Source organism: Clostridiales bacterium (assembly GCA_014799665.1).
In the GTDB taxonomy this organism is placed as follows: domain Bacteria; phylum Bacillota; class Clostridia; order Christensenellales; family Pumilibacteraceae; genus Anaerocaecibacter.
Genome location: JAAVHP010000007.1, coordinates 57,672 through 115,342 on the forward strand (window position 1 = coordinate 57,672; position 57,671 = coordinate 115,342).

Annotated in this window: 56 protein-coding genes (1 of these 56 only partly in view); 50 read left to right on the top strand and 6 right to left on the bottom strand. The window is 48.4% G+C overall.

What is annotated here, in order from left to right; all coding sequences use genetic code 11:
* The 4 genes from HDT28_02935 to HDT28_02950 form a co-directional block, all read left to right on the top strand.
* Positions 1-1,678: the 3' portion of an ABC transporter ATP-binding protein gene (locus tag HDT28_02935; protein MBD5131536.1), read on the top strand. It extends 17 nt beyond the left edge of the window; 1,678 of the gene's 1,695 nt are visible here — the last part of the coding sequence; its start codon lies off the left edge, out of view; it ends in the stop codon at positions 1,676-1,678.
* Positions 1,678-2,436, top strand: a complete 759-nt coding sequence (locus HDT28_02940; protein MBD5131537.1) for a hypothetical protein — start codon at positions 1,678-1,680, stop codon at positions 2,434-2,436. Before HDT28_02935 ends, HDT28_02940 begins: the two co-directional genes overlap by 1 nt.
* Before the next feature lie 83 nt (positions 2,437-2,519).
* Positions 2,520-3,113: an energy-coupling factor transporter transmembrane protein EcfT gene (locus HDT28_02945; GenBank protein ID MBD5131538.1), complete on the top strand. Its 594-nt coding sequence runs from the start codon at positions 2,520-2,522 to the stop codon at positions 3,111-3,113.
* A 52-nt stretch (positions 3,114-3,165) separates the two neighbouring features.
* Positions 3,166-4,590: an ABC transporter ATP-binding protein gene (locus HDT28_02950; GenBank protein MBD5131539.1), complete on the top strand. Its 1,425-nt coding sequence runs from the start codon at positions 3,166-3,168 to the stop codon at positions 4,588-4,590.
* Between the two features lie 60 nt (positions 4,591-4,650).
* Here HDT28_02950 and HDT28_02955 read toward each other — a convergent pair whose 3' ends face one another.
* Positions 4,651-5,439, bottom strand: a complete 789-nt coding sequence (locus HDT28_02955; protein MBD5131540.1) for a spore coat protein — start codon at positions 5,437-5,439, stop codon at positions 4,651-4,653.
* A 15-nt stretch (positions 5,440-5,454) separates the two neighbouring features.
* Positions 5,455-5,637, bottom strand: coding sequence for a hypothetical protein (locus tag HDT28_02960; protein ID MBD5131541.1), 183 nt, complete (start codon positions 5,635-5,637; stop codon positions 5,455-5,457).
* A gap of 79 nt (positions 5,638-5,716) precedes the next feature.
* Between HDT28_02960 and HDT28_02965 the strand changes: the two genes are divergently transcribed.
* The 4 genes from HDT28_02965 to HDT28_02980 all read left to right on the top strand — a co-directional run bounded on the left by HDT28_02965 (position 5,717) and on the right by HDT28_02980 (position 9,258).
* Positions 5,717-6,355, top strand: a complete 639-nt coding sequence (locus HDT28_02965; protein MBD5131542.1) for a hypothetical protein — start codon at positions 5,717-5,719, stop codon at positions 6,353-6,355.
* A gap of 17 nt (positions 6,356-6,372) precedes the next feature.
* The gene (locus HDT28_02970; GenBank protein ID MBD5131543.1) at positions 6,373-7,293 is read left to right on the top strand and encodes a P1 family peptidase; all 921 of its coding nucleotides are present in this window, start codon (positions 6,373-6,375) and stop codon (positions 7,291-7,293) included.
* Between the two features lie 142 nt (positions 7,294-7,435).
* Positions 7,436-7,798: a holo-ACP synthase gene (gene acpS / locus HDT28_02975; GenBank protein MBD5131544.1), complete on the top strand. Its 363-nt coding sequence runs from the start codon at positions 7,436-7,438 to the stop codon at positions 7,796-7,798.
* A gap of 2 nt (positions 7,799-7,800) precedes the next feature.
* Positions 7,801-9,258 carry an NAD(P)H-hydrate dehydratase gene (locus HDT28_02980; protein MBD5131545.1) on the top strand — a complete coding sequence of 486 codons (1,458 nt, stop codon included), beginning with the start codon at positions 7,801-7,803 and terminating at the stop codon, positions 9,256-9,258.
* Here HDT28_02980 and HDT28_02985 read toward each other — a convergent pair whose 3' ends face one another.
* The 3 genes from HDT28_02985 to HDT28_02995 all read right to left on the bottom strand — a co-directional run bounded on the left by HDT28_02985 (position 9,259) and on the right by HDT28_02995 (position 10,425).
* A complete protein-coding gene (locus HDT28_02985) occupies positions 9,259-9,606 on the bottom strand; it encodes a type II toxin-antitoxin system PemK/MazF family toxin (protein MBD5131546.1) in 348 nt (115 codons plus the stop codon).
* Positions 9,607-9,624: 18 nt separating this feature from the next.
* Entirely contained in the window at positions 9,625-9,828 is a 204-nt protein-coding gene (locus HDT28_02990) for a hypothetical protein (GenBank protein MBD5131547.1), read from the bottom strand.
* Positions 9,829-9,972: 144 nt separating this feature from the next.
* Positions 9,973-10,425, bottom strand: coding sequence for a hypothetical protein (locus HDT28_02995; protein ID MBD5131548.1), 453 nt, complete (start codon positions 10,423-10,425; stop codon positions 9,973-9,975).
* Between the two features lie 233 nt (positions 10,426-10,658).
* Between HDT28_02995 and HDT28_03000 the strand changes: the two genes are divergently transcribed.
* The 9 genes from HDT28_03000 to HDT28_03040 all read left to right on the top strand — a co-directional run bounded on the left by HDT28_03000 (position 10,659) and on the right by HDT28_03040 (position 22,761).
* Positions 10,659-12,116: an MATE family efflux transporter gene (locus HDT28_03000; GenBank protein MBD5131549.1), complete on the top strand. Its 1,458-nt coding sequence runs from the start codon at positions 10,659-10,661 to the stop codon at positions 12,114-12,116.
* A 178-nt stretch (positions 12,117-12,294) separates the two neighbouring features.
* Positions 12,295-13,209 (top strand): carbohydrate kinase family protein, encoded by a 915-nt coding sequence (locus HDT28_03005; protein MBD5131550.1) that lies wholly within the window; start codon positions 12,295-12,297, stop codon positions 13,207-13,209.
* 202 nt (positions 13,210-13,411) lie between these two features.
* Positions 13,412-15,397 (top strand): excinuclease ABC subunit UvrB, encoded by a 1,986-nt coding sequence (gene uvrB / locus HDT28_03010; GenBank protein MBD5131551.1) that lies wholly within the window; start codon positions 13,412-13,414, stop codon positions 15,395-15,397.
* A 32-nt stretch (positions 15,398-15,429) separates the two neighbouring features.
* Positions 15,430-18,237 (top strand): excinuclease ABC subunit UvrA, encoded by a 2,808-nt coding sequence (gene uvrA / locus HDT28_03015; protein MBD5131552.1) that lies wholly within the window; start codon positions 15,430-15,432, stop codon positions 18,235-18,237.
* A 44-nt stretch (positions 18,238-18,281) separates the two neighbouring features.
* Positions 18,282-19,013, top strand: a complete 732-nt coding sequence (locus HDT28_03020; protein ID MBD5131553.1) for a DUF421 domain-containing protein — start codon at positions 18,282-18,284, stop codon at positions 19,011-19,013.
* A 1-nt stretch (position 19,014) separates the two neighbouring features.
* On the top strand, positions 19,015-19,407 hold the full coding sequence (locus tag HDT28_03025) for a DUF4363 family protein (GenBank protein MBD5131554.1): 393 nt from the start codon (positions 19,015-19,017) through the stop codon (positions 19,405-19,407).
* Between the two features lie 115 nt (positions 19,408-19,522).
* Positions 19,523-20,473: a DNA polymerase III subunit delta gene (holA, locus tag HDT28_03030; protein ID MBD5131555.1), complete on the top strand. Its 951-nt coding sequence runs from the start codon at positions 19,523-19,525 to the stop codon at positions 20,471-20,473.
* A 33-nt stretch (positions 20,474-20,506) separates the two neighbouring features.
* Complete coding sequence (locus HDT28_03035; protein ID MBD5131556.1) at positions 20,507-21,043, top strand: hypothetical protein; 537 nt, start codon at positions 20,507-20,509, stop codon at positions 21,041-21,043.
* 14 nt (positions 21,044-21,057) lie between these two features.
* Entirely contained in the window at positions 21,058-22,761 is a 1,704-nt protein-coding gene (locus HDT28_03040; protein MBD5131557.1) for a M28 family peptidase, read from the top strand.
* A gap of 61 nt (positions 22,762-22,822) precedes the next feature.
* Here HDT28_03040 and HDT28_03045 read toward each other — a convergent pair whose 3' ends face one another.
* A complete protein-coding gene (locus tag HDT28_03045) occupies positions 22,823-23,305 on the bottom strand; it encodes a hypothetical protein (protein ID MBD5131558.1) in 483 nt (160 codons plus the stop codon).
* Positions 23,306-23,531: 226 nt separating this feature from the next.
* Here HDT28_03045 and HDT28_03050 point away from each other — a divergent pair, with 226 nt between their 5' ends.
* From HDT28_03050 to HDT28_03210, 33 genes are all read left to right on the top strand, one after another.
* Positions 23,532-24,371 carry a TIGR00159 family protein gene (locus HDT28_03050; protein MBD5131559.1) on the top strand — a complete coding sequence of 280 codons (840 nt, stop codon included), beginning with the start codon at positions 23,532-23,534 and terminating at the stop codon, positions 24,369-24,371.
* Between the two features lie 13 nt (positions 24,372-24,384).
* Complete coding sequence (locus tag HDT28_03055; protein MBD5131560.1) at positions 24,385-24,525, top strand: hypothetical protein; 141 nt, start codon at positions 24,385-24,387, stop codon at positions 24,523-24,525.
* Positions 24,526-24,714: 189 nt separating this feature from the next.
* Entirely contained in the window at positions 24,715-26,028 is a 1,314-nt protein-coding gene (locus tag HDT28_03060) for an aspartate kinase (GenBank protein MBD5131561.1), read from the top strand.
* Positions 26,029-26,175: 147 nt separating this feature from the next.
* A complete protein-coding gene (rplU, locus tag HDT28_03065) occupies positions 26,176-26,478 on the top strand; it encodes a 50S ribosomal protein L21 (protein ID MBD5131562.1) in 303 nt (100 codons plus the stop codon).
* Positions 26,475-26,792, top strand: a complete 318-nt coding sequence (locus tag HDT28_03070) for a ribosomal-processing cysteine protease Prp (GenBank protein MBD5131563.1) — start codon at positions 26,475-26,477, stop codon at positions 26,790-26,792. Before rplU ends, HDT28_03070 begins: the two co-directional genes overlap by 4 nt.
* Positions 26,793-26,795: 3 nt before the next feature.
* Positions 26,796-27,074, top strand: a complete 279-nt coding sequence (gene rpmA / locus HDT28_03075) for a 50S ribosomal protein L27 (protein ID MBD5131564.1) — start codon at positions 26,796-26,798, stop codon at positions 27,072-27,074.
* A 91-nt stretch (positions 27,075-27,165) separates the two neighbouring features.
* The gene (locus HDT28_03080) at positions 27,166-27,963 is read left to right on the top strand and encodes a DNA-3-methyladenine glycosylase 2 family protein (GenBank protein ID MBD5131565.1); all 798 of its coding nucleotides are present in this window, start codon (positions 27,166-27,168) and stop codon (positions 27,961-27,963) included.
* A gap of 32 nt (positions 27,964-27,995) precedes the next feature.
* Positions 27,996-28,505 carry a hypothetical protein gene (locus HDT28_03085; protein MBD5131566.1) on the top strand — a complete coding sequence of 170 codons (510 nt, stop codon included), beginning with the start codon at positions 27,996-27,998 and terminating at the stop codon, positions 28,503-28,505.
* 106 nt (positions 28,506-28,611) lie between these two features.
* Positions 28,612-28,866 (top strand): hypothetical protein, encoded by a 255-nt coding sequence (locus HDT28_03090; protein MBD5131567.1) that lies wholly within the window; start codon positions 28,612-28,614, stop codon positions 28,864-28,866.
* On the top strand, positions 28,863-30,284 hold the full coding sequence (locus tag HDT28_03095; protein MBD5131568.1) for a hypothetical protein: 1,422 nt from the start codon (positions 28,863-28,865) through the stop codon (positions 30,282-30,284). Before HDT28_03090 ends, HDT28_03095 begins: the two co-directional genes overlap by 4 nt.
* A 22-nt stretch (positions 30,285-30,306) precedes the next feature.
* Entirely contained in the window at positions 30,307-31,278 is a 972-nt protein-coding gene (locus HDT28_03100; protein MBD5131569.1) for a PhoH family protein, read from the top strand.
* Positions 31,253-32,734: an HDIG domain-containing protein gene (locus HDT28_03105; GenBank protein MBD5131570.1), complete on the top strand. Its 1,482-nt coding sequence runs from the start codon at positions 31,253-31,255 to the stop codon at positions 32,732-32,734. The genes HDT28_03100 and HDT28_03105 overlap by 26 nt, the downstream gene beginning before the upstream one ends.
* Positions 32,727-34,061, top strand: a complete 1,335-nt coding sequence (locus tag HDT28_03110) for a GTPase Era (GenBank protein ID MBD5131571.1) — start codon at positions 32,727-32,729, stop codon at positions 34,059-34,061. Before HDT28_03105 ends, HDT28_03110 begins: the two co-directional genes overlap by 8 nt.
* A gap of 485 nt (positions 34,062-34,546) precedes the next feature.
* Positions 34,547-35,182, top strand: coding sequence for a DNA repair protein RecO (gene recO, locus HDT28_03115; GenBank protein ID MBD5131572.1), 636 nt, complete (start codon positions 34,547-34,549; stop codon positions 35,180-35,182).
* 233 nt (positions 35,183-35,415) lie between these two features.
* Positions 35,416-38,061, top strand: coding sequence for a pyruvate, phosphate dikinase (locus HDT28_03120; GenBank protein ID MBD5131573.1), 2,646 nt, complete (start codon positions 35,416-35,418; stop codon positions 38,059-38,061).
* Between the two features lie 268 nt (positions 38,062-38,329).
* On the top strand, positions 38,330-42,241 hold the full coding sequence (locus HDT28_03125; protein MBD5131574.1) for a hypothetical protein: 3,912 nt from the start codon (positions 38,330-38,332) through the stop codon (positions 42,239-42,241).
* A gap of 192 nt (positions 42,242-42,433) precedes the next feature.
* Complete coding sequence (locus HDT28_03130; GenBank protein MBD5131575.1) at positions 42,434-42,979, top strand: hypothetical protein; 546 nt, start codon at positions 42,434-42,436, stop codon at positions 42,977-42,979.
* A 155-nt stretch (positions 42,980-43,134) separates the two neighbouring features.
* On the top strand, positions 43,135-44,316 hold the full coding sequence (locus tag HDT28_03135) for a 1-acyl-sn-glycerol-3-phosphate acyltransferase (GenBank protein ID MBD5131576.1): 1,182 nt from the start codon (positions 43,135-43,137) through the stop codon (positions 44,314-44,316).
* Positions 44,317-44,318: 2 nt separating this feature from the next.
* Entirely contained in the window at positions 44,319-45,884 is a 1,566-nt protein-coding gene (locus HDT28_03140) for a hypothetical protein (GenBank protein ID MBD5131577.1), read from the top strand.
* Positions 45,885-45,907: 23 nt separating this feature from the next.
* A complete protein-coding gene (locus HDT28_03145; protein ID MBD5131578.1) occupies positions 45,908-46,471 on the top strand; it encodes a carbonic anhydrase in 564 nt (187 codons plus the stop codon).
* A gap of 31 nt (positions 46,472-46,502) precedes the next feature.
* Entirely contained in the window at positions 46,503-46,850 is a 348-nt protein-coding gene (locus HDT28_03150) for a DUF3795 domain-containing protein (GenBank protein MBD5131579.1), read from the top strand.
* The gene (locus HDT28_03155) at positions 46,850-47,410 is read left to right on the top strand and encodes a hypothetical protein (GenBank protein ID MBD5131580.1); all 561 of its coding nucleotides are present in this window, start codon (positions 46,850-46,852) and stop codon (positions 47,408-47,410) included. Before HDT28_03150 ends, HDT28_03155 begins: the two co-directional genes overlap by 1 nt.
* A gap of 107 nt (positions 47,411-47,517) precedes the next feature.
* Positions 47,518-48,318, top strand: coding sequence for a helix-turn-helix transcriptional regulator (locus tag HDT28_03160; GenBank protein ID MBD5131581.1), 801 nt, complete (start codon positions 47,518-47,520; stop codon positions 48,316-48,318).
* 312 nt (positions 48,319-48,630) lie between these two features.
* On the top strand, positions 48,631-49,017 hold the full coding sequence (locus tag HDT28_03165) for a sigma-70 family RNA polymerase sigma factor (protein ID MBD5131582.1): 387 nt from the start codon (positions 48,631-48,633) through the stop codon (positions 49,015-49,017).
* A 54-nt stretch (positions 49,018-49,071) separates the two neighbouring features.
* A complete protein-coding gene (locus tag HDT28_03170; protein ID MBD5131583.1) occupies positions 49,072-49,824 on the top strand; it encodes a hypothetical protein in 753 nt (250 codons plus the stop codon).
* A 12-nt stretch (positions 49,825-49,836) separates the two neighbouring features.
* Positions 49,837-50,766 (top strand): radical SAM protein, encoded by a 930-nt coding sequence (locus tag HDT28_03175; protein ID MBD5131584.1) that lies wholly within the window; start codon positions 49,837-49,839, stop codon positions 50,764-50,766.
* Positions 50,724-51,197: an SPASM domain-containing protein gene (locus HDT28_03180; GenBank protein MBD5131585.1), complete on the top strand. Its 474-nt coding sequence runs from the start codon at positions 50,724-50,726 to the stop codon at positions 51,195-51,197. The genes HDT28_03175 and HDT28_03180 overlap by 43 nt, the downstream gene beginning before the upstream one ends.
* 97 nt (positions 51,198-51,294) lie before the next feature.
* Positions 51,295-52,038: a hypothetical protein gene (locus tag HDT28_03185; protein ID MBD5131586.1), complete on the top strand. Its 744-nt coding sequence runs from the start codon at positions 51,295-51,297 to the stop codon at positions 52,036-52,038.
* A gap of 36 nt (positions 52,039-52,074) precedes the next feature.
* On the top strand, positions 52,075-52,683 hold the full coding sequence (locus tag HDT28_03190; protein ID MBD5131587.1) for a hypothetical protein: 609 nt from the start codon (positions 52,075-52,077) through the stop codon (positions 52,681-52,683).
* A gap of 1 nt (position 52,684) precedes the next feature.
* Positions 52,685-53,191: a hypothetical protein gene (locus tag HDT28_03195; GenBank protein MBD5131588.1), complete on the top strand. Its 507-nt coding sequence runs from the start codon at positions 52,685-52,687 to the stop codon at positions 53,189-53,191.
* Between the two features lie 109 nt (positions 53,192-53,300).
* Positions 53,301-53,936 carry a hypothetical protein gene (locus HDT28_03200; GenBank protein MBD5131589.1) on the top strand — a complete coding sequence of 212 codons (636 nt, stop codon included), beginning with the start codon at positions 53,301-53,303 and terminating at the stop codon, positions 53,934-53,936.
* A 26-nt stretch (positions 53,937-53,962) separates the two neighbouring features.
* Positions 53,963-54,541, top strand: a complete 579-nt coding sequence (locus tag HDT28_03205; GenBank protein MBD5131590.1) for a hypothetical protein — start codon at positions 53,963-53,965, stop codon at positions 54,539-54,541.
* 159 nt (positions 54,542-54,700) lie between these two features.
* Complete coding sequence (locus HDT28_03210) at positions 54,701-57,130, top strand: alpha-xylosidase (protein ID MBD5131591.1); 2,430 nt, start codon at positions 54,701-54,703, stop codon at positions 57,128-57,130.
* Positions 57,131-57,671: the final 541 nt, after the last annotated feature.

Below are 57,671 nucleotides of genomic sequence, written 5' to 3' on the forward strand. Positions count from 1 at the left end.
GAAGTTACGCAGAAGCGGTGCGAAGATCATAGCAAGCCTTATTCTCTTGCTTGGCAGTCTTGCATACATAATGATTTTGGCCGTCATAAACGGCAGTATCGGTTTTATTTGTGCTATGGGCGTTACCGTATTCGGCGCGGTGGGCGTTGCGAAAGCGCTCGGCGAAGCGATTGCGCTGTCTTACGGTTGGATAATAGGACTTGCGGTAGGCTGTGGCGTATTGCGCGGACTACTTCGCTATTTGGAACAGTACAGCAACCACTTTATAGCGTTCAAACTGTTGGCGGTTTTAAGGGATAAGATATTCGGCGCACTTCGGGTGTTGTGTCCTGCAAAACTCGAAAGCAAGCAAAAGGGCAGTATCATTGCAATGATAACAAGCGACATAGAAACGCTCGAAGTGTTCTATGCGCACACCATTTCCCCGATTTGCATTGCGGTATTGGTATCTACTGCGGTGTTCCTATTCGTAGGCTTTGTATCAAGTTGGTATCTTGCACTCGTAGCAGTTGTCGGCTTTTTTGTGATAGGAATTGTCGTTCCTATGATTTCTTCGGGCAGACTCAAGAAGAGCGGCGTTAAGTATCGCGCGGAGTTCGCTTCTTTCAATGCGTACTTCCTTGACAGTATAAAAGGCATTAAAGACATCGTGCTGAACAATGCAGGCGAGGAACGCGAAAAGGAAGTCAACCGCAGGTCTGAACTGCTCTTAAAAGAAACAAAGAAAATGAAGCACAACACGACGCGTGCGGCGGCGGCAACCGAATTGACGGTATCGCTGTTTATAATCGCGACGCTCGTTGTCGGTATCGTGCTTGTGTATTTCGATATGCTGACTATCGGAAAGATGATAATTGGTGTAGTAGCGGTGTTCGGCTCGTTCGGCCCTGTAATTGCGATATCGGCGTTGCCGGGGAATCTTACACAGACTTTTGCAAGCGGCGACAGGGTGTTGAACTTGCTTGCGGAAAAGCCTGCCGTAACGGAAGTTAAGAACGGAAAGAATATCGAATACGAAAGTCTGAACGTAACCGATTTGTCTTTCTCGTACGACGGACAAACCGAAGTGTTGAACGACATAAAAATGCACGCCGAGAAAGGCGAGATTATAGGCATTGTCGGCGAGAGCGGTTGTGGTAAGTCTACGTTCCTGAAACTGTTACTTCGCTTTTGGCAAAAGGGAAACGGCGAGATTACCTATAACGGAATCGACATTGATAGTGTGAACTCGGACAACCTTTTAGACAACGTAACAATGGTAAGTCAGACAACGTACTTGTTCGACGAAACGATAGAAGATAATTTGCGAATTGCAAATCCTACGGCTATGCAGGAAGAACTCGAAACGGCTTGTCGTCTTGCTTCCGTTCACGACTTTATAATGACCTTGCCCGACGGTTACAAAACACAGGTCGGCGCCTTGGGCGATAATCTTTCGGCAGGCGAGAAGCAAAGAATAGGACTTGCAAGAGCATTCCTGAAAGGTAGCGAACTCATCCTTTTAGACGAGCCTACGAGCAACGTGGACAGCATAAACGAAGGCATTATCTTAAAAGCGCTCAAAGAGCAAAAGAGTAAAAAGAGCATTATTTTGGTGTCGCACCGTGAATCGACTATGGCAATAGCAGATAGGATTTACAGGGTAGATGGCGGTAAAATGGCGGAGGTAAAGGCGTAATGGAAGAAGAAAAGAAGCAATCGGACGAAGTACCGACGACTGAATCGAATAATGATAATGAAGCACAGACAGTAAGAGCAAAGGCGATACTCGAACTTGTGCAGCTTTCAGACGAAGAAGAAAAGCAAGCCGAGCAACAGGCAAAAGCCGAAGCCGAAGCAATACAGTCGAATGATGCGGCGGTCAAGAAAGAAAAGGTTTTTAAGAAGTACATGATAAAGGACATAGTGTTCCTTGCAATNATTACGGCTTGTACTTTGGTTACGGGCGCNATAATGCCGTTGTTGGTNAANGTGCCGCTGTTCGGTATNATACAACTCGGTTTGGGTATTCAGTTTTCGCTGTTTCCCGTAATCGGTATGATGAAAGTCAGAAAGCCGTTNGCGCTNTTGNTGCAGTCGGTATTTATCTCGATTTTCCTTGTNTTTATGTTNCCGCCTATGGTGCTACTTATTGCCTGTGCGCTCGCCTCCGAAGCATTAACGCTTTTAATTTTCCGTGGCTATAAGAGTGATTGGGCGTGTGTAGTTGCAGGCACGTTGTATATGCCTATGACGATTCCGCTTTTGTATATGTACTACAACGTGTTCTATACCGTCAGCGGAGAAGAAAAAGCCGCAGTATCAATGTTTATCGGCGGTGGTAATGCAGGTGTGATTATTGGTTTAACGATAGCCGTTATAGCGGTTTGTTTTGTCGGATCACTTATCGGTATGATTATTGCAAGAGAGTTGAAGAAAGCAGGTAAGTTAAAGTAATGTCGTTCTTTCGATACAAAAGAAATCTATATCCGCTCTTTGCCATAGCGTCGGCACTTATAATTATGGTGTTCGGACTCGTTATGGCAAGGTCGGTAATATGTTCGTACTTCTTGTTGGGTACGTTTGTTTGGCTGCTCATATTCGGGTGTTGGAAACAATGCTTAAAGGCGTTGCCCGTGTTCATTATTGTCGGCGGCATTTTCACGTTGATAGCCTATTATGCGGCAAGTAAAAACGTAGATACCGCGCTTGCAATGGCTAACCGCTTCGGTGCGGTATTCCTTGCGCTTGTGCCGGGTATGAGTATTCAGGCGGTTGCGATGACGCGCAATCTTTCGCAGTTACATACACCGAGAGCAATCACACTCGGTATGCTTATTACTATGTCGTTCGTTCCCGTGTTGCGCGGAGAGATAAAGCGTGTGCGCGAAGCGATGAAAACGAGAGGTGCGGGCAGTATCTTAAATCCAAAAATTTTTTACCGTGCGTTTTTAATTCCGCTTGTAACGCGACTTGTGGATATTTCGGATACACTTAGTCTTTCTATCGAAACTCGTGGTTTTACGCTCGGCAAGTCGAAGTACACGGTTTATAAAAAGGAAGTCGTAAATATATTTGACGTGTTGTATTTGTTAGGTCTTATAACCGGAACAATATTATGTGTTGTACTGTAATACTTAAAGTTTTCTTGCTTACTTCTTTTACAAAAGAAGTAAGGGTGGTGTTATGAAAGCGATAGAATTAAAGGGCGTAAGTTTTTCGTACGACGGCTTTACAGATAAGGTATTGAATGAAGTGGACTTTTCCGTAGAGTACGGCGAAGTAGCATTGTTGTCGGGTTTGTCGGGCGAGGGCAAAAGTACGCTTTTATCTATCGTGTCGGGCATTATCCCGAATATCGTTTCGGGTAAGATTACAGGCGAAGTGTTGGTTGACGGTCAATCAACCGCAGGACAGAAGCTGTCGCAAACGTGCAGGAAAGTGGGCGTTGTATTGCAAAACGCCGACAGTCAGATAATACATAAAATCGTAGAGGACGAGATTGCGTTCGGGTGCGAGAACTTTGCTATTCCCACGGATAAGATAGGCGGGCAGATAGACAGAGTTTGTGCGATTATGGGGATTGACAAAATGGCGCAAACGCGCACACTATCGGGCGGACAAAAACAAAGGCTTATAACGGCGTCCACGCTTGCTATGGGACAAAAGATACTTATACTCGATGAGCCGCTAGCCAATCTCGATATAGCGGGTGCAACCGAACTGATGAACACGCTTCGCGCACTTGCAGGTGCAGGCTACGCTGTTTTGGTCGTAGAGCATAGGCTTGATATGGTTTTGCCGTTCGTGGACACGGTATGGAATATTCGTGCAGGCGTTGTAACAAAGGTAGAGAACAAGCAGGAATATTTGCTTTCACAGACCGTTACGATAGAGGACAGTTCCGACAGCCACGATAAGGGAAAGGTGTTGTTCTCGGTCAATCACGTTGCTTTTTCGGTTAAGAAAAAAGAGATACTTAAAGACGTAAACTTCGATATATATTCTGGCGAACGATTACTTCTTCTCGGCGAGAACGGTTGCGGTAAAACTACGCTTTTAAGGCTACTCGCAAGGCTGTATAAGCCGACGAACGGAAACATCGAGCAAACACTCGATCCGAAGTTCGGAAAGCGTAAAAAGGGAAAGAAATGGTTTAAGAGTGTTGGCGTGGTTTACCAAAATCCCAACTACCAACTGTTTATGCCTACGGTGGAACAGGAAATTGCGTTTAATGCCGTGAACAAAAACTACGCCGAAGAAATGATAAAACTTTTCGGCTTGGAGCATTTAAGAAAACGTCATCCGCAGTCGTTGAGTGAAGGGCAGAAGCGCAGGGTGTCGATAGCCGCCGTTGCCGCAGGCGATCCCAAAGTTCTGTTGTTGGACGAGCCGACGGTAGGGCAGGACTATAAGGGACTTTGCGAACTTGTAAAGATTTTGGACGAGTTGCACGATAAGAGCGGAAACACTATGATAACAATTACTCACGATATGCGTTGTGCAGAAGCTTTATGCGATAGAGCCGTTATAATTGCCAATGGAGAAGTACAAGAGCAGGGCGGTAAAGAACTTGCACACAAATACTTTTTCGATCGAAATTCATTGTAAACGAAAAGCGGTATGGCATTTTTGCTATACCGCTTTTACTGCTTAAAACTTTTAATATAATTAGTCGCAATCACAGTCCGTACCGCAGTAGCAGGTTGTTTCGCAACCGCAGTCGGTACTGCATTCGCAGCCGTTATTATTGGGATAATAGCCGTTTTTACATTCGCAGTTATTTCCGCAGAGCGGGCCGAACGATTGTTTCGCCTTGATAATATCGTTTTCCTGCGCGTGTTCTGTCGGGTACATTCCGCGCTTCTGCATAAACTCGAACGCCTTGTACTGATCGGCTGCGGCTTCGTCGAGGTTCTCGCGTATTACGTTGCGGAAGATCTCCTCGCTCGCTTCGCACAGTGCGGTAGAGTAAAGCTTGACTATCTGTTTTTCCGAGCCGAGCACGTCCGATATTATCTCGTAATCGTCGAGCTTGCAACGCTCGGTGGCGCACGCCTTGGTAGGGGTGGAATGAAGCTCGTCGGTCGTGGAAGCCTGTACTTCGCTCGGGTTGACGTTCTCGGTAACGTTATAACCGACTTCCTTGCTTAACTGCGCGTCGTAGGCGAGATCGTCTGCGGTTTCTACTTCGTAATCGCTGTCGTCGTAGCTGTTGTTTGTAACGTACAGATTATCGAAATTATTAAATCCGTCAAACGTCGCTACCTGTTCGTCCTCGGGTGCGAACTGTTCGCCGAACTCTCTGCCGAACTCGGCGTTAGGCATATTGACGTACTCGGTAGGGATAGCGGGGAATTCCTCGATCGCCGCGGGGCTCGTTTCTACGAGAAAATCGTTAGCGAACTCCTCGGGCGTTTGGTTGCCGTCGTATTCTTCGTAAGGCTTATTGGTATCCATATATTATCCCCCTTCTTAGTTCTTTTCGAGATAGCGCACGAGCGCTTCGTAGCGTTGCTTATGTCCGTTGGCGAGGTTGCCGAGCGCGCATTTAAGATCGTCGTTCGTCGTTTCGGACACGTAGTTGCAGCATTTCTTGTAAGCAAGCCTCTCACTGCGGCAAAGCTCGCTCAATTCGGTAAGACTTTTGGTTGTCATGAAAACTCCTTTGTTTTTTGTCGTGTAAACTTAATATGTGTTGCTTGATTTATTATTATTCACGGTGTATAATGGTCGTATGGGAATAGTTACCGACATAACCAAGCAAAAGCGGAATAAGACTCGCGTCAATATTTTTATAGATAACGAGTTTGTTTGCGGTTTGGACGAGATTGCCGTCGCTTCGGCGCGTATCAAGATAGGCGACGAGCTTTCGCCCGAAGCGCTGAAAAAGCTGACCGTCAGTAGTGAGCTCAACTCGGCGTTCGAGCGCGCAGTGGGGTATTTGTCGCTTGCGCCGCGTGCGCGCGGGGAAATAGAAAAATACCTGCGCGATAAGGGCTACGACCGCGAGGTCGTTTCGCAAACGCTCGACAAGCTTGACGGCTATCATTATATAGACGACCGCGCCTATGCCGAGAGTTATATTAAGTCCAAGTCCAAAAAGTACGGTAGTTTCAGGCTACAAGCCGAGCTCAAAAAGAAGGGCATTGCGCCCGAAATCATATCAGAGCTTTTAGAGGACGGCGGCAACGACGGCGCGTACGGCGTTGCGTGCAAGTACCTTAAATCGCACCGCACGGGCGATAAGCAAAAGCTTAAACGTTTTCTTGCTGGTCGCGGCTTTTCATGGGATAGCATAAATGCCGTAGTTTCGCGTTTGAGCGACGAGGGTGCGTGCGACGGTGACGGCGGCGACGATTATTACGAAGATTAGTTTTTAAGGACGGAATTATGAATAGTGAAAAATTCACACTTCCCAAGGGAATATCGATCGGTCACGCCGACGACAGCGTTACCGGCATTACGTGCATTCTTACCGACAATGCCGTAGGCGGCGTATCGGTACGCGGCGGCGCGCCCGGCACGCGCGAGACCGATATGCTCCGCGCCGACAAGTCGCAAGGGTTCGTAAACGCGATCGTGCTTGCGGGCGGCTCGGCGTACGGGCTGGAAGCCTCGTGCGGCGTTATGGAATATCTGCGCGAAAAAAATATAGGGTTCAAAGCGGGCGACAAGGTCGTGCCGCTCGTCGCTTCGGCGATCCTTTTTGACCTGAACACACCTAACGAATATCATTATCCCGATAAAGCGATGGGCTATTCCGCGGCGGCTAACGCCAAAACGACCGATATTAAGTTCGGTGCAGTCGGCGCTGGCAAGGGCGCTACGGTAGGCAAAATTTTGGGTCCTAACGGCGCTTCTCGCGGCGGTATCGGCGGCGAGACTGTTTACTTTAACGACGCGTTTGTGACCGCCGTGGTGGCTGTAAACGCGTTAGGTGACGTGTACGACCACAAAACAGGCAAACTGATTGCGGGTGCTAAGCTTCCCAACGGGCAATTTCTGAATACTGCCGAGAGCCTTTCAAACGGCTTTTTTGCGCAGGTCATGGCGGCGCAACCGACTTCGGGAACCAACACGACTATCGGCTGCGTTATGACAAACGTCAAGCTCGATAAGGCGCAGGTCAATAAACTTGCGGCGGTCAGTCACGACGGGCTTGCACTCTCTATCCGCCCCGTCCACACAGATGCAGACGGCGATACCATGTTCGCGCTGTCGCAGGGCGATAAGGTTTTGGATATCAATATCGTCATGGCGTTGGCGGTCGAGGCGACGGCACTAGCGATAGAAAATGCGGTGAAGCTTTGAAGGCGCATTCATCGGCGGATACCGACTACGCTTGCCCCGCCCGCTCGGTTATGTACTTCGGTGTACACGCCCTTCGCGTGCGGGTCAACTGTTGTCAGTCTACGCCTCGACTGCGCCTTCAAACGGAGGATAGAAGAATAAAATGATAGGTATCGATACCACAAGTATTCAGCGCATAAAAAAAGCGATTGAAAAAAAGCCATTCCGCGACGGAGTTTTCACCGAGAGCGAGCAAAAATACTGCGACGGGCGACCTCGCCCCGAGGAGAGCTACGCGGGTATATTCTGCGCAAAGGAAGCGGCTGTAAAGGCGGCTAAGTGCGGGTTCGGCGTTGTCAAGCCGATAGATATAGAGGTATCGCACGACGAGCACGGCGCGCCGCTACTTTCTTTTAAAAGCGGTACGAAGGCCGCCGAGGTCTTTGGTAAATACGATTGCGATTTGTCGATTTCTCACGACGGCGATTACGCCGTAGCCGTCGTTATGCTTAACGCGAGGATATAATTATGATAAACGTTTTAACTGCCGACGAGGTCAGGCACGCCGAGCGCGAGCTTGAAAAGAGCGGCGTATCCATAAGCTTTATGCGAATGAACGCGTCGCTCGCGCTTGCCGAGTGTTTGCTTCCGCGCGCGAAAAAGGACAGAGTAAAGACCGCCGTGTTTTGCGGCGCAGGCGGCAATGGGTACGACGGCGTTCTCGCGGCGGCTCGGCTTAAACATGACTGTTGCGACGTTACGGCATATCTCGTCGGCGATAGGTCTAAGTTTTCCGTCGAGATTTTACGGTATGCCGAGAACGAGGGGCTCGATTTGCGGGCGGCGAGCGAATACGCAGGCGGTGCGGATATTATAGTAGACGCGATTTTCGGGATCGGGCTTAACCGTGCAATCGACGGCGAGTGCGCCGATCTCATTAATAAGCTTAACGCAGACAATGCGTTCAAGGTCGCGGTCGATATCCCGTCGGGGCTTAACGCCGACACGGGCGAGATAATGGGCGTTGCGTTCAAGGCCGATTTTACGGTAACGTTCTCATGCTATAAGCGCGGTATGCTGTTCGGCAGCGGTAAAGATATTTGTGGCGGTATAGTCGTAGAGGAAGTCGGTATTCCCACTTCGTCGAACGTTCGCGTGTTTGACGGCGAAGATTTCAAGCCGTTCAAGCGCAAGCCAACGGCACATAAGGGTACTTCGGGACGCGTGTTTGTTATAGGCGGTTGCGGAACAATGATCGGCGCGCCGATCTTAGCGGGTTCGGCGGCGCACGCGGCGTATCTCAACGGTGCGGGAACGGTCACTGTATGTTTGCCTAAGGTCCACCGCAACGCCGCGGCGGCGCGGGCGACCATGTCCATGATGAAGTTTTTGGACGATACAACGGACGGGTTTATTTTGTTCGATAAAATATCGCTCGACGATATCATATCGCGGGCGACGGCTATCGATATAGGCATGGGTATGGGCGAAACGCCCGATTTAAAGAAGATAATATCGTACTTGTGCGATAATTTCGGCGGCACGCTCGTCATAGACGCCGACGGGCTTAACGCAATAAGCGGCGATTACCTGTTTTTGAAAAATTCCAAGTGCAATGTCGTGCTCACTCCGCACGTAGGCGAGTTTACGCGGTTGACTGGTAAGCCTGCGAATATCGAAAACGCCGTAGCGCTTGCCAATGATACCGGCGCTATCGTCACGCTCAAATCGGCGACTACGATAATAACCGATGGGAACGAGGTACGGCTCAATATAGCAGGCACTCCCGCAATGGCAAAGGGCGGCACGGGCGACGTGCTTGGCGGGTGTATTACCGCGCTGTCGTGCGCGTATAGTGCGTTCGACGCGGCGTCTATCGCTTGCTACCGCAACGGCATGGGCGCAGAGAGAGCGGTCTCGGCATATTCGCAAATGATGCTTACTCCGCGCGATATTCTTAGGTACGCGGAGTACGAGGAAAAATAATTATACAAAACCTAACGAAATTAGCGTAGCGCGCTCGACCTTGCGCATGGCGGGCTCGTCGATTTCGCCGACGCGCGTTTTCAGTCTGCGCTTATCGAGCGTGCGCATTTGTTCCAATAGAATAACAGAGGCTTTGCTTAGCCCGAACTGTCCCGCCGCGATTTCTACGTGGGTGGGCAGTTTTGCTTTTGTTATGCGGCTCGTGACCGCGCAGACGATAACGGTGGGCGAGTAGCGGTTGCCGACGTCGTTCTGTATAATGAGCACGGGGCGCACTCCGCCTTGCTCCGATCCTATAACGGGGCTGAGGTCCGCATAATATATTTCTCCGCGCTTGAAAGTAGACACCGCTTTTCTCCTTTGGTATTATAAATTCGCCCAGTCTAGTTCGAGCTGGGCGCAGTCTGCGGCGCCGCGTTCCCACAGCTCGTTCTGTTCCATTATATGCGCGTCGATTACGTACCGTTTCAAAATTTCCGCGATTAGCGCGGGAACGGACATATTGCGTTTATTGGCGTTGTTTACGAGGATATCGTTCAATTCCTTGTCCACCTCTATTTGATACTTCATGAATTTTCTCCTGTTTCGGCTTTTTTATACAGTTAGTTTGAGTTTTTTGTTCGTTGTTATGTACGGAAGACGGTTTTTTTCGACAAAAAAATCCCGTCGTGGCGTGCGACGGGAAGATTTATATATATTGGGTTTTCATTGAAATTATTTGCCCTCGGGTGCAGCGGGCTTGGCAGCGATGCCGCAGTAAACGGGGGGCGAGATCATGGGCATACCGTTGGATGACTGCGTGAGCTGAGCCACAACGAGCGACATGGACGAGAACACGTTGCCGCAGAGCATATTGAAATCGTTTGCCGTGAAAGTGCGGAGCAGTTCGCGGAAGTCGATATCCTGACCGACGAATTCGTCGTTAAGCGTGCGGCGAACGTTGTAAACAACGGTTATTTCGAAAACGCCTTCCGGCTCGAAGTCCATTCTGCGCACGATTTCGAATTCTACGTTTGCGCCGTCCTGTTTTTGGAAGAATACTTCGTCCTGCGTTCTGCCGCGGTAGTTTACCTGCGGACGGATTTGAAGCCTGTCAAAAGTTGCTCTGCGCATATTGATCTGCGTAGGACCTTCCTTAAAGAGTTTGTTAATTTCGATCTTCTCCATTTTTTCCTCCGAGAAAATTATCTTAACACTTATTATAAACCATTATTAATTAAAAGTCAATCATATCCTACTTCTTTTGGAAAAGAAGTAGGCAAGAAAACTTTATTTTAAACGTTCCAATATTAAACGTTTCGACGGGTAAAAAAATTTTTAGAATACGCACTTAACGCCCCTTGAATCGTTTGCATATTTATTAAATCAGGACTATAATATGTTTGCAAATCGAGGAAATCATGCGATCCGAAACCAAACGACAATGCGCGCCGTCGGAGATAACCGACGCGCGAATAAACAAGCTGACAAACGGTAACGTGTGGAAGGTATTACTTTTGTATGCATTGCCGCTTTTCGGTAGTGCGTTCGTTCAGCAGCTGTACTCGCTGGTGGACTTGCTCGTAGTGGGCAACTTTGCCGCGAACGGCGCGCTTGCCGTGGACGCTATCGGCAATGCGACGGTATTCGTCAATATTCTCTTGTCGTTCGCCTTAGGTGCAAACAACGGCTGTTCGGTCATCATTGCTAAGTATCACGGCAAGAACGAAAAAAAAAGCTTATTGGAAACTGTAAGCACCGCTGTGATTTCTTATTCCGTGCTGTGTTTGGCGATCATGGTTTTGGGCTTTGCGCTCGGTCGCGTCGGGCTTATCGGGCTTGGCGTGCACAGTATGTATTTCGACGACTGTCTGTATTACTTGTACGTATACATAGGTTCCATGCCGTTCGTGTTTTTGTACAATCTCGGCTGCGGCATCTGTGCGGCTCTCGGCGACAGCAAAACGCCTTTTTTATTCCTCGTAATTTCTTCGGCGCTGAACGTGGGACTCGACCTATTATTCGTATGGGGCTTGAACATCGGCGTTGCGGGTGCGGCATGGGCGACGTTCATTTCGCAAGCCATATCGTGCGTGCTGACCGTTTTCGTAGTATACAGAAAGATTCGCGCAATAAAACCGATTGAACGACCCTCTAAGTTCAATAAGTCTATTCTTCGCGAGCTGACCTTTGCTTCCGTTCCCGTCATTATGCAACAAAGCTTTGTATCGGTCGGAAACTTTTTCGTCAACAAATGCATTAACGGGCTAGACGAAACGGGCGACGCAATCACAGGTTTTACGACCGCGTTCAAGATGATAACGATAGCGACGATGAGCATGGTGACTATGTCCGGCGGGCTTACTAACTTCGCGTCGCAAAACACCGCCGCTAATAAACCGGAGCGCGCCAAGAAAGGGTTTTGGGTTATATTGATCTATACGATCGTCGCAGCGGTATTGTTTTTGGCTCTATTCGTAAGCTTACCCGAATTTTTTATTCGGCTATTCGTGCAAAAAGACAAGCTCACGCTTGACGCGCTTAACTATGCGGTGAGATTTCTGTCTATCGTATCGTTGTTTTTGCCCGTCGTGGGCATAAAGGTCGTCGCCGACGGGCTGGTGCGCGGTTGCGGCGGCAATCTCGGTTTCGCGGTAAGCACGTTTTCAGACTTGATTTTGCGCGTCGCGCTAGTTTATATTCTTATCGGCGTAGGAATGGGGTTCGACGGCGTTTGCTGGGCGTGGGTCATAGGCTGGGCGATAGGAACGCTTATAGCAGTCGTGTTCTGCGCGTTTAGTTTCAGAAAAATAAAAAAGTCGTCTAATGCCGCGCTACCGACGGATATGTCCGAAATCAAACAATCCGAATGCGCCTAAATATATAGTTCTCAACGCAAATATTTTTAGTAAAAACTATTCAGTTATTCTATAAAACGCATTGCTTTTCGGTTATACTATGACTTGACAAAGGCAGACAAAAGTTGTATATTATAACATATATATTTTGTACATCTTGCTTTCAGCCATTTTTATCCAAAAGAAAGAGGTAAAAACAATGAAGCTTTTTGTTTCGGGTCTTATCAACGTTGAAACGAATTTGCGTGTGCGTTCCTTTCCGGTAACGTACTATCCGATCGATTATCCGTTCTTCGGTATCAATACTACGATATCGGGTGTGGGCTATAATGTTTCGATGGCGGCTAAGACGCTGGGCGACGAGGTTGTTTTTTCTTCGCTTATAGGTAAGGACCACGAGGGCAAACGCATTTCGCATAAGCTCGACGGAAGCGGCGTAGCGCGCGACTACGTTTTCGAGTGCTTGGATGCAACGCCCGTTTCGGTCATTCTTTACGAGCAGGGCGGGCGCAGACAAATCTACTGCGACCTTAAAGACATTCAGGATAAATCGCTGGAAGTCGATAAAGTCAAGGACGCGGTGCTTGCTGCCGACGTGTGCATACTCTGTAACTCCAACTTTAACCGTGTGCTTCTTCCCATAGCCAAGCAGGCGGGCAAGCAGATAGCTACCGACGTTCACGTTCTCAACGATATTTACGATCCGTTTAACCGCGATTTCATGGAAAACGCCGATATTCTTTTCCTCAGCGACGAGGACATTCCGTGCTCTCCGCGCGATTTCTTGATAAGGCTCAAAGACGCGTATCAAGCCAAGATAATCGTTATCGGACTTGGCGAGGAAGGCGCGATAATGTACGAGCGCGCGACCGACGGTATCACTCGCGTGTCCGCCGTAAATCTCGGCGGGGTGGTCAATACGGTCGGCGCGGGCGACGCGCTGTTCACTGCGTTCAACCATTACTACTTTAAGGGCTGTGGCGCGGTGGAATCGCTGAAAAAAGCCGAGGTATTCGCGGCGCTCAAAATCCGCCACGACGGCGGTGCGGTCGGCTTCTCGACCGAGCAGGAAGTCGAGGATATTTATAACTCGTACGGATTTCAAGTTAATTAGGAATTAGTAATTAGGAATTAATGGTGGTTGAGCCGAGTGCTCAACCGCTTTTATTTTGGAATAGACAAAAAAACGTAAGGTTTTCTTGCCTGCTTCTTTCCAAAAAGAAGTAGGGGGAAATATGCGTCGCGTGCGCCTTTATATAATTGACAGCGCGTGCCTATTCGTGGTATAATATACGACAGCATTTTGTGAGGAAGCAATGGAATTTAAGCTACACAGTGCATATAAACCGACGGGCGATCAGCCCGACGCGATTGACGAGCTCGCTTGCGGCATAGAGGACGGGCTGGCAGCGCAGGTGCTTAAAGGCGTTACGGGCAGCGGCAAAACGTTCACTATGGCGAACATTATCGAACGCGTGCAACGCCCGACGCTTGTTTTGGCGCACAATAAAACGCTTGCCGCGCAGCTCTGCAACGAGTTCCGCGAGTTCTTTCCGGAAAACCGCGTAGAGTTTTTCGTAAGCTATTACGACTACTATCAGCCCGAGGCGTATATCCCAACGACCGATACGTATATAGAAAAAGACCTTGCGATAAACGACGAGATAGATAAGCTTCGGCACAGCGCGACCTGCTCGCTGCATGAGCGACGCGACACGATAGTCGTGGCTTCGGTGTCGTGCATTTACGGCTTGGGCGCGCCCGAGGCGTATTACCGCATGGCGATCTCCGTTCGCCCCGGCGATAAAATGTCGCGCGACGCGTTAATAGCGCGGCTTATAGACAGCAACTACAAGCGCAACGATCTAGCGCCCGAGCGCACCAACTTCCGCGTGCGCGGCGATACGGTCGATATTTTTCCGGCTAACTCGTCTGATCACGGTATTCGCGTCGAGTTTTTCGGCAACGAGATCGACGGGGTAGCCGAGTTCGATATCGTGTCGGGCAATATAGTATCGCGGTTGCAGCACGCGGCGATTTTTCCCGCGAGCCATTACGCCGTAGAACACGCCACGCTACTCGAAGCGATCGATCAAATCGAGCGCGACTGCGAGGAACAGGTCAAGTTCTTCACCGATAACCACAGACTTATCGAGGCGCAGCGCATAGGTGAGCGCGTGCGTTACGATATAGAGATGATGAAGGAAATAGGGTACTGCTCGGGTATAGAAAACTACTCGCGGTACTTTGACGGGCGAAAGGTCGGGCAGCCGCCGTTCACTCTTCTCGATTATTTCCCGCGCGACTATATAATGTTTATAGACGAGAGCCACATGACGATACCGCAGCTCCGCGCCATGTACAACGGCGACAAGGCGCGCAAGATCTCGCTCGTCGATTACGGGTTTAGGCTTCCTGCGGCGTTCGACAACCGTCCGCTCAAATTCGACGAGTTCCGCGAGCGCGTTGGTCAAGTCATATACGTTTCGGCAACGCCCGCGCCTTATGAATTGGAGCTTGCGGGCGGCAGGTTCACTCCGCAGATCATACGCCCGACGGGGCTTGTAGACCCGCCCGTAGAGGTGCGCCCGACAAAAGGGCAGATTGACGACCTGCTCACCGAGATCAAGGACGTAACGGAAAAAGGCGGGCGCATACTCGTCACCACGCTCACTAAGCGTATGTCCGAGAGCCTTGCCGACTACCTCGCCGAGCAGGGTATAAAGGTCAAGTATTTACACAGCGATATCGACACGATGGAGCGTGTAAGCATAATCAACAGCCTTAGGCGGGGCGATTACGACGTGGTCGTCGGTATAAACCTTTTGCGCGAGGGCTTGGATATTCCCGAGGTTCAACTCGTCGCTATCCTCGACGCCGACAAGGAAGGCTTTTTGCGGTCTGAGACCTCGCTCATACAAACGATAGGCAGGGCGGCGCGTAACAGCGAAAGCCGAGTTATCATGTACGGCGACGTTATAACGGGCTCTATGCGCCGAGCGATCGACGAAACGGAAGCGCGGCGCAAGGTGCAAATGCAGTACAACGCCGAGCACGGAATAACGCCCAAAACGATCATCAAGCCTATCAAGAACACGATAGAGATAACGAGCAAAGCGCCGTCGGTCGAGCTCAAAGATATCAACAAGGAACTCGAACGCTTAAAGACGCTCATGGCGCAGGCGAGTAAAAACCTCGATTTCGAAGCGGCAATACAGTACCGCGACAAGATAGCCGAGCTAAGGGAAATACAGCGGGATATGTCGAAAACGAGCAATGCCCGAAAGAAGAAGCCGAGCTAATGGCATAATTACGGCAAGTATGGAGAAGAACAATGTCTGAGAATAACAAAATAGTAATAAAGGGCGCCAGGGCGCACAATCTTAAAAACGTAAGCTTAACGGTACCCAAAAATAAGTTCGTAGTGTTTACGGGCGTGTCGGGCAGCGGTAAGACCTCGCTTGCGTTCGATACCATTTTTGCCGAAGGGCAGCGCAGATACGTGGAAAGCTTATCGTCGTACGCGCGTATGTTCTTGGGGCAAATGGACAAGCCCGACGTCGACAGCATTGACGGGCTTTCGCCCGCAATCTCGATCGACCAAAAAACGACGGGGCGCAATCCGCGTTCGACGGTCGGGACGGTCACCGAGATATACGACTATATGCGTCTTTTGTTCGCGCGCGTTGGCGACGTGTTTTGCCCCAATTGCGGCTCTGAAATACACCAGCAGACGGTAGACGAGATAGTCGATAAAATCATGGCGTTGCCGCAGGAGAGCAAGGTCATGATAATTTCGCCCGTGATACGCGGCAAGAAAGGCGAATACTCCAAAATGTTCGAGGACTTTAAAAAAGCGGGGTATTCGCGTATGCGCGTCGACGGAATTATTTATACCGTGGACGAGCAGATCAAACTCGATAAAAATTCCAAGCACGATATTTCGGTGGTCGTCGACCGCTTGATAATCGAGCCCGATATTCAGCAGCGCCTTACCGACAGCGTGGAAACGGCGTTAAAGCTGTCCGATGGGCTTGTTATCGCGTTCTACGACGATAACGAGCTTTTATTCAACACAAAGTACACCTGCGGAAACTGCGGACTGTCGCTTAGCGAGGTCGAGTCGCGGCTGTTCTCGTTTAACTCGCCGTTCGGCGCGTGCCCGACCTGCGGAGGTTTGGGGTTCTTGACCAAAATCGATCCCGAGCTTTTGTTCTTCGGCGATAGCTCGCCGCAAGACCTTATCGACAGCGGCAATCTCGACAGCACGCCGCACTTCGAGCAGTGCTTTATTTCGCTTGCCAAAAAGTATAAGTTCTCCATGAAAACGCCTTTCAAAAAGCTAGCTAAGGAAGTGCGGGATATCATACTTTACGCGACCGACGAGCCGCTTGTCGTCGAGTACACTTCGGGTCATTACCACCATAGCGAGCGCATTGCGTACGAGGGGCTTGTTCCGTTCTTGGAGCGCAGGCTCGCCGAAACCACGAGCGACGGCGTGCGCTGGCGAATAGGCAGGTTCACCAACTCCCAGCCTTGTCCCGACTGCGGCGGAAAGCGGCTTAAAAAGGAAGCGCTTGCGGTGCGCGTTGGCGGCAAGAATATCGACGAGCTGTGCGCCATGCCCGTTAAATATTTGCACGACTTTTTCGGCGAACTCACGCTCGAAAAGTCAAAGGCAATGATCGCCGAGCGTGTGCTGAAAGAAATACGTGTGCGGCTCGAATTCCTTATGAACGTAGGTCTCGACTATTTAACGCTTTCGCGCTCCGCGCAAACGCTGTCGGGCGGCGAGGCGCAGCGCATACGGCTTGCTACGCAGATCGGTTCGGGGCTGTCGGGCGTGCTGTACATTCTCGACGAGCCGAGCATAGGGCTTCACCAATGCGATAACGCCAAGCTTATAGGCACGCTCAAACATTTGCGTGACCTCGGTAACACGCTCATAGTCGTCGAGCACGACGAGGATACTATGCGCGCCGCCGACCATATTGTCGATATAGGTCCGGGCGCAGGTCTGCACGGCGGCAACGTGGTGGCGCAGGGCAACGTTGACGAGATCATCGCTTCAGGCTCGATCACCGGCAAGTTCCTATCGGGCGAGCGCAAAATTCGCGTGCCGAGCGAGCGCAGACTGACAGACAGGTATATAACGATCGAGGGCGCGGCGGAGAACAATCTTAAAAACATAACGGCAAAAATTCCGCTCGGCGTGTTTACTGCGGTAACAGGCGTATCGGGTAGCGGCAAATCGTCGCTTATCAATCAAACGCTCTATCCCGCGGCTGCGAATATGTTTAACACCGTCAAACAGCGCGTGGGTAAGTGCGAGCGTATAGACGGGCTTAATCAAATCGACAAGGTAATCAACATCGACCAAAGCCCGATAGGCAGAACGCCACGCAGTAACCCTGCGACTTACACGGGCGCAATGCAGACGATACGCGATCTTTTCGCCGAGCTTCCCGCCGCCAAAGAACGCGGCTACGGCTCGGGACGGTTCTCGTTCAACGTTAAGGGCGGCAGGTGCGAGAACTGCGAGGGCGACGGCATTATCCGCATAGAAATGAACTTCCTGCCCGACGTGTACGTGCCGTGCGACGTGTGTCACGGCAAGCGGTTCAACCGCGAAACGTTGCAGGTCAAGTATCACGACAAGTCCATTGCCGACGTGCTCGACATGACTATCGAGGAAGCTTACGAGTTCTTTAAAAATATTCCCGCGCTCAAACGCAAGCTCGGCACGCTCCTCGACGTAGGTCTTGGGTACGTCAAACTCGGTCAGCCCGCTACGACGCTTTCGGGCGGCGAGGCGCAGCGCGTAAAGCTTGCGACGGAGCTCAGCCGCGTGTCTACGAGCAACACTCTGTACGTTCTCGACGAGCCGACCACGGGTTTGCACTCGTCTGATGTGGAGCGGCTCATAGACATTCTTCAACGGCTGGTGGACAACGGCAATACGGTAGTCGTTATCGAGCATAACCTAGACGTTATCAAGTGCGCCGACCATATTATAGACCTCGGTCCCAACGGCGGCGACGGCGGCGGCGAGATAGTCGCTTGCGGCACACCCGAAAAAGTTGCCGAAGTCAAGGAAAGCAAGACGGGCGAGTATCTTAAAAATATGCTCGGTCAGAACTAAATAAAAGAATATAAAGGTAAATCAACAACCATACTACGAATATCATGTTCGTAGTATTTTTAAAATCGATAATTACGTTTTTGGTCGTATTCTTCGTAATACGGCTTATGGGCAAGCGCCAAATCGGCGAAATGCAACCGTTTGAGCTTGTTATAACGCTCATAATCGCCGAGGTGGCGTGTATTCCCATGAACGACCCGTATATACCGATATATTATGGGTTAATACCTATTTTCACGCTTGCGACGCTGCATATATTGCTGTCGTTCTTTTCGCGTAAGTCGATCAAACTAAGAAAGCTATTGAGCGGAAGCAGTATGATCGTAATAGACAAGAACGGCATCAATTACGAAAACATGAAAAAAATGAATATGAATATCGACGACCTTATCGAAGCAGTACGCACGGCGGGCTATGTCGATTTCAACGAGATTGCCTACGCCATATTCGAGCCGAACGGTCAGCTTTGTGTTGTTGAGAAAGAACAACAAAACGCACAGCAGGGCGAACAGTCGCAGCAGGAGAGCGAGAGCGGAAGCGAACAGCAGCAGCCTGCGCTTCTGCCGATAGAGCTCGTGGTGGACGGAAAATATATCGAGCATAATCTGCGCACTACGGGTACGCTTAAAACCGATATCGAGCGTGTAATTAAGGAAAACGGCGTAAAGCTTAACGACATACTATACGCCGACGTTCGACAGGACGGCTGCGCTTACTTCTCGCCCAAAACCTCTAAGGCGTTCTGCGGCAATCTGGAAGTAAAGGGGAATTGGTAGTATGAAAAAAGTAATCGTTATATCGGTAGTATTCGTTCTTATGGTTTGCGCAATGATAGGCGAGATCGTGTACGTAAACAAGTTTTACAACGGCTTGCAGAGCGAGCTGGAAATTGTTGCGGCGAGCATAGACGAGCATGAGGAACACGTAGATAATCCCATAACCGTCGAGCTGTGCGATAAGCTCGTCGAGAAGTGGGAAAAAGGCAAGAGCACGCTTCTTATGCTTCAAAACCACAATACGGTGCGCAATCTCGACGATAAGATTTTAAGTCTTTCGGCAGTCGTAAAGTCAGATAATTATAACGATGCGGTTATATTCGCGCGTTCGGCTATAAATTATATCGACGACGTACTGCTCGACAGTATCCCGTATTTATCGAATTTGATTTAACAGGGTACATTGATCGACCGCTTCGAGGTCATCGATCGAATTATCGGTAATTTCTAATTTAATATTAATATTATAACGATTGATTTTTTAATTCGATTGATATATAATATATGCAATGGAATTCGTCGAGTTAAAAAAGCATTTAAAAGCTCAGAAGCCCAATGCGTGTTATGCGTGCTTCGGCGAGGACGATTTTGTGATCGACCGCGCCGTAACGCTGCTGTGCTCGCTTGCGGGCGAGCCCAAGCCGTTTAACCTCGTCGACAAAGAATTTTCGTCGGGGCGCGAGCTTACCGACGAGCTTATGCAGCTTCCGTTCATGAGCGATTATCGCGTGGTCGTTGCGCGCGGTAAGGTCGATACGGCGGCGGTCGAGGAATACTTAAAGCGCCCCAATCCCACGACGGTGCTCGTTTTAACGTACTACGTAGTTCACGACAGCTGGAACAGATCGCCTACGTTAGCGCTCCCCACGGGTGCGACGCCCGTCGATTGTAACAGGCTGCCGCTCAATCAAGTTACGGCGTTCGTAAAAGCGCTCGCACAGCGCACGCAGACGACTATCGACGACAGGACAATACAGCTGCTTTGCGACCGTTGCGGCGGATACATGACGCGCATCAATGCCGAAACGCAAAAGCTCACACTTCTTCGCGCGGGCGGCACGATAACTGCGGACGACGTTGCGGAAAACGTTAAGCCCGATACCGAGTTCGTAGTGTTCGAGCTGTGCGACTGCTTGCTTGCGGGAAAAACGGCGCGCGCTCTCGAAGTTGTGGACGGCATGAATAAGAATAACGATCTTGTTGCGGCGTTCACGCTTATATACAACAGGTTTAGAAAGCTGTTTGCGGCGGCGGTCGATCCCGACGGCTTGGCGGGGCTGGGCGTAAAACCGTTTCAGGTACAGAAGCTTAAAGCCGAGAGCTCGCGCTTTTCCAAGGCGCGGTTAAAAAGCTTGCTCGATATGCTTGCTGCGGCGGACACTGCGTACAAGACGGGTGCAATGAATATTTACGACGCGCTCACTTGCTTCGTGGCGCAAGCCTCGTACGGAATAAAATAACGGACACAACCTACCCATTTAAAGAGGTGAGAATTGATTAATATAGCAAAAAAGAAATTGCCGTTTTGGGCGATCACGATCATACTATATTTGAGTTATTGCTTGATGAATTGGTACGTAATGCGCGGAAGCCTTGCGTACTACGGTCAGCAGTACGGGTTGCCGAGCGCGTTGTGTAACGATGCGGTGGCGTTCTTTTTGGCGGGGCTGGTGCCGTTTGTGCTGTTCGAGCTGTTTGCTACGGCGTTCCGCTCTATATCGCTTAAAACGGGCGGCGACGTCGCTTCGCTTAGGTACGGGCTGACGCTTACTCTTATTGCTACTAACGTTTTGCTGTTTCTGTTAAAGTTTATCTATATTGCCGTACCGCTTTACGCGTCGGTAATAAACGTAATACTCGATCCCGTTATCACCGTCGGCGCGGTCGCGCTGTATATGTGGTACGCCTTCTATCAGGAGTATATCGATAAAACGCGCTACCGTATAGCACTTACGCAGGTAATGACGCTCTTTTGCGTCGTTTACGGACTTCTTGCGCTTCTTAACATATTCTTGTCGGTTGCGGGCTAAGGAGGGCAAAAGCGGTGAAGAAATTATTTAAGCTTATAACGTTAATAGTTTGCGTGGTAATAGCTCTGTTCTCCTTTGTAGCTTGCTCGGACTACGGTGCGCCCGTAGACGAAGCAAACGATCCAAGCTACGCCGTCGCGCCCGAACGCATGGAAAGGATACTCGAAAGCTTTTTGACGGGGCACGAGGATAGGACGACCTTTACCGAACACGAAGCTGTCGCCGCCGAGTATTTGCAATCGGTGCTCACGGCGGACTACGGCTATGATGACGTTGAGATCGTCGAGTTCAAAACGATCGAGGGCGAGCTTGTCAATCTTAAAAGCCAAAACGTAGTAGCTACGTACAGGGCGGCTAACCGCGACGAAAACACCAAGAATATAGTGCTCGGCGCGTACTACGACAATAGATATTCGCAGGCGTATGCCAACGCGTCGACGTTCCGTTCGGAAGCGGCGCTTACCAACGGAACGGGCGTAGCGACACTTCTCGGCATTGCGTCGTATCTCACTATGTACGAAGTTGAGCTCGACTTTGACGTGACGATAGTCTTTTTCGGCGCGGGCTTTATCACGGACGCGGGCGCGCGCGAGTTCTACAACGATTATCTTACGGGCGAGCTCAGAGCACGTACAGTGCTTATGACCGAGTTTCAGCGCATAGGCGGCGACCATATCTACGCCTACACCGACGCACGCGACAATAAGCGCGAAAGCGTTTTGACCGATATTTCGAAAGCCAACGGACTCGATATTTATAAAGTCACGTCCAAATCGCCGCAGATAACCAGCGCGTACGCGCTCGACGGCATTCCGTACTATCAGTGGGCGCACAGCGGAATGTTCACGTGCTTCCACGACGGCGGCATACCGATTATCAATATCGTAGGCGCGAGCTGGGACGGAATGGATCTTACCGACCGCGAGGGCGTGGAGCATGATAACGTGTCTTTCAGCGGCTACGACGACCTTAAAACTCTTGCGGCGAACTATCCCGACTACGGCGAAAAGATGGCGGCGGCAGCCACGCTTATGATTCGCGCAATGGAGAGCGACGAGTTTTTGCCCGCACTTATAGACGACCGAGCGAATTTCCCCGATACGATCGTTTTGAACAAGCTGTGGATATGGGCGCTTATCGTTTTCGTCGTAATGGCGGTTGTGTTGATAGCGGTAACGTTTATTGCCGCACACCTTGCCAAGAAATATCCCGTTGTGGCGCCGAAACCTCCGCGCATGAAAATGGCGGTGTTCGGCATGGACTACGAGGACAAGAACGACGCGGACGTGTTCATTGATTTTAAGAACACGGCGGATCAGGAAATATTCCCCGGGATACCGAACAACGATCCCAAGCCCCGCGACGTTATCGACGATATTTTTCCGTCCATATTCGGCGCGACCGTCGACAGGCAAGCGACTAAGCAAAAGCCCGACGATGATGATACGGTAGTCGTCGAGAAGAAAGATATAGAAGAAGTCAAGGAAGAACCCAAGACCGAGCCTGCGCCCGAAGCAAACGAAACGGCGGGCGAGCAAGCAGTGGCGGAAGAACAACCGAATCCCGAAACGGACGAACCTACCGCCGCGCCGCAAAAGCCGATAACGGTCGAGCACAAGCCGATCAAGCGCAAGACGGTATCTGCGGGCAAGTCGAGTTCAGCCGGAAAAAAGACCGCTGCCAAAAAGGATAGCGGGGAAGACGGCGAGAGCAAATAAAAGCAACGAAAAAGGCGTTACACCGATCATAGTGTAACGCCTTATTTTTTGTTTTGGTTTATCAGCTGAACCAACCGCTTATCGTCGTACCCATGTTTGTAAAGAACTGAGTAATACCGAACTTGTACATCATGTCAGACATGACGGTCACGAAGTTGAATTTATCTACGACGAGGAAGCACCAGAGAATAACTACCGCAAGCGTCGCCACGATGAGTATAAGCACGTTCAACAAACAGCTGCGCACGTTAATGGGGTTGCGCAGTTTTTTAAGACGGTTATTGGGATCGTTGCTTTCCTTGATGGCTTGCTCAATCTGCGCCGCGGTCATTTGCTCGGGCGACATATTGGCAAGCGTCATCTCCGTCGTAGTTGTAGTGGTGGTCTGTACGCCGTTTACGGTCGTGCCGCCCTGAGAGGTAGCTCCGCTTGCCGCGGCGTCGGGCGCCGCGCCTTTCTTATTCTTTTTGTCTTTCTTTTCCTTGCCCTTTTTGTCCGCGGCGGGTGCTGCGGCTTCGGGTTTGGTTTTGTCTTTCTTTGCCATATAAACCTCGAATACCCAATGGTATGAGAATATTCCTATATAGTATATAGCATATTTACAAAAAAATCAAGCGGTTTTTGAAATTAATATGCAATTTATATCACATAATATTAGTTATCGGGTATAAAAAATCAAAAAATACCCGAAATCTTGTTCAAAACAATTGAAAAGAAAATAAGTTTGTTATATAATAGAATAGCAAAGTAATATTTTTGGGTGCTTGGCTATGGATTTTCTGCAAACCGTATATGATAAGATGGTTGATAAGCCGTGGGCGTGCGCGATAGATATCGTCTTGACCGCACTGCTTATTTACGGGTTGATCGTCTTTTTGCAAAAGAACAATGCGAAACGGCTAACGTTTTTTATTCTTGCGTTCGTCGTCGTCGGCATAGTGCTTTCGTCCGAGCTCGTCGGGCTTACCGTTTTGGGCTCCATATTCAGGTACAGTATAATAATAGTGATTGCGTTGGTGCTGCTGCTTTTTCCTGCGGAAACAAAGCGCGGACTGCTTAAACTCGCTTCGCCGCGCGACACGCACGAGGCGTATACCACGGCTTACGACGTTTCGGACGAGGAGCTTCACGCTTGTATCAACGATATAGTTCGCGCCGCGCAGAATATGTCCAAAAAGAACGTAGGCGCGCTTATAATCATATCCAACCAGAATATGCCCGAGCATATTATAGACTCGGGTACCAAGCTCGACGCGGTGCTGTCGTGCGCGCTGTTAGAGAGTATTTTTAATACCAAAGGTCCGCTTCACGACGGCGCGGTATTCGTCCGCGGCAACCGTATCGTGGCGGCGGGGTGCTTCCTTCCGCTCTCGCAGTCCAATTCTATTGACAAAGAGCTCGGGACGCGTCACCGTGCGGGAATAGGCGTGAGCGAAAACTACAACGTGCTCACTGTCATTTGCTCGGAGGAAACGGGCGTTATTTCGATAGCGCAGCACGGCGAGCTGTCGCGCTACTACGATCCGCAAATGCTCACAGACAAGCTTGAACAAACCTACGGCTTGCAAGCAACGCCCGCAGGCAAGGGCAAGCGCAAGCACAAGAATTAACGAGGTGTCGATCATGAAAGATAATCAAGAAAAGAAAGAACCCGAAAAGAAGCCTTCGGTTTTCAAAAAAATATTCGTACACAATATCGGGTGGAAGCTGTTTGCGTTGGGCGCGGCCATTGTAATATGGGTGCTCTCGGCAGGGTTGCTGTAATTGCGGCATGCCGAAAGCATTATAGGTCCTTTAAGCACTCGAACTGACATACGAGTGCTTTATTTTTGAATTAGTAATTAGGAATTAAAAAGAATAAAATCAATCACCCCGAAGGGGTCAATAATTCTTAATTAATTAAAATCACTCTCATTCGCAAAGGCGAATATATAATATACGGAGCTACGGTAGATGAAAGCGGTCAAATTCGGCGGAACATCCATGTCTACTGCGGAGAGTATTCTTCGCGTTGCGGACATAATCAAAAAGGACTCGGAACGGCGGTTCGTCGTCGTGTCTGCGCCCGGCAAAGCGAACGGCGATGATAAAGTAACCGATATGCTCGTATCGGTGTACGATACCGCGCCGCTTGACAGGGTAGACGCTTTTGCGCCTGTTCGTGAGCGGTTCGAGCGCATTGTTAATGGCTGCGGACTGCTGAACGGTTTTCTCAAAGCCGAGCTTGACGAGATTTCGTCTAATCTGTCGTCGGGCACGCGCGAATATATAGTCTCGCGTGGCGAGTACCTCAGCGCCAAGATCTTGGCGGCGCTTCTCGATTACGAGTTTGTGGACGCCACCGAGCTAATCAAGTTCAGTGGTACGACATATGACGACGCGTACACCGATACGGTGTGCCGTCTTGCGCTTAAAGGTAAGCGCGCGGCGGTCATACCGGGTTTTTACGGTGCGAACCAGACGGGCAGTGTGGTAACGTTCTCGCGCGGAGGCTCCGACGTGAGCGGCGCGATCGTTGCACGTGCTATCGGGGCATCTGTGTACGAGAACTTTACGGACGTGGACGGGTTCATGACCTGCGATCCGCGCAACGTTCCGCACGCATCGGTTATAGACGTTATCACATATAAAGAGCTACGCGAGCTTGCGTACATGGGTGCGAACGTTTTGCACCCCGAAAGCATATTCCCCGTACGCGCAGCGAACATACCGATACATATACTGAACACGTTCAACCCGAACGCCACGGGAACTAAGATAGTGCCAACGGAGGAGTTTTTGAGCGGAAAGTATACGCGCGCAAAAAAGATGCCGATAACCGCCATAGCGGGTAAGCAGCATTTCTTTTCACTCCACCTCGACAAGTCCATGATGAACGCCGAGGTTGGGTTCATGCGGCGTGTGCTCAGTTGTTTCGAAAGGTTCAACGTTTCCGTCGAGCATATCCCGACGGGCATAGATACGATAACCGTCGTTTTCTCAGCGGTGGATAGGCCTACCGTCAACGCGCTCATAGAAGCGATCAAAGCCGAGGTAAAGCCCGATCATATCTCACTCACTACCGACGTCGCGCTCATCGCAATTGTCGGTCACGGCATGAAGTCGCGTCCCGGTACCGCCGCGCGCGCAATAAACAGACTGTCTAACGCCGATATTAACATCAGAATGATAGACCAAGGCGCGAGCGAGATCAATATTATATTGGGCGTGTCAGACGAAGATTTCGGCAGGGCATTACGCGCTTTAAATGGTGAATTTGAAGTATAATATTATATGCGCAATTAAGAATTACGCATTATATTTGCTTGACAAGGGTATTGCAATATGGTATAATTTTTTACGAACCGCACGAAAAGGGTTTTTAATTAGGCTTGTCCTAAACCCCGACGGCGAATACTAAACGGAGGTTATACTATGTTTGCGATTATCGAAACGGGCGGCAGGCAGTACCGCGTCAGCGTAGGCGACGTTCTCGACGTAGAGCGTTTGAACGCTGAGGAGGGCGCTACCGTCAACCTTAAAGTGCTCATGACGGGCGAGGGTGAAACCGTCGTCGCGGGCAAGGAAGCGGAAGGCAAGACGGTCACCGCTACCGTGCTCAAACAGATCAAGGCGCCTAAGGTTGTTGTTTTCAAGTACAAAGCTAAAAAGAACGTACGCAAAAAACAAGGTCACCGTCAAAACTACACGCGCATTAAAATCGACGGTATTGCATGATAACCGTTACGCTGTTTAGAGAAAGCGGCAGTGTAGTAAAGGTTCGTGCGAGCGGACACAGCGGGTTAGGCGAACACGGTCAAGATATTCTTTGCGCGGCGGTATCCACGTTGGTGCAGACTGCATATCTCGCGATAGCCGATATAACGAGCGAGCTTAGGTTTAAGCGCGATGATAAAACGGGTTTATTCGAGTTCGACGTGCCGCAGGTTCAAGACAAGCACGATATAGACGTAATCATACGCGCCATGTGCGTTGGATTACGCGACTTAGTCAGCGGTTATCCGCAAAATCTCAAATTGGAGGAAGCATAAACTATGTTTATTAATATTCAGTTATTCGCTCACAAAAAGGGCGGCGGTTCTACCAAGAACGGCAGAGACAGTAATGCGCAGCGCCTCGGCGTAAAACGTTCGGACGGTCAGTTCGTATTGGCGGGCAATATCCTTATCCGTCAGCGCGGCACTAAGGTCCATCCCGGCGAGAACGTAGGTCGCGGCGGCGACGATACGTTGTTTGCGCTTGTCGACGGCAAAGTCAAGTTCGAGGACAAGAAGAACCGCAAACAGGTAAGCGTTTATCCCGTAGCGCAGTAAATTGTCTTTAGACACATAATCGGAAATACAACAATGATGTTAAAAGGGCTATGATATTATATGCCCTTTTTTCGTAGCAAGAGGTCAAAAAATGTACAAGACCGAACAGGGACGGATAATAGTAAAGGCGAGTGAGCTCGACGTAAAGGCTACGCTTGAATGTGGGCAAATTTTCAGGTTCGAAAAAACGGCGGAAGGTTATAAAGTCAAGTCGGGCGCGCATACGTGCAGTATACACGATTCTGGGGACAGCGTTATTATTGAAACCTCGTCCGTCGATTATTTCGTCAACTTTTTTAATCTCGATCGCGACGTAAACCGTGCCAAGCGCGAGCTTGCGCGTTTTCCCGAGCTTAAAGAACCGCTCAATTGCTGTGGCGCGCTCAGAATATTGCATCAGCCGCTGTTCGAAACGATAATTTCGTTCATTATTTCGGCTAACAACAATATCCCGCGCATAAAATCGATCATCAACCGTTTGTGCGATATTTTCGGCAACGAGTTTCCCACGCCGCAACAGCTCGCGGACCTGCCCGTAAGAGAGCTCGACGCTATCGGCTGCGGCTTCCGCTCCAAGTATATACATAACACCGCCGTCACCTGCGCCACGACCGATATACTCAACCGCTTGTACTCGGCGCGCACCGTGGACGCGCAAAAAATGCTCGTGTCTCTGTCTGGCGTCGGTCCTAAGATCGCAGACTGCGTTATGCTGTTCGCGCTCGGCAGGCTCGAAGTTTTCCCGGTAGATACGTGGATACTCAAAACTCAGCGTATCGGCAATGAGAGCGAGGCTCAGGTGCGCGTAAGGCTCATGGATAGGTACGGCGCATACGCGGGCTACGCGCAGCAGGTGATTTACTACTACAATGCCATTCTTAAAAAATAAAAGCAGTTTAAACATTCCCGATTGGAGAAATCATGTCACCCATAGATAGCTTTGTCGCTTTATTCGAATCGATGACCATGCTCACGGTTTGCCTGTGGATAACCGGGTTTGTGCTGTTTTGCGTGGAGTTCTTTCAGCCCATGCACGGCGTGGCGTACGGCTTGGGACTGGGGTTGTTATCGTCTGCGTTCATTACTCGTATGATATACGGCTCGGCGGGCGAAGCGTTCATCTTCGTGCTTACTACCTGTTTGCTAATGTTCGCCGTTCACGTGGTGTCGCTGTTTACTCATAAGCGCGGCTGGCTGAGCGTGGCGCGTATAGAAAAAGCGGGCGAGCGTAGTCGTAAATACAATTCGCTTGTAGGTAGCATAGGCGTTGCGATAACGCCGATAGACCTTACGGGTAACGTTACTATAAACGACGTAAACCTCGTCGTATCGAGTGAACAGCCTATCGCGCTCGGTCAAAGAGTGCGTATAACCAAAATAACGCCCGATAAGATCATGGTCGAAGAAACCGAGGATAGTGATAATCAGTAAACAAAGGCGGTTGTGCCGCATAGGTCGGTACAGCCGCTTTTTTAATTCGCAATTCCCGATTTGAAATAAGTTCTATCGAATCTGTTTTCCTCATAGATTAAGACAAATGAGCTTTATCGAACAGACGTCGAGAATATTCAATAGCGTCGCCGAACTCAAATTCCAAGCGGCGCTTTTCGGTCGTGAAGCCTTTTACATAGAGGGCGCACGCCCCATACGCATAGACAAGACCGAAATGATTTTCAAGGTATCGGGCGCGCTCGTTCACGTTACGGGCGAAAACCTTGCTATCAAGGAGCTCGACGGCGATTGCGCGGCGATCACGGGCAAAATAAACGGCTTTACGGTGAACGATCTATGAAGAAAAAGAACCCGCCTGAAACTACCGCTGAGGATAGGTCGCGCGCCGCACGCGAAAAAGCCGAGCGCGAAGCCGAGAAAAAGCGCAAAGCCGACGAGAAGGCGCGAGCAAAAACCATAAAGCAAGCGCGGCAAAAAGAACGCACCGCAATAAAGGAAAAGGAACGCGCCGCGCGTATAAAAAAGTACAACGCAAGGCTTAAAAAAAGAAAGGCGTTTTACTCTAAAATATTCGGCAAACTAAAAAACGATAAGCACGGTTTCGATTACGATAACCACGGGTTTATGCCGCGCGTTATGTTCGAGGTAAAGGGCGACCGCGCGTCAATAACGGCTAAGCTGTCGTCCATGAATATTAAGTGCTGTAATATGCGCGAGCGCGGTGGATTTACGCTGTTTGAAATCTCGAAAAAAGACAGTAAGAAAGTTATTGCAATTTTACAGGAAATGTGCTATAATTACCGAATAGGCGCGACGTACGGAGTGGGGCGGTTATGCTCTTTCGCCGTCGCACGCTTAGGGCTGTTGCTCGGTGCGATCGCTTCGGCGGTATGCTTGCACATTGCATACGGATACGTTTGGCGGGTGGAAGTCATAGGCAACGACAAGCTGTCGGACAGTGCGATACTCAGCGCGCTTAAGGACGGTGGCGTGTCGCTCGGCAGTAAAAAGTCGGGCGTGGACGAGCTTGTAACGGCGTCGTTGCAAGACATGAACGGCGTAGTCGATTGTTCTTGCGAGGTAGTCGGCACTACGCTTAAAGTTAGGGTGCTCGAAGCGACCGATTATACAGTGCACACCACCGCGCCCGCGTACGCGTCCTTGTACGATGCCACGGTAACGCGCGTCGTCATGCGTAGCGGAACGTCGCTCGTCAAGCGCGGCGATATAGTGGGCAAGGGCGAGCTTCTCGCGCGCGGCGAGGTTTTCGGCACGACGGGCGAGCTGCTGTACACCAAAGCTTGCGACGCCGATATATACGGCACGGTATCGCTTACGTTCAGCGCGGACGTGTCGACCGTTGCCGTTCGGTACGAGCGCACGGGCGAGCATAAACGCCGTACGGTATTCAACCTGTTCGGGCGGCCTGTCGGTAAATCGTCGTCGCCGTACGCTTCGTATGAAACTTCGTCGCACACGGCAAACTATGACGTGTTACTGCCGTTGTACGTTACGACCTACGACTACTACGAAACCGCGCCGCAAGAGGTAACGCTCGATATAAACGAGGTAGCCGAAACTTTTGCTCGGTCCAAGATCGACGAGCTCAGATTCGTTGGCGACTTCGATTATAAGTACACCGTCACCGAGCGGTTCGCGGGGCTGTATACCGTTCACGTGTTTTTGAGCGGAGAAACGCTTATATCCACGGCGACCGATCCGCCGCCGTTAGAGTCGCCGCCCGACGAACAAAAATAATCATTTGGAGAAAACCAAAGACATTTTGAAAAAGACTTTTCAAAACGACGAATTAAGAGCTGTATTCGGCGCGTTCGACGCCAATATAAAGGTGGTCGAGGAGCTGTGCGGCGTGACCGTCCGTACCGCGCCCGACGCTGTCGAGATCTCGGGCAAAAACACCGAGCTTGCCGAGCTGTTACTCGATAAGCTCGTATTTGCCGTGCGGCGCGGCGAGCATATCGACCCCGATACCGTTCGCAGATATTTCGACGTTTTGAATACCGATATAAACGGCGTGGAGGAGCTTACTGCTCAGCCGATTTGCGTAAACGCGCACGGTCAAAAAATTTACGCCAAAACGCTCAATCAAAAGCAGTTTTTCGATAGCGTCAATTCTAATCTACTTACGTTTGCCATAGGTCCCGCGGGCACGGGCAAAACGTATCTTGCGGTTGCGATGGCGGCAAACGCCGTTAAGAAAGGCTTGGTCGACAGAATAGTGCTTACCCGTCCCGCGATCGAAGCGGGCGAAAAACTGGGCTTTCTGCCTGGCGATCTTCAAATGAAGGTCGATCCGTATTTAAAACCGCTGTACGACGCGCTCGGCGAAATGTTCGGCGCGGACTACACCAAGCTTATAGAACGCGGTACGGTCGAGGTCGCGCCGCTTGCGTATATGCGCGGTCGCACTTTGTCGCACGCGTTTATTATACTGGACGAGGCGCAAAACACCACGCCCGAGCAAATGCAAATGTTTTTGACAAGGTTCGGCGAGGGCAGTCGCGCAATCGTGACGGGCGATATAACGCAGATCGACCTGCGCGGCGAGCAATCGGGGCTTATCCAAGCCGAGGAAGTGCTTAAAAACGTAGACGGCATAAAGTTCGTTCGTTTGGGCGAAGCCGACGTCGTTCGGCACGGGCTTGTAATGCGCATAGTCAAGGCTTACGCAACCTATCACACAAACAATACCAAGAGGAAAGAAAATGGCAGACGCGGAAAAACAGAATGAAATAACGCATAAGCAAAACGCTTACGCCCCGCCCAAGAGCGCGTACTTTTGGCTTGCGGGTATTTTCGCCGTGGTGTTTGCGGCGATCTACATAGCGCTCGTATTGTTCGTTCACTTCGTTTCGACGGGCGAGGGCATACTCGGTATAAACGAGGCGGAAGCGTACACGCTGTACGTGTTCGTATTCGCGTTCTTTTTGATTGCGCTGTATATCTATATAGTTTTGTCGCGCAGGGAATTGCTGTTCTCGCTTAAACGCGCGGGCGCGCTCATGACGGTGTTCACCTTCGTCGTCGTCGTGAATATCGTTCTCATTGCGTTCAGCCCGTACTTGATTTGCGTGGCGCTTACCGCAATGCTCGTGCTCCCGTTCTCCAAAAAGAGCGACGCGTTCGTGCTCAACGCGTTCTCGTGCTGGATATCGTCGTTCGTGCTTATTGCAACGCTCGAAATAAGCCAGTTCCCGGCGGTCGCGTTCACGCTACTTGCCGGCATGATCTGCGGCGCGGTCGCAACGTATACCTTCCCCAACAACATGACGCGCGTCGGCGCTATTTTGCGCTCGTTCGTCGCGTGCGTATCGACGGTTGCCGTATACTTCGTATTGCTGTCCACTTATCAGCTGTCGTTTGCGCCGTTTATCGATAACATAATGTATATCGGCGTATCGGTAGCGGGCGAGCTTTTGCTCTCCGTCGTTCTCGTTCCCGTCGTCGAATGGATATTCAATCTAACGAGCGACTTCCGCCTTATGGAGCTCACAAACCATAAAGCTCCGCTTATCAAACGGCTCGCCGAGGAAGCGCCCGGCACGTTCAACCACTGCTTGGCGGTAGCCAACTTCGCCGAGATTTGCGCCGAAGCGGTGGGCGAAGACCCCTATCTTGCCCGTGCCTGCGCGTACTACCACGACGTGGGTAAGCTCAATAACGTAGAGTATTTCACCGAGAACCAAGCGGGCTACAACCCGCACGACGAGATACTTCCCGAAGTATCCGCCGAGATCATTCGCAATCACACGGTCGACGGGTACGAGCTGTGCAAGCAGTTCCGTATTCCCGAGGAAGTCGCGCGCGTTGCGATAGAGCATCACGGCACGCAGCCCATTATGTATTTCTACAATAAAGCCAAATCGCTCACCGACGGCGACGTCGATATGGACGAATATCGCTACTACGGCGAAATTCCCACAGGCAAGATCGGCGCGATAATCATGATCTGCGACAGTGCGGAAGCGGCGATACGCGCCATGGACAACCCCACGGGCGACAAGGTGGATAAACTGCTTAGAAGCATGATCGACGAGCGGCTCAAACTCGGTCAGTTCGATAACTGCGCTATCACTATGAAAGACCTCACCGCGATACGCGAGGCGATAGTCGGCGCGTACGGCGGTCTGTACCACAAGCGCATCAAGTACAACAACGGCAAGAACAGCGGGGGCGCTCATGTTTAGACTTACGGGCGACGTTCGACAGGGCTTCAACCGCCTTGCGGGAATAATCTTCCACACGCTTAAATTAAAGGGGAACGCAACCGTCGATATCGAAATTATCGACGACGCGGAAATGCAAACGCTCAACCGCGAAACGCGCGGCAAGGACGCCACGACCGACGTTTTGAGCTATCCCGCGCTCGATAAGATAACCGACTTTACGCAAGCGAACTATCCCAACGATTACGACACAAAGCAAAGAGCGGTCGTGCTCGGCGAGATAGCGATAAACGAGGACGCGGTGAAACGCCAAGCCGAGGAGTTCGGCACGGGCGACCGCGAGATTTTCTATCTGTTCGTTCACGGTATGCTCCACCTTTTGGGCTACGACCACATGACGGAGCCCGACAAAAAGAAAATGCGCGAGGTCGAGGAGCAGGTGCTCGCCGAACAGGACAAGTCGGTCGTCGTTGCCGTAGTAGGCAGACCGAACGCGGGCAAGTCCTCTATCGTCAACGCAATAGTGGGCGAAAAGGTGTCTATTGTTTCGCCTAAGCCGCAAACCACGCGCGACAGGATAACGGGCATCTACACCGAGGGCGCAAGGCAAATTGTTTTCCTGGATACCCCCGGAATGTTCAAGCCGCGTACCAAGCTTGACGAGCACATGGATAAGAGCATAAAAAGCTCGCTCGCGGGCGACGCGGACGTAGTGCTCGTAGTGCTCGACAGCACCAAGGGGCTTACCGAAGCCGACGAAAAGCTCATTACCGAGCGGCTCAAATGCCGCGCGCCGCTGTGCGTTGCGGTTAATAAAACCGACCTAAAAGGCTATGCGGGCGTGTATCCCATACTCGAAAAGCTAAACCCGTTAATGTCGCAAAGCACGGGCAGATCGATAAAGGACGTTATCCCTACGAGCTGCCGTAACGGCAATAATATAGAACTTTTAAAGAACGCGCTTCTTGACGAGTGCAAGGACGGCGGATTCTTATTCCCCGAGGACGAGTTCACCGATCGCCCGATAAAGTTCCTAATCGCCGAGACCGTGCGCGAAAAAGCGTTACTGTTTTTGCAGGACGAGATACCGCACGGCGTGGGCGTGAGCGTAAGAAAGGTTGACGAGGACAGCACGCCCGTACATATTTCGTGCGACGTTATCGTCGATAAGCAATCGCATAAGCAAATAGTTATAGGCGACGGCGGGGAAATGATAAAAAGAATCGGGCAGTCGGCGCGTCGAGATATAGAAAAGCTTATCGATTGCTCGGTCTATCTCGAACTGTTCGTCAAGGTTCGCCCAGGCTGGCGCGACCGAAGCGACATACTAAAAGATATAGGGTATTGATCTTGCATAATCGTTTCTTCGTTAAGCCAATCTAATTGTAACGGAGGAAACAATCATGGAAAAGCAAGAACGTTACTTTTGGGAGTTATTCTGTGCGACGGGCGAGCCGCGCTACTACTCAATGTATATACGTGAGCGCGACAGGCTTGATAACGAGGGCTTGCGTAAAGAATAGCGGGTGTTCAACTCCCAATAGGCACACCCGATAACGGGCTGTTTTTGGCTCTATCTGCGTTAAACTCGCTCGTGGTAGGTTTCCACTACAACTTCGCTCGTTTGCCTTGATATAGCCTAAAAACAGCTCCGTTTCGGGCGCGAAGCGTTTTTACGAGGCAAATCGCGAGGGTAGACGTGCGAAACGGAGCGCGTCGTACCCTCGGCGGTACGGCAAACGACGCTTCGCGCGTATAGACCACGATTTGCCCGTAAAAATGTGTCTACTGGGGATGAATACCCGTAAAATAAATAAAAACGAGCTGTGAAAAATGACCGACTTTACCGATAAATGCATAGTGCTTAAAATAAGCGACTACCGCGACGACGATAGGCTGGCAAAGGTCTTGACTTGCGACAACGGTATGAAAACGGTCCATCTTCGCGGCGTGAAAAAAGCAAAAGCAAAATTAAAGCCGTTCGCTCAGGCATTCGCGGTGTTCGACACGCGGTTATTGGCTAATCGCGGCACGTTCCTTACTCCCGTGGAACCGCTCCTGATACAGGACGGCTTTTCGTTGTGCTCGGACTTGAAAATATTCACAGCCGCGTCGGTCGCCGCCGAAGCGACGGTGTGCGCCATATACGACGAAGAACCTCATACCGACGTGTTTTTGAGTTTTTTAAAACTCATTAAGCATTTGCAAGCAGGTGAGGACGCGTACTATCAGGCGGCGGCGTATATGTGCGAGCTTCTCGAATTCAGCGGGTTTTATCGCAATTACGGCTGCGACGGCGAACCGAAAACTCCCGTGCAGTTATTAGGTTATGCGCAAAAGCACGGATACGGCGAGTTCGGCGATAAAGATTTATCCCGTCGCGCTCTCAAATATGTATGCGGCGAGTTCGAACGCAATTTCGACACGCGGTTAAAGAGCGTGGATTCAATCGACCTATATGCCGATTGATTACATAAGAAAACATATATTATTTGTTAGTTTATTTAGAATAGCGTAGATAAATTTATAACGATAAGCTATTTCTCGGGTGTAACGCCTAATGAACCACCTAAGCAAATACACGACACTAAAAGTTTCTTGCCTACTTCTTTTCAAAGAAGTAGGCAAAATGCTTGCCTTTTAATAAAAGGTATGGTAAAATATTGCGTGGACAAATAATACATTCAAGGAGAATAAAAACAATGGCAAAGAAATACTGCTATCTCTTCACCGAAGGCAACGCCGGAATGCGCGAGCTTTTGGGCGGTAAGGGCGCTAACCTTGCGGAAATGACCAACATCGGTCTTCCCGTACCTCAGGGCTTCACCATCTCCACCGAAGCCTGCACGCAATACTACGAGGACGGTCGCAAGATTAACGACGGTATTCAAAAAGAAATAATGACCTACATCGACAAGATGGAGAAGATCTGCGGCAAGAAGTTCGGCGACAAAGAGAACCCGCTTCTCGTTTCCGTTCGTTCGGGCGCTCGCGCTTCCATGCCGGGCATGATGGACACCATCCTCAACCTCGGTCTTAACGAAACGGTCGTCAACACCATTGCCACCAAATCGGGCAACCCCCGCTGGGCATGGGACTGCTACCGCCGCTTCATCCAAATGTTCTCCGACGTCGTTATGGAAGTGGGCAAGAAATATTTCGAAAAGCTCATCGACGAGATGAAAGAGAAGAAGGGCGTAACTCAGGACGTAGACCTTAACGCCGACGACCTTAAAGCGCTCGCTATGCAGTTCAAAGCCGAGTACAAGAAACAGCTCGGCAAGGACTTCCCCGACGATCCGAAGGAACAGCTTTTCGAAGCTATCAAAGCCGTTTTCCGTTCGTGGGACAACCCCCGCGCGAACATCTACCGCATGGACCACGACATTCCGTATTCGTGGGGCACGGCTGTCAACGTTCAGATGATGGCGTTCGGCAACATGGGCGACAACTGCGGCACGGGCGTTGCTTTCACGCGTAACCCCGCTACGGGCGAGAAAGGCCTTATGGGCGAGTTCCTTACCAACGCTCAGGGCGAGGACGTCGTTGCGGGCGTTCGCACTCCCATGCCCATCGAAAAGATGAAGGAGATATTCCCCAAGGTATACGAGCAGTTCCAGCAGGTCTGCAAGACTCTCGAAAACCACTACCGCGATATGCAGGATATGGAGTTCACTGTCGAGAACGAAAAGCTCTATATGCTCCAAACCCGTAACGGCAAGCGCACCGCCGCCGCCGCTATCAAGATCGCCTGCGACCTCATCGACGAAAAGATGATAACCGAGAAAGAAGCGCTTATGCAGATCGACGCCAAGTCGCTCGATATGCTTCTTCACCCGCAGTTCGACCCGAAAGCCCTTAAAGACGCCGACAAGAACAATGTCGTAGGCAAGGGCATTGCCGCTTCCCCCGGCGCCGCCGCAGGCACGATCGTATTCACCGCCGAGGACGCCGTTGTGGAAGGCAAGAAAGGCAACAAGGTCATACTCGTCCGTTTGGAAACCAGCCCCGAGGATATCGAGGGCATGAAGTACGCGCAGGGTATTCTTACCGTTCGCGGCGGACAGACCTCGCACGCTGCGGTCGTTGCGCGCGGCATGGGTACCTGCTGCGTATCCGGCTGCGGTGATATCAAGATGGACGAGGAGAACAAGCAGTTCACTCTTGCCGGCAAGGTTTATAAGGAAGGCGACGCGCTGTCGCTCGACGGCTCGACCGGTAACATCTATAACATCATGATCCCCACCGTTCCCGCCGATCCCAACTCGGGCTACTTCGGCAGGATCATGGCTCTTGCGGATAAGTATAAGGCTCTCGGCGTTCGCACCAACGCGGATACGCCCGCAGACGCTAAGCAAGCCGCCGCGTTCGGCGCGCAGGGTATCGGTCTTTGCCGTACCGAGCATATGTTCTTCGATCCTCTGCGTATCGGCGCGTTCCGCGAAATGATCTGCGCCGACACCGTAGAGGAGCGCGAAGCCGCTCTTGCCAAGATCGAGCCCATGCAGCAAGCCGACTTCGAAGGGCTTATGGAAGCTCTCGAAGGTCAGCCTGTTACCATTCGTTTCCTCGATCCGCCGCTCCACGAATTCGTTCCCACCGACGAAGCGGATATCGAAGCGCTCGCTAAGGCACAGGGCAAAACCGTTAACCAAATCAAACAGATAATAAGCGATCTCCACGAGTTCAACCCGATGATGGGTCACCGCGGCTGCCGCTTGACCGTAACGTATCCCGAAATAGCCGTTATGCAGACCAAAGCGGTCATCAAAGCGGCTATCGCGGTCCAGAAACGCCACGCTAAGTGGAAGGTCGTTCCCGAAATCATGATCCCGCTTACCGGCGAAGTCAAGGAAATGGCGTTCGTTAAGAAGGTTGTCGTTAAGACCGCCGACGAGATCATCAAGGCTTCGGGCGTCAACCTCAAATACGAGGTCGGCACCATGATCGAGATCCCGAGAGCGGCGCTTACCGCCGACGAGATCGCCAAGGAAGCCGAGTTCTTCTGCTTCGGCACGAACGACTTGACCCAAATGACGTTCGGTTTCAGCCGCGACGACGCGGGCAAGTTCCTCCCCAGCTATTACAGTAACAAGATTTACGAGTTCGATCCGTTCGCTAAGCTCGACACGACGGGCGTAGGCAAGCTCATGGAAATGGCTGTCACCCTCGGCAAGAAAGAGCGTAAGACCCTTCACTGCGGTATCTGCGGCGAACACGGCGGCGATCCCTCGTCCATCGAGTTCTGCCACCAGATCGGCTTGAACTACGTATCCTGCTCGCCGTACCGCGTTCCGATCGCCAGATTGGCTGCCGCGCAGGCGAATATCAAAAACCCGAGAAAATAATTTTAAGGATAACGAAAGAGGAGGGCGAAAGCCTTCCTTTTTTGTTTTTCTTAACGTGCAACGCGAAACGGCAAAATATTAGGTAGTATAATTTAAAGTTGCGCTCGACGCTTCGTCGGGCGTTTCACTTGAAAACCATTCACACACGGTTATATTTTTAACCAAAGCTTTTGATCTTCGGTTTATATCTAATAATGCTTGATTTTTTTCGTAAAAAATTATAAAATGTAATCAAATGGTTTCATATAATATCACAAGGAAGGTTTTTATGAAAAATAAGAAGATAATTTCTATTTTAAGTTGTTTGCTTGCGGTAATACTCTCGTTTAGTTTTGTGGGCTGCAACAAAAGCAGCGGAGGAGATTCCGAACCCCCTACGGGTCCCTCTACCTCAGTTGATGATCCCTCTACTTCGGTTGACGATCCTGTTACTTCGTTTGAGGGCCCCGTTGCTCCGGTTGAGTCTACCGAGACGGTTGAAGTTAAAAATGCCACCGCCGCCGAGATTACGGGCGGCTATGAAAAGGGTACTGCGCGTGCAACGCAAACAAGCGAGTATCTCGGCGCGGTTGACAAAGTTGTAAAACCCGTAAAGGAAGTAATGGACGAGCATGAAACCTACGGCGTAACCCAATATCCCTATTACGGGAGAAATCTTAAAACTTCGACTAATAACAGGGACGCGATTTACTGGGAAAGTATTTCGCTGTTACCTCAACCGACGTGGAGATCGCGCGGTATATACAACGGTATAGACGCCGAGGGCTATCTTTTGAAGAACGGTCAGCGTATCCTTGCCAATAGTGACGACGTGGACGAGGACGATGAAGATGAAGAGGGCGAGGTTATTTCGGGCGGTGAAGACGCGGGCCTTGAAGAGGGCGAAGAAGTCGTCGAGGGCTCTACGACCGTAAATGAGCAGTTTAATAAAAAATATAGAATGTTGTACAAGCATACGGCGTCTATTACAATGTACGGCGGCGGGCTTTCGGACAAAGAACCCCGTATAGTCAAGAAAATTACGGCTTTAACTCATGCGAAACTTGCTTCTACCACGATTACGGGTTTATATGCGCCCGCGGGTGAAGTTATTAAGATCGAGATACCCGAGGCAGAGTATAAAGCTGCCGGCGGAATTGCCGTGTATATCGGTCAGAACTATAACCTTGACCAGCAGGTCGCTGTGGAATTTACTTCGAGCGGAGTAAAGGGCAACGGCTTTACACGTATGACCGATATTTTAAGCAAATTCGAGCTCAGGGATAAATACAAAAACGTTACCATTGAAAACGGTATAGCCACTGCGTACGTCGGTTCTTTCCTTGGCGGACCTATCTATTTTCGTCCTATAAATAACAGTGTGGAACGCAAGGTTTCCGTAACTATTTCCGGCGCGGTAAGATACCAGCACTTTATTCTCGGCGTAACCACTCCCGAGGAGTACGAGTTCAACAAATCTTCAACCGCACCCTATTTCGATCTAGAGGTATTCGACTCCGTTCGTTTTACGACACATAAATATGCGTCGTCGAACGGGCTTGCGCTTAAAGACTTCACTTACGAAAACTGCACCGACGCGGCTGTTCTTTGGGATAAGATTGCCGAGGTTTCGACCCGCGTAAAGGCGAACGGTCTTTCGGGTGCAAGTGCCCCCGTGTATATTATAGGTGACTGTTACATAGCTGCGGGCGCGGCGTTTGCCAACCCCGGACGAAACGGTGTAGTTTGTCCCCCGAGCTGGCTTGCGGAAGCACTCAATTACAATCATTTCGTCAACAGCGGAAGCTGGGGCACCATGCACGAATATAACCATTGCTGGCAAGGCTACGGTCTGAAAAACGGCGGTGAAGTAACCAATAACGCAACTACGTTAATTTCATATTCGCTTTATACGAGAATTTCCGCGGGCAGAACGTCCGCTACGGGCTGGGGCAACGGCGGCTGGAACAGGTTTACGGATCCGTCTAAATCGCTTGGCGAGCTTTTGGTAAACGGCAGAAACGGCAGTGCCCGTGAAGATTTGTCGGTATATGCAACGCTTTTACACAATATCGGTCAGGATAAGTTTATAGCCGCGGCGAAAGGCGGTAAGGACAGCGGTGCAACCACTTACTTCAATAACCTCGTAAGCGCCACCCATCTTGATATGACGTACTACTTTACAAGCGTACTTAATCTCGGTGTGGGAACGTCAAGGGGCGTATCTCAGGCGGCGGTAGATGCGGCGCAGGCTAAAAATTATCCCATGTTCGTGCCTGTTTCTTCCGTATATCAGGTAGGCAGAAGCATTATTTACGACGGCAAAAAGGAATACATAACGACCGCTCAGCCCTTTTCTTACGGCACGGGCGAGTTCACGATGGATTTCACCAACAAGAATAATTTCAAGGGCAATAGCTTTGCAAGCAAGGCGCTCGTAGTTCCCGACGGCTTTACCGTAACGGTTAAAAGCGTTACTCAGCCTGCGAACGGCACGGTTGCGAAACTTGACGGCAACAAAGTAAAGTACACTCCCAAGTCGGGCGCGGCTTATTCGGGTAATTTCATCGTAACCCTCGGTATTACCAAAGACGACGAAGCTTTCACGGTTGAAGACATAGACCTTGTAATAAACCTCAAACAGGGAATTATTTCGACCTTATACAGAACTACTTATACGTATGACGAAGCTTCGAGTATGCCTTCATCCGACGCGGTTTATAACGAGCAGACGAAAACCTTCGATTTCGGTAGCTATGCGTCAACCGAAACAAGGAAAAACGTTTGCACGCAGGAAACCAATACGCAGATTTGGGGCTCGGGCAGAAACTATCTCGACGACACATTTGATAAAACCGTTTCAAACACGGAAGGTCATTACAAGGCGTTGGAAGTAGGTAAGACGATACAGACGCTTGACGGCGTTATGTATTTTTCCGCCGCCAACACTTACCGTTTTACGCTTAAAGGCAGAGGCAAAGGAACGCTTTATCTCTCATACGATAAGGGCGCTACCTGGGAAAAGGCGTTTACGTTCGACAGGAATAGCGGTACCGCTTACGTAGCAAACGAGTATTACGAGCATGAGCTTACGTCAAACAATAGTTTTGTTTATTTTAAGGTCGTGCTTAATGTAAAAAATGACTGGCAGGATTTCTTCGGTATCGGCGTAGCGGCTAAACAGTCCAACGGCAGTTTTTCGGCATTCAGCGATGCAAGCGCGATTGCGGAGGCGAGCATTGATGCAAAATTGGAAGAGTCCAAGAAATTCGAAACGGATTACCACTTCGAGAGCAACTACACTTATAAGTACTCGGGCATTGAAAATATATCTGCTTCGACTATGTCGCTTGTTTCCGTAAACTACGAGTCCTGGGACGACACTTTACTCATTGCAAATATGTTTGACGGTAAAGCAGATACGTATTTCCATTCCAAAGGCGGTGCGGAGAACTATATTACCGCAGATAAGCCGTTAGAGCTTGTCGTTGATTTAGGTTCCGTACGCAAGGTAAATAGAGTTACCTTCAATGGCTACAAGGGCGACTATAAGAATAAAAACAACGGCATGGTTAAGAGCTTCAAACTTTACGGCAGTAAGGACGGCACAAATTACACGATTTTAACCGAACAAGTCGATGCTGTGACTAATGACGCAAGAAATAAGACTTATAGTTTCGACGCTGCGGAAATAAAGTATTATAAGCTGGTAGTAACCAAGACCGATAACGGTCGCTATTTTGCAATGAACAGCATCGATTTCTCGTACGGTATAGTTTTTGCCAACGGAAATATGGCAACGCCCCACGACGAAAACGTCATTTATTCGGGCGAATGGGGAACAAAAAACACTCTTTGCGATTACGGCATAATCTACACTGCGGAAGCGGGCAGCAGCGTTTCGTACACCTTTACCGGTACGCGGGTTGCATATTTTGCCGAAAAGTCCTCTGATTACGGCACGGTTGATATCTATATTGACGGAGTGCTTGTCGCATCGGACGTAAGTCTTTCCGCAAGCAATCCCAATATTCAGGTGTCGGAAACGCTTTACAACTCGTTCGGTGAATCAAACGCAGTAAAAGCGGGTTCGCTTGCATATATTTATTCCGGCGACGCACTTGCGCAAGGCGAGCACGTCTTGAAGATTGTAGGCAAAAGCGGTTCGTTCAATGTGGACGCATTTGCATATTGGAACTGAATCGCCCATTATAGTAACACGGCTGCACAGGTGAACATAAAAACCCGAGAAAGTAATTAATAAGTCTAACCGCTCGCACTGTATCGTGCGGGCGGTTATATTTTTAAATGCTTTCGTAGCGCCGTTTGACAAATCGGGAATTTTTCGATATAATGTTTTTATCGAGATTGCGTACCGAATACGGGGTAGATCATGGGCAAACAAATCAACTATTGGCTTGATTACGACGGTTTTTTAAAGATAGCGGAAACGGCTTTGCAAAAAGGCTGTGAGATCTTAAAGAAAGAAAACGGAAAGGTTATCCGCGGTAATGATATTTCATTGATCACGCCTAATTGTTTCGATTATTTTTTTCACTATCCGCCCGCGGGAGAAGTAAAGATCGGGGCTTTCGAGGATGGGCGAGAGTACGTAGACAGCGGCTACACGCCGTCGGGGAATACTTTGATAGAAGCGGGTTTTTCCCGTATTTCGTACGATGCAAAAACCATTAGCAGAGCAAGACTTTTTGTTATAAGCGGCTACTATGATAAAAACGACGAGTGGGTCCCGCGCCCCGATTGCATGACGAAATTATTTTCAAGCCTTGAACGCGTCGCAAAAAAGGTCGCCCCGCGCAACGTGGAAACATTTGAATACGTAACTCCGAACGGAGAAAAGACAGTCCGTAAATACGTTTTCTACGTTTCGCCAGTTTGCGCACAGTTTATTGAAAAATATCAAATTAAAAAATATTAATTTGCTAATTTAACGCATTTTTTAAAAACTCAATAGAATAAAATCATTCTATGAGATAATAATGCTTGATAAGGCTTATTCCAAGGAGTAGGCTTTTTATTTTGCTTAATATAAATAGATTTGACTTTTTTGGGGCTGCGTGATATAATTTTAATGTGAAAGAGCAAAAGAAACAGGAAAACTGGACGAAAAGACGGCACGCGCGAGTATTTGCGTTTTTACGCCCGATTTTCGGATTGTTTTGTAAACTGCGCTATCGCTATACCGCCGCAAAAAGCGGTTTGAAAAAAGGTCCGTATCTTATAATATCCAATCACCAGACTACTATGGACCCGTTCCTTCTTTCGCTGTCGTTCAAGTTTCCCGTTTACTTCATGGCTTCGGACGATATATTTAATCTTAAAGTTTCGCCGCTCATTAGGTATCTCGTTGCGCCCATTCCCAAAAGCAAATCCGCAAGCGATCTGGCGGCGGTGCGAAACGTGGTGCGCGTAATTAAGGAGGGGGGAGCGGTCGGGATTTTTCCCGAGGGCAATCGCACGATTTCCGGCGGACAGTGGGAAATGACCGACGCGATCGCAAAGCTTGCCAAATTGGTTAAAGTACCGCTTGTGATCTACAATATAAAAGGCGGCTACGGCACCGACCCGCGCTGGGGACATTCAATAAGAAAAGGTCGCAGCACGGGGAGCGTGCGCAGAATAATATCGCCCGACGAGCTCAAAGATATACCGACCGAAGAATTGTTCGACGTAATCAAAACCGAGCTTGCGGTCGACGATACGCTTTCCGGTATAGCATACAAGAGCCGTAAACGCGCCGAGTATATAGAACGCGCACTGTATCTGTGCCCCGTGTGCAACAACGTTTCGGTTATTTCGTCGCATAAGCATAAATTCAAATGCGCGCATTGCGGTACGGCTTCGACCTATACGAATAAGCTTGCGATTTCTCCGCCCGTAAACGACTATACGCGCATATACGAGTGGTTCGAGTGGGAGCGCAAGGAAATCGTTAAAATGGTATCAAACGGTTTGGAAGTGTGCGACGACGGCATACTTTTCCGCGAAAGCGTTAAATTCAAAAGAAAGAAAAAGCTTGCGGGCGACCGCGTTTTGATAAATAAAGATAATATTATAATTGCCGATCGAAAGGAAGAACGCGTTTACCCTTTAAAGGATATTTCGGCTTTGACAATGGTCGGTAAAAAGAAATTCAATTTTTATTACGACGGGAAGATTTTGCAGGTCAAGGGCAATAAGCGGTTTTGCGCAATAAAATACGTGCATATTTTCGACGGGCTTAGGCGGATCGCCGAGCCGATAAGCGAGGGCTGATTATGGATTACTCCGAGTTAAACGTTTGGGCTTTTTTAATACTGATAGCGGTATTGCTATTCAGTATGCTTTTGGGCAACGTTCTCAGACGGTTCATTCCGTTCCTGAAAAAGACCTTGATACCAGTATCGGTTATCGGCGGTTTGATATTGTTGATCATTTCGACGATTACATACTATTGCGCAGGCGATTATTTCTTTAATTTTTCGCTGTTCGGCGGAAGCGGCGAGAGCGGCGGCTTCAACGGTATGACGATTTTGGAGCTTATAACTTATCATTGCCTCGGTATAGGTTTCGTCGCTTCGGGTATGCGTACTTCCAAGAAGAAGTTCAATAAACAGCGCGCGGGCGAGGTGTTTAACTCGGGCTTGACTACCGTCAACGGATATTTAATACAGGCGTTCGTCGGTTTGGCTGTTACGCTCATTGCCGTAGCGGCGTTTCATCCCGACGGGCTGATTTCGGCGGCGGGTATTTTGCTTGCGTTCGGGTTTGGTCAGGGCACGGGACAAGCAATGAATTTCGGCAATACCTTTGAAAGCTACGGTTTTACCGGTGGAAGTAATTTCGGCTTGACCATCGCCGCGCTCGGTTTTTTGGTAGCGTGCATAGTCGGCGTTATTTATATCAATATTATGCGCCGCAAGGGGCGGATAGAGATAGTGGAAAAGGAAAAGAGCTTTACACTGTCAGATTACGAGGACGGCAACGAGATTTCGGTTGTTTCGTCCATGGATAAATTTACCGTGCAGGTGGCGATCGTGCTTGCCGTATACGCCGCGTCGTTCGGGATAATGTACGGCTTATCTAAGCTCATCCCGTCGCTTGCCACAACGCTGTTCGGCTTTAACTTTTTTATCGGCGTGCTTTTGACAATACCCGTAAAAGCCGTGCTCAACAAGCTTTACGATAAAAAGCTCATAAAGAAGCAGATCGTAAATAACTTTATGATGGACAGAATAGGCGGATTTGCTTTCGACCTTATGATAGTAGCTGGCGTTGCGGCAATAAGAATACCGCTCCTCGTATCGTACTGGGGCGTATTGCTTATTTTGGCTGTTTTGGGCGCGCTCGTCACCGTGTTCTACGTAAACTTCGTATGTAAACGGCAGTTCGCGTCTTACCGTCACGAGCAGTTTTTGGCGTTCTTCGGTATGCTTACCGGCACGGCAAGCACGGGCATGATTTTGCTGCGTGAGATAGACGGAACTTACCGCACGCCCGCAAGCGAGAATTTAGTATTTCAAAACGTGCCCGCGATGGTGTTCGGTTTCCCGTTGATGTTTTTGGCGAACTTCGCGCCGCAAAGTGATCTGAACGCGCTGATCACTTGTCTTGTGGTCGGCGTGGCGTTCGTGCTTTTAAACCTGGTACTGTTTAGGAATAAGATTTTCAGACGGAGAACTCCAAAAGCCGCGACCGCCGAGGCGACAGCGGACGGCGCGCCCGACGGAGCGGAAATCGACGGCGAAGTAAATACGAATAGCGAGAATAATCAAAACGACGTAGAAAGCGTTTTAGATTCCGCTGCTGTGCAGACCGATAGCGAAAATACGCCCGAGAATTAAAAGGAGCCGATCTACGTTTAATTATGCAAGATAAGAATTTATACGCAGCTACCGCATTGGAACGGCTAAAAGACGGCAATAAAGTCTACATAAATTGCGCGACAGGCGTCGGCGATATTTCGCCCGAAAGACGACAGTATACGAGCGAGCATGGGCAAAAGCCGTATGCCGTAATCGTGAGCTGTTCCGATTCGCGTGTTATTCCCGAAAGCATCTTCTCGGCGGGGATAGGCGATTTATTCGTTATACGCGTTGCTGGCAACGTGATAGACAATAGCCAGCTCGGTAGTATAGAATACGCGACGGAGCATCTTGGGTGTAAGCTTGTAGTCGTTCTCGGTCACACGGGTTGTGGTGCGGTAAGCGCCGCCGTAAACGAAAACAACGGGTACGTTAAGTTTCTTACAGACGAGATCAAGCACGCCGTCGGGAATGAAAAAGATACCGTTAAGGCGAGTATTCTCAACGTAAAACACAGCGTTGAAAAAATAGAAAAACTTTTGAATAAAACGGGCGAGTTTACCGTTATCGGCGCGCTCTATCACACCGAAAGCGGCGTTGTCGATTTTGATATAATATCCCAATAGCACGCCCCCTAAACAAAAGGAAAAACGAACCATGAAAAAACTTATTGCATATTGCGGACTTGATTGCGAAAAGTGCGACGCGCGAATTGCTACGCTTAACGACGATAATTCTTTGCGGGAAAAGGTCGCTAAGCTTTGGTCGAAGCTGAACGGGGTGGAAATCACTGCGGAAATGATCAATTGCGAGGGTTGCCGCGCCGACGGAGTAAAAACTCCATATTGCGACAGTCTTTGTCCAATAAGACAGTGCGCGCTTGGCAAAGGCTGCGAAACCTGCGGCGATTGCGCTACTATGGACTGTTGCCGGACCGTAGGAATGGTCGTATCTAACAATCCCGAAGCGCTTTCTAATCTTAAAGGAACGACGGAAAACAAATAATGAACGATACTTTGATATTCGGCGATAGAAATCAATTCAGGAGCTGGCTTAACGAGCATTGTCTGGAAACCGACGGCGTTTGGCTTTTGTTCGGCAAGCGCGGCGAGCCCAAAACGCTGAAAGCCGAGGAAGCGCTGGAAGAAGCGCTTTGCTTCGGTTGGATAGACGGACAAATGCAAAGCATTGACGATGATACATATAAAAAATATTTTTCATTGCGTAGAAAGAACAGCAAATGGTCTGAGAAGAATAAGGCATTGGTAAAAAGCCTCGAAGAACGCGGGCTAATGACCGATTACGGCAGAAGCAAGATAGAAGAAGCCAAGCACAACGGGCAGTGGGACGCGCCAAAACCCGCAGCGATTACGGACGAACAAATCGACGCTTTATCCCAAGTTTTGAAGTCGTACGAGCCTGCGTATACTAATTTTCAGGCAATGCCTTTGTCGGTAAAGAAAACGTACGTAAAGGCGTATCTGGATGCTAAAACAGAAGCAGGGCGCGAAAAACGCATTGCTTGGATGGTAGATAGACTCAATAAAAATCTGAAACCCATGTAAAGCGGAAAAAAGCAACCGAAAGTTTACATATAGAAACCGAAAATCGGTGGCATATTATATTCGCGTATTGTATAATTGTTTTGATTTCAACATTGGGAGCAAAGTATATGACTTTCGGCGATAAACTGGCTAAGCTGCGTAGGACGCAAAACTATACGCAAGAACAGCTTGCGGATCTTTTATGCGTTTCGCGGCAGTCGGTCAGCAAGTGGGAGAGCGATTTGGCTTATCCCGAAACGGAAAAAATAATTAAGATTTGCGAGCTGTTCGGTTGCTCGTCGGACTATTTATTATTGGACGCGCCTGAACCGAACGAGAATGAAAAATCTACTTCTTCGCAGGATATAAAGATAAGCGGTACTTCGTTATCCGTTAAGGAACGCAAAAGCAAAAAGATGATAGGCGGTTTGCCGCTGTGGCATATTGCCAAGAACGCGCGCGGAATAATAGCTATCGGCGTGAATGCGCGCGGAATTATCGCGGTAGGGGTAAAGTCCTGTGGAGTGGTGTCGGTCGGAGTTTTATCGCTCGGCGTTATTTCTATCGGCACGCTTTCGCTCGGGTTGTTGTTTTCGGTAGGGCTGTTCTCTGCGGCATTGTTCGCCGTGGGTGCGATTGCGGCGGGCATATTCTCGGTCGGCTCTATCAGTTTCGGTGTGTTCTCACTCGGCGCGGTTGCGATAGGCGATATTTCGGTAGGCGCGCTCGCAGTCGGGCAGTACGTAGCAATAGGCGACCATGCGTACGCACCGATAGCGATAGCCGGCACTAAGGCGGTGGGCAGTACGTTCGAGCACGTGGGTAAGCTGACCTTGGAACTGAAAGAGCACGTAAAAGTCTTGATCGACGAGACAGTTCCGTCGCTCTTGCGTTGGGCGGCGGCAATAGTCAAGTCGTTGCTCTCGTGAGCTTAAATAAATTAAGTTAAAATCAATAAGCGGTATCGTCGAAATTTTGTCGATATCGCTTTTGTATGTATAAGATTTTACATTATTAATACTTAGTTTTTGATATGATGGCAGAGATAGGTGTTGACAACTGTTATTAATAATGGTATATTTTTCAATGAGATCGACACGCGAAAAAATCAATAAATTCTTATTAAGGTTAATGAAGGGTGAAGATTGTTTGGAGGAGTTTATTGATTATTCGCGTGGATATATGCAATACATAGCGTATAAGTATTTAATTGATAAATCACTGGTTGAGGATGTGTTTTTTTGGCATACGATAGAATTCTACGCGCTATAAAAACTTTTGATAATTCAAAAAACGGATTGGCTTGGATCGTGAGAATAACTCAAAATGAAGCGTACAAATTGAACCGTGAAGAAGTAAGTCGAGACGAGTCATTGGAGAAATACATAGCCTTAGAAGAATACAAAGATACAAGTCCTGTGGTTTTTAATGAGAATGAACGTTTAAATAAATATGATATAGAACGGGCGATAGCGCGTTTGGATGACCAAGAGCGCACAATAATAGAATATAAAGTTTTTATGGATATGACTTTCAGAGAAATATCCAAAGAAATGAATATTCCAAAAAGCGCTGTCGCTTATGTCCTAAAACAAGCCCTGAAAAAATTAGATAAATATTTAAAGTAATTTTTGGACAAAACAAATTAATAAAACATACTCCTATTTACAGTAGAGGTTAGCTTGAGAGAACAAGATCTTCATAAAAAAATTCGAGAGAACAAATCGAATGATAATATAGCGTTAGCCAACGCGCTTAAACAAATCCACCCCGAGCTCGCGCAGAGCGAAAATACCGAAAAGGGTGCGCATCCGAAAAAGTCGATTTTAAAGCGTGTTTCCATTTTTGCGCCGTTAGCGACAGCGGCGGCTTTGGCTATTGTATTAATTCCTTCTTTATTGTTGAATAATGACGGAACAACAAATAATGATCATAATGGTGGAACAACGAGTAATGATCATACTGGTGGTACAACAGGCGGTGAACCACTTGGCGACAGTAGCGGCGGACCCGGGTGTGAGTATATACCTATGGAATTAGATTGCACCGTATTAGAATACAATGAAGCAAACGGCACGAGCTTTCTGTACTTTGAATGGGATAATGTTTCTGATTACGAAGTAACAAAATACAAACACTATGCAACAGAAGATTTCTTAGGATTGTGCGTAAGCCTTTGCAATATGGAAACAAATGACGATATCGAATACGTTATTTGTCCCGATGATCACCCGTTGGACTTTTTGGAATATAATATATGGATATGTAAAAAAGAGAGCACGGTTTCGGACTGCTTGGTAAAGTGGTTTACGGTCAACGGTAATTCTTACGGAATTTTTCAATGGGATAGCTACGACTACTATATCACGTTGAAAAATAGCGATGAATCGAGATTGTTCGAGCTTATCGAAATATTGCTTTTATCGCAGGAATAAAAGGTGCATATCATGCTAAGGACGTTTAAGATTTTTGATAGGACTTATGAATTAGATGATGAGTGCTTACCGCTTGAAACAAACGCAAAAAACAATTCGGAAAATTTTTCCAATGTAGATAGCGTGCCGTTTTCTCCGCAGTACGTGAGTACTGTGACAATGTGTCTGCATATCAGTGAAAGCTGCAATCTTAACTGCAAATATTGCTTTAAGAAAATCGGCGGAGAATTAGGTTTAGACGATATTAAGCGATTTGTTGATTGCGTCATGCAGGTTTATCCTAATGCGGATAGATATATCATAGATATGTCGGGTGCGGGAGAACCTCTATTACATAAAGAGTTAGCTTTACAGATAGCAAAATATTGCAATAGTTTAAGCGATAGATATTTAAGAGAGTTTCTACCGACTTTTGTCACAAACGGAGTGTTGTTGACGCCCGATACGGTTAAAGAGCTTCAATCGGCGGGAATACTGTTTGGCGTTAGTTTGGACGGAACGAAAGAAAACCACGATAAGAACAGAATTTTTCACAACGGAAAAGGAAGCTACGACGTAGTTACAAATAATATCAAGGCGATAGAACATAACGACTACGTGGGTTTGGCTATGACTTATACGGACGGCAATCTGTTGGAATCGTTTTTAAGTATGTCTAAGCTATTGCCTACGATCAGTATGAAGCCCGTTAGGTATACCGACGGAGAGTTGGATATACAAGCTGTTTGCGACAGATACGATAAACTGGTAAAATTCCTGTTAGACGAAACTTTATCGGGTGATAAGAAGTATATTTATTCCGTTATTAACGGTGATGATTATTTCGGTAAGTTTTTAAAGCGCACCCTGCTTGGCAGAAACGTCTACGGTCGTTGTGATGCGGGAATCGGGCGTTTTTTTTGGCGGGCGATAAAAACATTCATTTTTGTCCTGCGGCGGTAGGTATAGAGGGCGGAGTCGTGGGTGATTTGGAATACGGCATACGGCTGAGAAAAATAGAAGAAATGTGGAATAGTCAGAGAAATAACAAATGTAACGGTTGTTTTGCGCGCGGTATTTGCGGCGGGGAATGTAAAATAGTATCATTTAACAAATACGGGAATTTTAACGGCGTAGATCCTATTATGTGCGAGATAAAGCGCCACCTTTTTCTGCTTGCACGGTATTTTGTAGAAGTGGTCAAAGAGACCGATTCTCAAATATATCATTGGCTTTCGGATACCGCTAATAAAATAGAGAGTTATTATTGTCGGGATGAAGAACTAATAAAGGCGGCAACATTTTACAGAGATAAATTCACGTATACCGAACTGAAAAGAATTAAAGATAATAATCCCGAAGAATTCAAAAAGATTTATAATAATATTCAATAAAAACCGCATTAGGTTTTTTATTTTTTATATCCTTGGACAGAAAGGCAAAAAGAAGTATATACCTATATGAAATCAATAAAAAATTAGGAGACAAGAGATGAAAACAAAAGTAAGAAACGGAGTGATAGCGGCAGCGTTGGCGGGAGTGGCATTAAGCTCCGCGCTGTGTTTGACAACGGGGAATTATTCGGCATTGGCGGATGAGGTAATTACCGAGCCGGAAAACAATCTCGTTCCAGTCGAACAAGCGTTGAAAACGGTCGGTAATGACTTGGAGTCTATTGTCACTGGATATAACAAAGTATTCGGAACGGAATGGGCGGCAACAGGGATAGAATATTCTTCTCCCGTTTACCTAATCGAAGATAACGAATACGGTATGTATTTGGACCTCGACGCAGACAACGGTTATGCCGTAATGACGACGAATAAAAAGATATACCGTGTAGAAACAAACGGTGATTTGGAATATTTGCGCAACGTTGACGATATATATTTCAGCTATATGGACGGGTTCATGTATATCGACGATAACGAGCAATTCCGAAAATACGAGCAGAATAAAGAAGATATTTTCATGGACGGGATTGTAGATTCGCCTGCAAAAAAAACCGACGACCATTTTAACGCCGCGTTGGCGCTTACTTCCTCATCTACAATATATCCGGGTCAAATCAGAGCCGGGGACGATGGGGAAATCGATCCCAGAAAAATCGACGCGTACGTTTCTGCGCGTTATCCCGGATTTACTTTTAATAAAAAGGACGTCGGTATTGTATCCGGGTTTGAGTATTCTATTCAAGATCATACAAGTTATTATATTAAACTATATGATAAATGAGGTTGGAACAGCGATGGTAACTGCTCTTTAAACGCTATGTATAACGTAATGCGGGATTGGGGTAAACGCGGATTTATAGACGTACCATATTCTTCAATATATACCGACGATATAACTTGGGGCATTCTTAACGATCCGCTATATAGCGAATATGGAAAAGGAACTAAGTCCGGCTCGGACTCACGTGGAAGCTATAAATGGATAGCCAATTATAATTATTTAAAAAATATGCCCATACTATACAGCAATATACGTTCCTACGCATTAAAAAAGGGATATACTCCCGAAAGCGGATATTACGCTTCAGACGTCCCCGCAACAATGGAGTATGTGGCAAATTTCCTTTACGATAATAATTTAGGGGTGGAGGAGGCTCCGTCGTTAGGCGTAGTAACGTCAAAAATTTACTCCAAAAAATGTTGTTTTTTGGCAATTACCGGTAGCAGCACGTATGGCAATCATGGGGTAGCGTTAATAGGATACCATAAATATGGCAAAGAAACCAGCGTAAGCGATACGTATTCTACAATAGAATATAAGTTTTTTTACGAGGTTGCGGACGGTGGGAACCTTTCATCCCGAATATTTGATCCCAATACGCCTGCAAACCCCGATCTTAAATTTTATTATATGGCGAGGTGCTAAAATGAAAAAACTATTATCCGTATTATTAGTCGGTTTACTTGCGTTATCTTGTTTTGCATGCGGGGGAAAGAAAGACGAGCAGCCCGAGCAGCCTGGCAGTAAACCGGTGTGTACCGCAATTGACACTTTAATACAAGATATAGACGGTGAAGATAAATGCTTTTGGGAAGACGGAGAAGTATATTTTAATGATCACTTTGCATCCGGAAGTCAAAAACAAAAAAGCGCCGAGTTATCCGTTCAAACCGAATACGATATGTGGTTTGCTGAGCACGAAAGAGATTTAGATTTAGCGAATGAAGAATATTATTATCCTGTTGAATTCGAATATGACGAAACAAAGATCGAGATAGAATCTAATCCGGATAAAAAGGATCATTTTATATTGAAGGTGCTGCAGCCTTGTGAAGAGGAAGAGATGACCTCCATAATAGAGGTTAAGCGCAGCAACCCTTATCTTGTTCCTTTAATATGGCATGTTACAATAACAATCAGTACGGTTGAGTAAAACAGAAACCCGACAGGCATGTTGCCTGTTGGGTTTTTCTTAAAATTTTTGGACAAAAACGGATAAATCGGTTATACCTAAGTGAAAACAACAGTTTGGGAGGTAACTGATGAAAACAAAAGTAAGAAATGGAATCTTCATAGCGTCGCTGGCGTGCGTGGCATTAAGCTCTGCAGTTTGTCTGACTACGGTTAATCTTTCCGCGTCGGCGGATAAGGAAAGCTCCAAGTCGAAAAGCAATCTCGTTTTAGTCGAACAAGCATTAAAGACGGTCGGCAAGGACTTAGAGTCTATTGTCACTGGATATAACAAAGTATTCGGAACGGAATGGGCGGCAACCTCGATAGAGTATTCTTCTCCCGTTTACCTAATCGAAGATGACGAATACGGTATGTATTTAGACCTCGACGGGGATAACGGATATACCGTAATAACTATGAACAACAAGATTTATTGCGTGCATATCAATGGGGATCTGGAATATCTGCGCGGAGCCAAAAAAATATATTTTAGTTATATGGACGGCTTTATGTATGTCGACGATAACGGACAATTCCGAAAATGCGAGCAAGATGAAAACCGCTTTAATCCATTTTCGAATGGTAATTTAGATGCGCCGGCAAAACAAGACGACGATCAACTTGACGGCGCGTCAAATAATGCTTCATCTTCCGTAAACTATCAGGACCCAAGAGATCTTGGGAATGATGGGAAAATCAATCCCGCTCGCCAACCCGAATCTTAAATTTTATTATATGGCGAGGTGTTAGTATGAAAAAATTATTGTTAATATTGTTAACCGGAATACTTGTATTTTCTCTTTCTGCTTGTAGCGTGAAGCCAGAAAATCAACAAGGCTCGCAAGTAGATAATTCACACACAGAAAATGAACAGGACTCGCAAATTGAAGAGAATGTAAGTCGTCCCATACACTTAGCATATGACACTTTTATACAAGATGGAGATGGCGTAGATAGATGTTTTTGGGGAGACGGTAAAGTAGTGTTTGACGATTTTGGCGGCAGAGGTCGGCAAATCAAAAAAAGTGCGACGTTAACTGTGTCGACCGAATACGATATGTGGTTTGCTGATCTTGAAATAGATTTAGATTTAACAAATGATTATTATCCGATTGAATTCGAATATGACGAAACCAAAATCGAGATAACGGAAAATCCGGATAAAGAAAATCATTTTATAATAAAAGTTTTGCAATCTTGCGATAACGAAGAAATATTCATCACGTTAACGTCTAAAAGTCCTTTAGACGAAATGTTTGATGAAAACGGCGAGCCTTGCAGTATACCGCATCCGTGTAAAATCAGTGTAACAATCAGTACGGTAGAGTAAATATATTAACCACAAAGTGTGTTGAATTTGGATCAATTAAAAATATTTTAATACATCCAAATTTGAAATTAAACTGCAAATCAATAAGCGGTATCGTCGAAATTTTGTCGATATCGCTTTTGTTTTTTGCATTATTATGGTATACTTAATCGAATCTCTATGTTTTGGAGAAAAGGTATGCTCGATAAGCATCTTATAGTCAAGACCTACGGCAAGGCGGACGAGAAGAATATTATCGTATGGCAGGATTACCGCGTAACCGTTTTGGGTGAGGGGTTGTTCCGTTTGGAAAACAATACCGCGCATATTTGGCGTGATAATGCTACCCAATGCGTGTGGTATCGGAATGCGCCGAAGCAATCTTTTTCGGTAAACAAAACGGACGGCGAGTGTGTAATATCGACGAACGCCGTCATGCTCGTGTTAAAGCCCGACCGCAAGCAATGCCATGTCGTGCTCGGCGGCAAGAATATTCCCATAGACAATTCGCAAAATCTACTCGGCACGTGCCGCACGCTCGATAACTGCGACGGCGATACCGAGGAATATGCGTGGAAGCCCAAGCTTTTAACTCGTAAAGTAAAGCTCGGCAACGGCGTGTGTTCTAAGAACGGTGTGGCCGTGCTAGACGACGGCTTGTCGCTCACTCTCGACGATAATGGGAAAATAATCGCAGAGCGCGGCGCCGGTAGCGACGAATATATCTTTGCGTTTGGAAAGGACTACCGCGGCGCCGTGCGTGCGCTTTACGAAATAACGGGATACACGCCCATGCTTCCACGCTATTCGCTCGGCAATTGGTGGAGCAGGTACTATCCGTATACGGAAAGCGAATACCTGATTGTACTTGATAACTTTGCGCGGCGAGGTATTCCGCTTACAGTCGCGACTATCGATATGGATTGGCACTATACAGATATAGATAATGAGTTCGGCATTACCGCGAAGGGCGATCCTGTGTTCTACGGCGGTACGAGCGGTTGGACGGGGTACGGCTGGAATAAGCATTTGTTTCCCGATTATAAGGCGTTCTTAAAACGCATAAGCGACAGAAACTTAAAAATCACGCTCAACGTGCATCCGGCGGACGGGATACGCTTCTTTGACGATAACTATAAAAGCATGGCTACGGCTATGGGCAAAGATCCCGCTACCGAGGAAGCGATACGCTTCGACGTTACCGACGATAGGTTTATCAACAATTATTTTTCGTGCATACATAAGCCGTACGAGCAGGACGGTGTTGCGTTTTGGTGGATAGATTGGCAGCAGGGCACAAAGTCCGATTTGGATGGGCTCGATCCGTTGTGGTCGCTCAATCATTATCATTATCTCGATAACGGTTTGAACAACGAAAACCCGATCATACTTTCGCGCTATGCGGGCGTGGGATCGCATAGGTATCCCGTCGGGTTTTCGGGAGATACGCATATAACCTGGAATACGCTTTCGTTTTTGCCGTACTTTACGGCAACGGCGAGCAATATCGGTTACGGCTGGTGGTCGCACGATATAGGCGGGCACATGGGCGGAAAGACGGACGGAGAGCTTTACGCTCGCTCCGTTCAGTTCGGCGTTTTCAGTCCGATAAATAGGCTCCACAGTATGTGCGCTAAGGTTGTATCAAAAGAGCCTTGGGCTTACGGAAACGGCGTAGGACTTATCGCTACGGAGTTTTTAAAGTTTCGTCATGGGCTAATACCGTTTTTGTATACAGCCGATTATTTATCTCACGAGCAGGGCAAAACGCTCGTCGAGCCCATGTATTACGAATATCCCGATTGCGAGAACGCCTACGATAATTCGCGTGATCAGTATTTGTTCGGCGGTCTTATCGTCGCGCCCGCTATTTCACCGCAGGATCCCGACGGCTTTACTAGAATAAAAGTATGGTTGCCGCGCGGTAAGTATACCGACGTATTCACCAAGGAAGAATACGATATAAAAGACGAAAACGGCAGGCAAATGACTTTATTTCGTAGGCTGGACAGCATCCCCGTGCTTGCTAAGGCGGGGACAGTCTTGCCACTTTCTTGTGATAGCGGAAATTCGGTCGCAAACCCGCAAACGCTCGAAGTCAAGGTGTTTTCGGGCGACGGCGCGTACTCGCTGTACGAAGATGGCGAAAACGGTAAAAAGCACTTTACCGATTTTAAGGTTAGTCAGTCCGGTAAAACTGTGACCCTCGATATAAGCGGAAAAGGCGACGATGAAGTAGTTCCGAAGAACAGAACGCTCAGAATAGTTTTCGAGAATATTTATAACGGCAGCGTCGAGCTTTTCGTAAACGGTAAAAAATGCGAGAATGCCGTAGACTATGCCGATAACGTTACTGTGGTCATAACAAATTATGATCCAAATAAAAAATATAAGATAGTAGCCGTCGATAATAATTCCGAGCTTGATAATATCAAGCTGCGCTTGACAGACGCGCTTATGCGTGCGGAATGTGGAAATTACGATAAGGATCGTTGGCATAAACAGTTACTGGCGGCTAAAAGCGAAAAAGAATTGCATGAGGTTATAGACAAAATCGAGCTTGGCGATATAGTAATAGCAAAGCTTAATGAAAATCTAATAAACGACTAATTGTGTTTTAATTTTAGTGATTTATAATTTGTTTGTATAAAGGCGATTGCCGCGTTTTAAGGAGGTGGGCTATGAAGATCCTTCAAAATATTATAGTGTTTGTCTTGTTGCCTATACTTCTGTTTTTGATGTATTTTTTTGTATATAAATATAGTAGAAAATACGGGACGAAGCCCAAGAACCCAAGAGTTTTGCGGTTTCCACGGTTTTTTTTGGTTATACCGATATTCGGCTTTTGTTTTTGCTTGCTTTATAGCATTTATATTTTATTATTTCAATTTGAAGATTGGCCGTTTATAATATTATTTTTCGGAATATTCGGATTTCCCGGTTTATTTGCGTTCATTGCATGGTCGGTGTGGAAAGTGGATATCAAAGACGACGGGTTTGTTTATAGAAATTTTATCGGTAGGAAAGTAGAATACAAGTATAAGGACTTGGAGTATAAACAGTCTAAAAGGTATCGGAGCTTAAAATGGTATTTCTATAAAGGCGATAAAAAGGTTTTTTGTATGCCGCCCTATATCGACGGCGACAATCT

Excerpts from the sequence above, each read along its gene's own strand:
- rpmA (MBD5131564.1), top strand. The coding sequence starts at position 26,796 with ATGTTTATTAATATTCAGTTATTCGCTCACAAAAAGGGCGGCGGTTCT.
- HDT28_03025 (MBD5131554.1), top strand. The coding sequence starts at position 19,015 with ATGAAAAAAGTAATCGTTATATCGGTAGTATTCGTTCTTATGGTTTGC.
- HDT28_02980 (MBD5131545.1), top strand. The coding sequence starts at position 7,801 with ATGATAAACGTTTTAACTGCCGACGAGGTCAGGCACGCCGAGCGCGAG.
- HDT28_03190 (MBD5131587.1), top strand. The coding sequence starts at position 52,075 with ATGTATAACGTAATGCGGGATTGGGGTAAACGCGGATTTATAGACGTA.
- HDT28_03210 (MBD5131591.1), top strand. The coding sequence starts at position 54,701 with ATGTTTTGGAGAAAAGGTATGCTCGATAAGCATCTTATAGTCAAGACC.
- acpS (MBD5131544.1), top strand. The coding sequence starts at position 7,436 with ATGATAGGTATCGATACCACAAGTATTCAGCGCATAAAAAAAGCGATT.
- HDT28_03175 (MBD5131584.1), top strand. The coding sequence starts at position 49,837 with ATGCTAAGGACGTTTAAGATTTTTGATAGGACTTATGAATTAGATGAT.
- HDT28_03125 (MBD5131574.1), top strand. The coding sequence starts at position 38,330 with ATGAAAAATAAGAAGATAATTTCTATTTTAAGTTGTTTGCTTGCGGTA.
- uvrA (MBD5131552.1), top strand. The coding sequence starts at position 15,430 with ATGTCTGAGAATAACAAAATAGTAATAAAGGGCGCCAGGGCGCACAAT.
- HDT28_03150 (MBD5131579.1), top strand. The coding sequence starts at position 46,503 with ATGAAAAAACTTATTGCATATTGCGGACTTGATTGCGAAAAGTGCGAC.
- HDT28_03095 (MBD5131568.1), top strand. The coding sequence starts at position 28,863 with ATGAAGAAAAAGAACCCGCCTGAAACTACCGCTGAGGATAGGTCGCGC.
- HDT28_02995 (MBD5131548.1), bottom strand. The coding sequence starts at position 10,425 with ATGGAGAAGATCGAAATTAACAAACTCTTTAAGGAAGGTCCTACGCAG.
- HDT28_03155 (MBD5131580.1), top strand. The coding sequence starts at position 46,850 with ATGAACGATACTTTGATATTCGGCGATAGAAATCAATTCAGGAGCTGG.
- HDT28_02990 (MBD5131547.1), bottom strand. The coding sequence starts at position 9,828 with ATGAAGTATCAAATAGAGGTGGACAAGGAATTGAACGATATCCTCGTA.
- HDT28_03090 (MBD5131567.1), top strand. The coding sequence starts at position 28,612 with ATGAGCTTTATCGAACAGACGTCGAGAATATTCAATAGCGTCGCCGAA.
- HDT28_03045 (MBD5131558.1), bottom strand. The coding sequence starts at position 23,305 with ATGGCAAAGAAAGACAAAACCAAACCCGAAGCCGCAGCACCCGCCGCG.
- recO (MBD5131572.1), top strand. The coding sequence starts at position 34,547 with ATGACCGACTTTACCGATAAATGCATAGTGCTTAAAATAAGCGACTAC.
- uvrB (MBD5131551.1), top strand. The coding sequence starts at position 13,412 with ATGGAATTTAAGCTACACAGTGCATATAAACCGACGGGCGATCAGCCC.
- HDT28_03205 (MBD5131590.1), top strand. The coding sequence starts at position 53,963 with ATGAAAAAATTATTGTTAATATTGTTAACCGGAATACTTGTATTTTCT.
- HDT28_03185 (MBD5131586.1), top strand. The coding sequence starts at position 51,295 with ATGAAAACAAAAGTAAGAAACGGAGTGATAGCGGCAGCGTTGGCGGGA.
- HDT28_03055 (MBD5131560.1), top strand. The coding sequence starts at position 24,385 with ATGAAAGATAATCAAGAAAAGAAAGAACCCGAAAAGAAGCCTTCGGTT.
- HDT28_03060 (MBD5131561.1), top strand. The coding sequence starts at position 24,715 with ATGAAAGCGGTCAAATTCGGCGGAACATCCATGTCTACTGCGGAGAGT.
- HDT28_02965 (MBD5131542.1), top strand. The coding sequence starts at position 5,717 with ATGGGAATAGTTACCGACATAACCAAGCAAAAGCGGAATAAGACTCGC.
- HDT28_03005 (MBD5131550.1), top strand. The coding sequence starts at position 12,295 with ATGAAGCTTTTTGTTTCGGGTCTTATCAACGTTGAAACGAATTTGCGT.
- HDT28_03000 (MBD5131549.1), top strand. The coding sequence starts at position 10,659 with ATGCGATCCGAAACCAAACGACAATGCGCGCCGTCGGAGATAACCGAC.
- HDT28_02970 (MBD5131543.1), top strand. The coding sequence starts at position 6,373 with ATGAATAGTGAAAAATTCACACTTCCCAAGGGAATATCGATCGGTCAC.
- HDT28_03085 (MBD5131566.1), top strand. The coding sequence starts at position 27,996 with ATGTCACCCATAGATAGCTTTGTCGCTTTATTCGAATCGATGACCATG.
- HDT28_02960 (MBD5131541.1), bottom strand. The coding sequence starts at position 5,637 with ATGACAACCAAAAGTCTTACCGAATTGAGCGAGCTTTGCCGCAGTGAG.
- HDT28_03105 (MBD5131570.1), top strand. The coding sequence starts at position 31,253 with ATGGCAGACGCGGAAAAACAGAATGAAATAACGCATAAGCAAAACGCT.
- rplU (MBD5131562.1), top strand. The coding sequence starts at position 26,176 with ATGTTTGCGATTATCGAAACGGGCGGCAGGCAGTACCGCGTCAGCGTA.
- HDT28_03120 (MBD5131573.1), top strand. The coding sequence starts at position 35,416 with ATGGCAAAGAAATACTGCTATCTCTTCACCGAAGGCAACGCCGGAATG.
- HDT28_03110 (MBD5131571.1), top strand. The coding sequence starts at position 32,727 with ATGTTTAGACTTACGGGCGACGTTCGACAGGGCTTCAACCGCCTTGCG.
- HDT28_03140 (MBD5131577.1), top strand. The coding sequence starts at position 44,319 with ATGGATTACTCCGAGTTAAACGTTTGGGCTTTTTTAATACTGATAGCG.
- HDT28_03160 (MBD5131581.1), top strand. The coding sequence starts at position 47,518 with ATGACTTTCGGCGATAAACTGGCTAAGCTGCGTAGGACGCAAAACTAT.
- HDT28_03195 (MBD5131588.1), top strand. The coding sequence starts at position 52,685 with ATGAAAAAACTATTATCCGTATTATTAGTCGGTTTACTTGCGTTATCT.
- holA (MBD5131555.1), top strand. The coding sequence starts at position 19,523 with ATGGAATTCGTCGAGTTAAAAAAGCATTTAAAAGCTCAGAAGCCCAAT.
- HDT28_02945 (MBD5131538.1), top strand. The coding sequence starts at position 2,520 with ATGGCAAGGTCGGTAATATGTTCGTACTTCTTGTTGGGTACGTTTGTT.
- HDT28_03050 (MBD5131559.1), top strand. The coding sequence starts at position 23,532 with ATGGATTTTCTGCAAACCGTATATGATAAGATGGTTGATAAGCCGTGG.
- HDT28_03200 (MBD5131589.1), top strand. The coding sequence starts at position 53,301 with ATGAAAACAAAAGTAAGAAATGGAATCTTCATAGCGTCGCTGGCGTGC.
- HDT28_03130 (MBD5131575.1), top strand. The coding sequence starts at position 42,434 with ATGGGCAAACAAATCAACTATTGGCTTGATTACGACGGTTTTTTAAAG.
- HDT28_03020 (MBD5131553.1), top strand. The coding sequence starts at position 18,282 with ATGTTCGTAGTATTTTTAAAATCGATAATTACGTTTTTGGTCGTATTC.
- HDT28_02950 (MBD5131539.1), top strand. The coding sequence starts at position 3,166 with ATGAAAGCGATAGAATTAAAGGGCGTAAGTTTTTCGTACGACGGCTTT.
- HDT28_03145 (MBD5131578.1), top strand. The coding sequence starts at position 45,908 with ATGCAAGATAAGAATTTATACGCAGCTACCGCATTGGAACGGCTAAAA.
- HDT28_02955 (MBD5131540.1), bottom strand. The coding sequence starts at position 5,439 with ATGGATACCAATAAGCCTTACGAAGAATACGACGGCAACCAAACGCCC.
- HDT28_03080 (MBD5131565.1), top strand. The coding sequence starts at position 27,166 with ATGTACAAGACCGAACAGGGACGGATAATAGTAAAGGCGAGTGAGCTC.
- HDT28_03070 (MBD5131563.1), top strand. The coding sequence starts at position 26,475 with ATGATAACCGTTACGCTGTTTAGAGAAAGCGGCAGTGTAGTAAAGGTT.